Origin of the sequence: Streptomyces sp. NPDC007205 (assembly GCF_040634095.1) — a bacterium.
Lineage (GTDB): Bacteria > Actinomycetota > Actinomycetes > Streptomycetales > Streptomycetaceae > Streptomyces.
In genome coordinates, this window is the sequence record NZ_JBEYEW010000002.1 from 455893 (window position 1) to 512199 (window position 56307).

A 56307-nucleotide genomic window follows, 5' to 3' on the forward strand; every position below is an offset into this window, starting at 1 on the left:
CGACGGTGCGCCCGGCGACCCGTGCGGCGAGCGCGGGGGTGCCGCGGCCGAGTACGGCGTCCGTCGCGGCCTCGTCGGCGAGCATCAGCAGCACCACGTCGGAGCGTGCGAAGACCTCCGCGGCGTCCGTGGCGACCGAGGCACCGGCCGCCCGCAGGGACGCGGCGCGTTCCGGGGTCCGGTTCCAGACCACCAGGGGAGTGCCGGCGGACACCAGGCGCTGCGCCATGGGCCGGCCCATCACTCCGAGACCGATGAAACCGACGTGCACGAGGACCGCCTCCCGCTCCCGGAACCGACTATGACCGCTGTCATAGTAGCGGCCGTTATGACGCCGGTCATAGAGTGGGTGCCGTGAGGAACGGAGGGCCGCGATGAGTGAGGCGCCACGGGGACCGCGGGAGCGGATGGTCTTCAGCGCCGCCCAGCTCATCCGCCGCGACGGAGTCGCCGCAACCGGTCTGCGCGAGGTCGCCGCGCACGCCGGCGCACCGCGCGGCTCGCTCCAGCACTACTTCCCGCACGGGAAGGAACAGCTGGTCAACGAGGCGGTCGCGTGGGCCGGACGGTACGCGGGCAAGCGCATCGCCCGTTTTCTGGCGGGACTGGAGGAGCCGACGCCGAGCGGTCTGTTCGCGGCGATGGCCGCGCAGTGGACCGACGAGTACGCGGCGGACGGCTTCGCGGCGGGCTGCCCGGTGGCCGCCGCCACGGTCGAGTGCGCCTCCGCCGGCGGCTCGACCCAGGAGGCCGTGGCCGCCGCGTTCACCGCGTGGCGGAACCCGCTCACCGAGGCCCTGACCGGCATGGGCGTACCCGCGGCCCGCGCCGCATCCCTCGCCACACTGATGATCAGCACCCTGGAGGGGGCGATCCTGCTGGCCCGCGCCGCACGGGACACAGGCCCCCTGACCACGGCCGTACGGGAACTCGGTCCGCTCCTCGACGCGGCGGTGCCCCCGCCCCCGTGAGCCGGGCCGCACGGCGGGTCGCAGACGGCCGGTGCACCACGTCGGAGCGTGCGCGGAGTTCACCCGCCGATGGCGGTGAGCTTGAGGGTACGGCGGTCAGCCGGCCGCCCGCTCCGCCGTCAGGTAGGCGATCACCATGTCGCCGAGCATGGCCCGGTAGTGCTCCCGCTGGGCGGGGTCCACCAGGTCCCGGCCGAACAGCGCGCCGAAGGTGTGCCGGCCGGCGACCCGGAAGAAGCAGAACGAGATGATCACCGTGTGCAGGTCGACCGCGTCCACGTCGGCCCTGAACAGCCCGGACTCCTGCCCCGCGGCGAGGATCCGGCGGCTCACCTCCAGGGCCGGTGAGCCGGTCCTCCCGACCTTCCCGCAGGCCGCGAGGTGCTCGGCGCCGTGGATGTTCTCGATGCTGACCAGGCGGACGAGGTCCGGGTGCCGCTCGTGGTGGTCGAAGGTCAGCTCGGCGAGGCGCCGGATCGCGGCGACCGGGTCCAGGTGCTCGACGTCCAGCCGCCGCTCGGCCTCGCGGAGCACCCCGTACGCCCGCTCCAGCACGGCCGTGAACAGCTGTTCCTTGCCGCCGAAGTAGTAGTAGATCATCCGCTTGGTGGTGCGGGTGCGGGCCGCTATCTCGTCCACGCGGGCGCCGTCGTAGCCGGCCCGGGCGAACTCCTGCGTGGCCACGTCGAGGATCTCCGCCTTGGTGCGGGCCGCGTCGCGCCCCCGTCCCCCGGGTCGTACGGGTTCTTCGACGCTGGTCATCGCCGTCCTCCGGGCCGGTGGCCGCCGGGGCGGCACGCTCGCTGTGCGTGCCGGAGATTGTAGAAGCGGCTCCTGGGGCGGTGGCCGGGATGTTCCTCACAGTGCGCGCCGCCCGCGACCCCGGGTACGACCGCGGCCCGGCTCACCAGGGGTGAACCGGGCCGCGGTCGCGCGCCGTCACGGCCTCGCGCTTCCGGACGGGCCGTCAGTCGTTACGGCCGTCTGTTCCACTCGGTGATCACAGGCCGGCCGTGTTCGGTGGAGAGCCGGCTGACCGTGCCCGTGGCCAGCTGGAACAGCCGGCCCTCGGCGGGCGGCAGACCCAGCCGGCGGGCGGTGAGCACCCGCAGGAAGTGGGCGTGGGCGACGAGGACCACGTCCCCGGCGTCCTCGGCGAGCGCCGCCCCGACACGGGCCAGCACCCGGTCGGCGCGGGCGCCGATCTGCTGCGGTGACTCGCCGGGGTGCCCGGCGGGGCCGGGGGGCACGCCGTCGGTCCACAGGTCCCAGCCGGGGCGGGTGCGGTGGATGTCGGCGGTGGTGACACCCTCGTAGCCGCCGTAGTCCCACTCGTGCAGGCCGGCGTCGGGCACGACCCCGGTCACGCCCGCCAGTTCGGCGGTGCGTAGCGCGCGGCTCAGCGGGCTGGACAGGGCGAGGGCGTAGGTCCGGCCGGTGAGGAGCGGGGCGAGGGACTTGGCCTGTTCCTCACCGTGCCCGGTCAGGGGCAGGTCGGTCCAGCTGGTGTGCTGTCCCGACCGGCTCCATTCCGTCTCACCGTGGCGGACCAGCAGGAGGTCGGCCACGGCGGCTCAGTCCTTCTTCTCGACCGCGTGGCCGCCGAACTGGTTGCGCAGCGCCGCGATCATCTTCATCTGCGGCGAGTCGTCCTGCCGGGAGGCGAACCGGGCGAAGAGGGAGGCCGTGATCGCCGGCAGCGGTACGGCGTTGTCGATCGCCGCCTCCACCGTCCAGCGGCCCTCGCCGGAGTCCTCCGCGTAGCCGCGCAGCTTCTGCAGATGCTCGTCCTCGTCCAGGGCGTTGACCGCGAGGTCAAGCAGCCAGGAGCGGATGACGGTGCCCTCCTGCCAGGAGCGGAACACCTCGCGGACGTTCTCCACCGAGTGCACCTTCTCCAGCAGTTCCCAGCCCTCGGCGTAGGCCTGCATCATGGCGTACTCGATGCCGTTGTGGACCATCTTGGAGAAGTGCCCGGCGCCGACCCGGCCCGCGTGGACATAGCCGTACGGGCCCTCCGGCTTGAGCGCGTCGAAGATCGGCTGCAGCGGCTCCACATGCTGCTTGTCGCCGCCGACCATGAGGGCGTAGCCGTTCTGCAGGCCCCACACACCGCCGGAGACACCGGCGTCGACGAAGCCGATGCCCTTGATGCCGAGGGCGGCGGCGTGCCTCTCGTCGTCCGTCCAGCGGGAGTTACCGCCGTCGATCACCGTGTCGCCGGGAGAGAGCAGGTCACCCAGTTCGTCGACGACGGTCTGCGTGGCGGTGCCGGCCGGCACCATCACCCACACATGGCGGGGCGCGTCCAGCTTCTCGACCAGTTCGGCGAGGCTCTTGACGTCGGAGACCTCGGGGTTGCGGTCGTAGCCGATGACGGTGTGGCCGGCGCGGCGGATCCGCTCGCGCATGTTGCCGCCCATCTTGCCGAGACCGATGAGGCCCAACTGCATGGCTGTCATGTCAGATTCACTTCCTGAGCATTCTTGAGAGTGCGGTAGGCGGCGACGAGGGCCGTGGTGGACGGGTCGAGACCGGGGACCTGTGCGCCCTCGGTCAGCGCGGGCTCGACCCGCTTGGCGAGGACCTTGCCCAGCTCGACGCCCCACTGGTCGAAGGAGTCGATGTTCCACACCGCGCCCTGCACGAACACCTTGTGTTCGTAGAGGGCGATCAGCTGGCCGAGTACGGACGGGGTCAGCTCGGCGGCGAGGACCGTGGTGGTGGGGTGGTTGCCCCGGAAGGTGCGGTGCGCCACCTGCTCCTCCGGCACGCCCTCCGCGCGGACCTCCTCGGCGGTCTTGCCGAAGGCGAGCGCCTGGGTCTGGGCGAAGAAGTTGGCCATCAACAGGTCGTGCTGGGCCTTGAGTTCGCCGCTCAGCTCGTCGACGGGGCGGGCGAAGCCGATGAAGTCCGCCGGGATCAGCCTGGTGCCCTGGTGGATCAACTGGTAGTAGGCGTGCTGCCCGTTGGTGCCGGGGGTGCCCCACACGACCGGCCCGGTCTGCCACCGCACCGGCTCGCCGTCGCGCTGCACCGACTTGCCGTTGGACTCCATGTCCAGCTGCTGGAGGTAGGCGGTGAACTTCGACAGGTAGTGGCTGTACGGCAGCACCGCGTGCGACTGGGCGTCGTGAAAGTTGCCGTACCAGATGCCCAGCAGGCCCAGCAGCAGCGGGGCGTTGGCCTCGGCGGGTGCGGTGCGGAAGTGCTCGTCCATCAGCCGGAAGCCGTCGAGCATCTCCCGGAACCGCTCCGGGCCGATGGCGATCATCAGGGACAGGCCGATCGCCGAGTCGTACGAGTACCGGCCGCCGACCCAGTCCCAGAACTCGAACATGTTGTCCGGGTCGATGCCGAAGCCGGTGACCTTCTCGGCGTTGGTGGACAGGGCGACGAAGTGCTTGGCGACCGCCTTCTCGTCACCCCCCAGCCCGTCGAGCAGCCACGTGCGCGCGGAGCTGGCGTTGGTGATCGTCTCGATCGTGGTGAACGTCTTGGAGGCGACGATGAACAGGGTCTCCGCCGGATCCAGGTCACGGGTCGCCTCGTGCAGGTCGGCGCCGTCCACGTTCGAAACGAACCGGAACGTCAACTCCCGTGCCGTGTAAGGGCGCAGCACCTCGTAGGCCATGGCGGGGCCGAGGTCGGAGCCGCCGATGCCGATGTTGACGACGTTCCTGATCCGCCTGCCGGTGTGGCCGGTCCACTCACCGGAGCGGACCCGGTCGGCGAAGCCGGCCATCTTGTCCAGCACCGCGTGCACCTTCGGGACGACGTTCTCGCCGTCGACCTCGGCCACCGCGTCCCGCGCGGCGCGCAGCGCGGTGTGCAGCACGGCCCGGTTCTCGGTGAGGTTGATCTTCTCGCCGCGGAACATGGCGTCGCGCAGCGCGAACACACCGGTGGCGGTGGCCAGTTCCTGGAGCAGGGCCAGGGTCTCGTCGGTGATCAGGTGCTTGCTGTAGTCGATGTACAGGTCGCCGGCCCGTACGGCATACCGCTCGGCGCGGCCGGGGTCCGCCGCGAACAGCTCGCGCAGCTGCGGCTGCCCCTCGGCGCGGTGGTCGGCGAGGGCCGTCCACTCGGGCCGGTGGGTGAGTTCAGGAAACTCGGACGGGGCCATCTCAGGCGTTCTCCTCGGCGGCCTCGCCCTTGAGGGCGATGGCGTACATCTCGTCGGCGTCGAGGCGGCGCAGCTCCTCGGCGATGAGTTCGGAGGTGGGGCGGACCTTCAGCGCCAGGGTGCGCGGCGGCTGGCCCGGCAGCGACAGGGTCGCGAGGGGGCCCTCGGGGCGGTCGACGACGATCTCGCCGTTCGCCGTGCCGAGGCGCACAGCGGTGACGAACGGGCCGCCGCTGACCACCCGGTCCACCGGGACGCCGAGGCGGGCCTCGAGCCAGCGGCCGAGGAGCTCGGCGCTGGGGTTGTCCGCCTCGGCCTCCACGGCGGCCGACGTCACCTTCACCCGGGCCTGGTCCAGCGCGGCGGCCAGCATGGACCGCCACAGGGTCAGCCGGGTCCAGGCGAGGTCGGTGTCGCCGGGGGCGTAGGTGCGCGCCCGGATCTGAAGGACCTCCAGTGGCCGTTCGACGGCGTACAGGTCGGTGATCCGGCGCTGGGCGAGGGTGCCCAGGGGATCCTTGGACGGGGCGTCGGGGGCGTCTCCCGGCCACCACACGACCACCGGGGCGTCCGGCAGCAGCAGCGGCAGGACGACCGAGTCGGCGTGGTCGGACACCTCGCCGTAGGTGCGCAGCACGACCGTCTCACCGGTGCCCGCCTCGGAACCGACCCGGACCTCGGCGTCCAGCCGGGAGTGGGTGCGGTCGCGCAGGGTGCGCGCGTGCCGCTTGATGACGACCAGGGTCCGCGAGGGGTGCTCGCGCGAGGCCTCCTCGGCGGCCTTGATCGAGTCGTAGGCGTTCTCCTCGTCCGTGACGATGACCATCGTCAGGACCATGCCCACGGCCGGGGTGCCGATGGCGCGGCGGCCCTGCACCAGCGCCTTGTTGATCTTGCTTGCCGTGGTGTCGGTCAGGTCGATCTTCATGGCCTGCGCCAGCTCCGTCCGTCTCGTGCGAGCATCTCGTCCGCTTCCCTCGGTCCCCAGCTGCCCGACGCGTACTGCGCCGGCCGGCCGTGCGCCGCCCAGTACTCCTCGATCGGGTCGAGGATCTTCCAGGACTCTTCCACTTCCTGGTGACGGGGGAACAGGTTCGCGTCGCCGAGCAGCACGTCCAGGATGAGCCGCTCGTACGCCTCCGGGCTGGACTCGGTGAACGACTCGCCGTACGCGAAGTCCATCGAAACGTCCCGGATCTCCATCGAGGTGCCCGGCACCTTGGAGCCGAACCGCACGGTCATGCCCTCGTCCGGCTGGACCCGGATGACGATCGCGTTCTGGCCCAGCTCCTCGGTCGCGGTGGAGTCGAAGGGGGAGTGCGGGGCGCGCTTGAAGACCACCGCGATCTCGGTGACCCGGCGGCCCAGACGCTTGCCGGTGCGCAGATAGAAGGGGACGCCCGCCCAGCGGCGGTTGTCGATGCCCAGCTTGACCGCGGCGAAGGTGTCGGTCTTCGACGCGGGGTCGATGCCGTCCTCCTGGAGGTAGCCGACGACCTTCTCGCCGCCCTGCCAGCCTTCCGCGTACTGCGCCCGCACGGTGTGCTTGCCGAGGTCCTCCGGCAGCCGCACCGACTTCAGCACCTTCAGCTTCTCGGTGAGCAGCGCCTCCGCGTCGAACGCGATCGGCTCCTCCATGGCGGTCAGCGCCATCAGCTGCAGCAGGTGGTTCTGGATGACGTCACGGGCGGCGCCGATGCCGTCGTAGTAGCCGGCCCGGCCGCCGATGCCGATGTCCTCGGCCATGGTGATCTGGATGTGGTCGACGTACGACCGGTTCCAGATGGGCTCGTACATCTGGTTGGCGAAGCGCAGCGCCAGGATGTTCTGGACGGTCTCCTTGCCGAGGTAGTGGTCGATCCGGAACACCTGGTCCGGCTCGAACACCTCGTGCACGATCGCGTTCAGGTCGCGGGCGCTGTCCAGGTCGTGCCCGAACGGCTTCTCGATGACCGCGCGCCGCCAGGCACCCTGGGGCGGGCTGGCCAGGCCGTGCTTCTTCAGCTGCTGCACGACCTTCGGGAAGAACTTCGGGGGCACCGAGAGGTAGAAGGCGAAGTTGCCGCCGGTGCCGCGGGAGGCGTCCAGCTCGTCGACGGCGTCCTTGAGCTGCTTGAACGCGGTGTCGTCGTCGAAGTCACCGGGGATGAACCGCATGCCCTCGGCGAGCTGCTGCCACACCTCCTCGCGGAACGGGGTGCGGGAGTGCTCGCGGACCGCGTCGTGGACGACCTGGGCGAAGTCCTGGTCCTCCCAGTCCCGGCGGGCGAACCCGACGAGGGAGAAGCCCGGCGGGAGCAGACCCCGGTTGGCCAGGTCGTACACGGCCGGCATCAGCTTCTTGCGGGACAGGTCACCGGTCACACCGAAGATGACCAGCCCGGACGGGCCGGCGATCCGGGGGAGCCTGCGGTCGCGGGCGTCCCGCAGCGGGTTCACCCAGTCGGCGACGCCATGTCCCGGAAGGGCCACCGGAGCCGGCGCCTCTTCGGGCGCCGGGGCGGCGGCGGGTGCGTTGTCGGTCATCGGGCGTCAACTCCCTTGCTCTTCAGGGACTTCGCCACGGCGTCCAGCAGCTCCTGCCAGGCCGCCTCGAACTTGGCGACGCCCTCGTCCTCCAGTTGCTGGACGACCTCGTCGTAGGAGATGCCGAGCCGCTCCACGGCGGCCAGGTCGGCGTGGGCCTGCGCGTAGCCGCCGGACACCGTGTCGCCGGTGATCTCGCCGTGGTCGGCGACAGCGTTCAGCGTGGCCTCCGGCATGGTGTTGACCGTTCCGGGCGCGACCAGCTCGTCCACGTACAGGGTGTCCTTGTATGCGGGATCCTTCACACCGGTCGACGCCCACAGCGGGCGCTGCTTGTTGGCCCTGGCACCGGCGAGGGCGACCCAGCGCTCGTCGGGCTGTGCCGCATGGCCGGCAGAGCCGAACACCTCCTCGTAGGCCTCGTAGGCGAGGCGGGCGTTGGCGAGTGCCGCGCGGCCCTTGAGGGCGAGGGCCTCGTCGGTGCCGAGTGCGGTCAGCCGCCTGTCGATCTCGGTGTCCACGCGGGAGACGAAGAACGACGCCACGGAGTGGATGGTGGCCAGGTCGATGCCGTGCTCGCGGGCCTTCTCCAGGCCGGCCAGGTAGGCGGCCATGACCTCGCGGTAGCGCTCCAGGGAGAAGATCAGGGTCACGTTGACGCTGATGCCGAGGCCGATGACCTCGGTGATCGCCGGGAGGCCCGCCTTGGTCGCCGGAATCTTGATCATCACGTTGGGGCGGTTCACCAGCCAGGCCAGCTGCTTGGCCTCGGCGACTGTGGCCCCGGTGTCGTGGGCCAGGCGCGGGTCGACCTCGATGGAGACCCGGCCGTCGCGGCCGGCGGAGGCGGCGTATACAGAATCCAGGATATCGGCGGCAGTCCGCACGTCGGCGGTCGTCATCATCCGCACTGCCTCGTCCACCGTCACACCCCGTACGGCGAGGTCGGTGAGCTGCTCCTCATAGCCCTCGCCGGAGCCGATGGCGGCCTGGAAGATCGACGGGTTGGTGGTGACACCGACGGCGCTGCCGCTCGCCACCAGCTCGGCGAGGCTGCCCGACGTGATCCGCTTGCGCGACAGGTCGTCGAGCCAGATCGACACGCCCTCGTCGGCGAGTCGCTTGAGGGCTCCCGGGGTCGCGATTGCTTCGGTCACAGTGATCATCTTTCTGCTTGCGTCGGTATCGGGCGTCGGTGTCAGGCGCGCGCGGCGGCGAGCGACTCGCGGGCCGCGGCGGCGACGTTCTCGGGGGTGAAGCCGAACTCGGTGAACAGGGTCTTGGCATCGGCGGAGGCGCCGAAGTGCTCGAGGGAGACGATGCGTCCCGCGTCGCCCACGAACCGGTACCAGGTCAGCCCGATCCCGGCCTCGACGGCGACCCGGGCCCTCACGGCCGGCGGCAGCACCCGCTCGCGGTACTCGCGCGGCTGCTCCTCGAACCACTCCACGGACGGCATCGACACCACCCGCGTGCCGATCCCCTCGGCCTCCAGCCGTTCCCGCGCGGCCACGGCCAGCTGCACCTCGGAACCCGTCGCGATGACGATCACCTCCGGGACCTCGGTCGAGGACTCGCGCAGCACATAGCCGCCCTTGGCCGCGTCCTCGTTCGGCGCGTACACCGGCACGCCCTGGCGGGTGAGCGCGAGCCCGTGCGGGGCGGGGTCGGTGGCGTGCCTCTTCAGGATCTCGGCCCAGGCGATCGCGGTCTCGTTGGCGTCGGCCGGGCGGACGATGTTCAGACCCGGGATGGCGCGCAGCGACGCGAGGTGCTCGACGGGCTGGTGGGTGGGGCCGTCCTCGCCCAGGCCGATGGAGTCGTGCGTCCACACGTATGTCACCGGCAGCTGCATGAGCGCCGACAGGCGCACCGCGTTGCGCATGTAGTCGGAAAAGACGAGGAAGGTGCCGCCGTAGACGCGGGTGTTGCCGTGCAGGGCGATGCCGTTCATCTCCGCGGCCATGGAGAACTCGCGGATGCCGAAGTGGACGGTACGGCCGTAGGGGTCGGCCTCGGGCAGCGGGTTGCCGGCCGGCAGGAAGGAGCTGGTCTTGTCGATGGTGGTGTTGTTGGATCCTGCGAGGTCGGCGGAGCCGCCCCACAGCTCGGGGATCACCGGGCCGAGCGCCTGCAGCACCTTGCCGGAGGCGGCGCGGGTGGCGACCGACTTGCCCTCCTCGAACACCGGCAGCGCGTTCTCCCAGCCCTCGGGCAGCTCGCCCTTGGCGATCCGGTCGAAGAGGCGGGCCCGCTCCGGCTGCGCGGTACGCCACTGGGCGATCCGCTTGTCCCAGGCGGCGTGCGCCTCGGCACCCCGGTCCAGGGCCCGGCGCGTGTGCTTCAGCACGGCGTCCTCGACCTGGAAGGTCTGCTCCGGGTCGAAGCCGAGGACGCGCTTGGTGGCGGCGATCTCCTCCGCGCCGAGTGCGGAGCCGTGGGAGGCCTCGGTGTTCTGCGCGTTCGGGGCGGGCCAGGCGATGATCGTGCGCATCGCGATGATCGAGGGCCGCCCGGTCTCGGCCTGCGCGGCCGTCAGCGCCGCGTACAGGGCGGGCACGTCGATGTCGCCGTCGGCGGTGGGCTCGATGCGCCGGGTGTGCCAGCCGTAGGCCTCGTAGCGCTTCAGCACGTCCTCGGAGAACGCGGTCGCGGTGTCGCCCTCGATGGAGATGTGGTTGTCGTCGTAGAGGAGGACGAGGTTGCCGAGCTTCTGGTGACCAGCGAGCGAGGAGGCCTCGGCGGAGACGCCCTCCTCCAGGTCGCCGTCGGAGACGATCGCCCAGACGGTGTGGTCGAAGGGGGACGCACCCTGCGGCGCGTCCGGGTCGAACAGGCCGCGCTCGTAGCGGGCGGCCATCGCCATGCCGACCGCGTTGGCGACCCCCTGGCCGAGCGGGCCGGTGGTGGTCTCGACGCCGGCGGTGTGCCCGTACTCGGGGTGTCCCGGCGTCCTGGAGCCCTGGGTCCGGAACGCCTTCAGGTCGTCCAGCTCCAGCTCGTACCCGGACAGGAACAGCTGCGTGTACAGGGTCAGCGAGGTGTGGCCCGGGGAGAGGACGAATCGGTCCCGGCCGGCCCACTCCGGGTCGGCGGGATCGTGACGCATCACCTTCTGAAAGATCGTGTGCGCGGCAGGCGCCAGGCTCATCGCGGTCCCCGGGTGGCCGTTGCCCACCTTCTGGACCGCGTCGGCCGCCAGCAGACGGGCGGTGTCCACGGCACGTCGGTCGAGGTCAGTCCACTCGAAACCATCGGGAGTCTGCATGGTCATCTTCAAGAAGTCCTCGTTCAGTGCGGGATTGCTGACCTGACGCGTTCAAACTTAAAAGTCTGACTTTTTCGAGGAAAGGTCGGGGTGTGTCAGCCTGTGGTGAATCTGGGACAGCGAGCGCGCGACAGGGACGGCACGAAAAGGACATGACAGGCGGAACCCCTCACCCTGACGGCGACGGCATCAGAACCTTCCCCTTCCCGGCCGAACTGGCCGTCGGCGGCGTCGGCATGCAGATCGGCCCCATGGGCACCGACCGCACCTGGCACGCCGACGCCCCCCTGCACCGCGTCCACCGCATCGACTTCCACGTCGTCATGCTGTTCACCGACGGCCCCGTACGGCACATGATCGACTTCGCCGAGTACCAGGCCGGCGCCGGCGACCTGCTCTGGATCCGCCCCGGACAGGTCCACCGCTTCTCCCGCGAGACCGTGTACCGCGGAACCGTCCTGACCATGCAACCCGGCTTTCTGCCACGGGCCACCGTCGAGGCCACCGGTCTGTACCGCTACGACCTCCCGCCCCTGCTGCACCCCCACCCGGACCGGCTCACCGCCCTGCAGGCCTCCCTCGACCAGCTGCGCCGCGAGTACGAGGACACCGCCACGCTCCCGCTCAGCCTGCACGCCGCCGTCCTCAGGCACACCCTGACCGCGTTCCTGCTGCGCCTCGCGCACCTCGCGGCGAGCTCCGCGGAGGTCACCCGGCAGCAGACGGACAGCACCTTCACCCGCTTCCGGGACGCCGTCGAGCACGGCTTCGCCACCAACCACAGCGTCAGCGCCTACGCCGACGCCCTCGGTTACTCCCGCCGCACCCTCGTCCGCGCCGTCCGCGCCGCCACCGGTGGGACGCCCAAGGGCTTCATCGACAAACGCGTCGTCCTGGAGGCCAAACGCCTCCTCGCCCACACCGACATGCCGATCGGCCGCGTCGGGGCAGCGGTGGGCTTCCCCGACGCGGCGAACTTCACCAAGTTCTTCCACCTGCACAGCGGTCAGACACCGGTCGCGTTCCGGGCGGAGCTGCGCTGAACGTCCCGCCGGACACCGGGTTCAGCTCACCCGCGCGTCAACTCCCCGAACCAGCGCACGATCGCCGGAGTGGCCGCGGCCTCGGACCCCAGGTGCCGGGAGCCGTGGTAGTCGGCGGCACCCGCATCGACGACCCGTACGTGCACGCCGTTCGTCCGCAGAGCCGCCCGGCAGTGCTCGGTGTTGGCCGTGACGGCCTGTTCGTCACCCGTCGCCATGAACAGCCGGACGGGGGCCCGCGGCGCCCAGTCGGTGCACACGGCGTCGGTCGTGCGCAGGGCCGCCGCCAGCGGTCCGGACGGATGCGCGAGCATCGCCCGCCCGTGCCCGGTCAGCAGCTCGTCCAGGGTGCCGGGAGTGCCCGCCGCCAGTTGCCGTCCCGTGTGGGAGCCGTCGAACAGCGCCTCGATCCCCCGGTCGTACGGCGCCCGGAAGACCTCGCCCGGGGTGTCGTAGAGGTGGTGGAGCCGGTTGAACGCCACCAGCAGGTACGCCATATACATCACGCCCATCTTGGGGTCGACTCCGCCGTCCAGCAGCGCGGGCAGCTCCGCACCGCCGAAGTCGTACGCCCCGCTGACCGGCGCCAGCGCGCCCAGCCTGAACCAGCGGTCCTCGCCCGCCTGAAGAGCCCGGCCGAGTCCCAGTGCCGCCGAGGCGCCCTGCGAGAAACCGGTCACCATCACCTCGCGCTCCAGCACATGCCCCGTACGGGGCGCGAAGGCGCGGGCCGCGCGCAGCATGTCCACCGATGCCGTGGTCTCCGAGCCGATGTCCATCCAAGGGTGCGGACCGGGGCCCTCGCCCATGCCCAGATAGTCGGGGGCGACCACCGCCGCACCGGCCGCCGCGTGCGCGATCGCCGGCGCGGACACGAAGTCCCGGCGCTTCTCGGACGGGGAGTCGTCCCTGTTGACCCCCGTGCCATGGGCGAAGGACACCACCCGCAGGCGTGCACCGCTCCCCAGCGGCACGACGAACAGCCCGCTCGCGGTGGTGGGCCGCCCGTGCGCGTCGACCGTCCGGTAGACCAACCGGTACGCGACCACGCCGTGGCGCACGGTGCCGGCCGCGAACCCGGCCGCATGCAGCTCGTCCGCCGCGTCCTGCGGGGTCGCGAGGGTGTACAGCTTCGTGTGGGAGAGCAGGGTGCCCCGGCCGTGCTCCTGGTGCCGCGCCGGCACCGGGGGCCGGGCGGCGGCAGCGGCGGCGGTGGCGGCGGGCAGCCCGCTCAGCAGCAGCGCGCAGCAGACTCCCGCGGCCAGCTGCCGCGGGAGCCTGCTGCGGTACCGGGCCGTTCTGCGTGGCGACGGCGAGGTGGAGAGGTGCAACGTTCCTCCCAAGTGCGGACCGGCGTGGACCCGTTCAGCTTCGCGGGCCGCCGGGGTGGGCGCACTGGGGTGGGCCCCCGTGCCGTCCTGGTGCTCGCCCCAGGACGGCGGTCGGGGTCAGTGACCGAAGTCGAACCAGTTCACGTTCACGAAGTCCGCGGGCTGGCCGCTGCTGAAGGTCAGATAGACGTCGTGGGTGCCGACCACCGAGCTGATGTTGGCCGGCACCGTCTTCCAGCTCTGCCAGCCGCCGGTGTTGCCGATGGCGAAGCTGCCGACGGGCGCGTTGCTCCGGCTGTCCAGCCGCACTTCCACCAGCCCGCTCACCCCGGCCGCGGCCCCGCCGGCCACACGCGCGTAGAACTGGGTGGCCGGTGCCGAGCCGAAGGCGACCCCCTTGTACAGCGCCCAGTCGCCGTTCGCGAGGTGACCGATGTCCTGGCCGCCGCCGGTGTCCGTGGTGGTCTCGGTGGCGGTGCCGGACTGGCTGTCGTAGGACTCGGCCTGGACGGCGCTGTAGGCGTCGCGGTTGCCGGACGGCGGGGGAGTGGTGCCACCCCCGCTGCCCGAGGACTCGAGGACCTGCACATAGTCGACGGCCATGGGGTGTCCGGGCTCCGTGGCGCCGGTCGGGCCGCCGCCGAACGCCGCCGGGAAGCCGCCGCCCATCGCCACGTCCAGGATGACGAAGAAACCGTGGTTGGTGGCGTTGGCCCAGGTCGTCGCGTCCATCTGGTTGGCTGTGACCGTCTGGTAGGTCACGCCGTCGACGGAGAAGCGGATCGCCTCCGGGCTCACCGAGCGGTCCCACTCCATCGTGTAGGTGTGGAAGCCCGACTGGCAGGTGGTGTTCGGGCACGCGGTCGAGTTGCCGAGGCCCGTCGTCTCGTTGCACGGGCCGCCGGGACTGGTTCCGCAGTGCATCGTGGCCCACGTCTTGTTCAGGCCCTGGACGTTCTCCATGATGTCCAGCTCGCCGACGCTCGGCCAGTTCTGGTAGTTGCCGCGGTAGGGGGCGCCCAGCATCCAGAAGGCGGGCCAGTAACCCGCGGCTGCGTCGCCGGTCACGTCGGGCATCTGGATCCGCGCCGCCACGCGCAGCTTGCCGCCGGCCGGGGGCTGGAAGTCGGTACGGGTGGTTTCGATCCGCCCGGAGGTCCAGTTGCCGGAGGCGTCCCGGCGCGGCGTGATGAGCAGGTCGCCCTTGCCGTCCAGGGCCACGTTGTCCGTGCTCGGGGTCATCGTCTCGACCTCGCCGGTGCCCCAGCTGGCGGCGCCGCCCGGGTACGAAGTGCCGGTGTCGTACTGCCAGTTCGCGGTGTTCACACCGGAGCCGGCCGTGCCGTTGAAGTCGTCCAGGAAGAGCTGGGTCCAGCCCGAGGGAGGGGTGGGGGCGGTGGCGTTGGCGGGTGCGGTGGCCGCCGTGGCGACGGCCGCGGCCAGGCCGAGCGTGGCGACGGCGGCGACGAGCGCGCGCCGCAGGGGGTGCCGCCGGGGGCGTTTTCCGGGTATGCCGGAGGAATCGCTCATGGGGAGGCCTCTCGGGTACGGGGGTGTGCGGGAGTCCTCGGCGGGCGCCCTCGACGGGTTCTGAGAGCGCTCTCAAGGTGCCGCCAAATGTGCTCCCCGCCCCCACGGCCGTCAAGGCTTGAAACAAAGAAAGTCCCCTCGCGGCAGGGGAGTTCACCGGGTGAAGCCTGCCACGAGGAGCACCGTGCGACGCTCGGGCGCGACGCTTCGCGGGTCAGTGGGTTCACGAAGGAGGCGGGTCAGTGGGTTCATGAAGGAGGGGGTCATGCGGCGTACACATGGGTGCTCGGTGAAGGCCACTGGGTGAGGGGGCGGGGGGAGGGGGAGGCGAACCGGGTCAGCGGGCGCGCCGGGGCCGGTTCCGGCGGTGGCTCCCGGCCCGGGCCGGGGCCGGGGGGAACGGCCGTACGACACTGTCGGCATCGGCCTGCCGGGCGGCCAGGGGAGCCAGGGGTGCCGTCCGCAGCCGGACCCGCGGCGCGCACAGCTCCGTACCGCGCGGCGCCCACGGCTCGTCCACCGCCGTCACCACCCGCAGCGTCAGCCAGGCCTCGCCGCCGTCCCGCGGCAGCCGGAACGGCGGGAGTACGGCCGCCGTCTCGCCCGGCCTCAGATCGGGCAGGCCGGCGGGAGCGGTCAGGATCCGGCCGTCGGCCCGCACCAGCTCCCAGGTCGCGGCCAGTCGGCCAAGGCCCCGGAGGTAATAGTCGTTGACGAGCACGATTCCCTCGTGCCGGTGGCACCGGATACGGACCGGAGCCCGGCACGCCTGGTGCTCGTACGGCCCGGCGCCGCCGCGCCCGGCCGGTCTTCCGTCGCTCACACGGTGCAGAATTCCGTGGCCCCGGGACCGCTGGATGAAGCCGCCCTGAAGAGCCGGGGTGGACTCGGTGGCGGCGCAGTGGTCCGCGAACGGGCCCGTTGTCCGGGCCGCTGAGGGTGGTCCGGGTCGGCGGATGCGGATTCGGCGCCACTACGATGACGGCATGTGAGGTTTCCGCAGGCACCCGACGAGCGAGCCGGCGAGCATCGTGCTCCCTGTGCTCGGGAGCCCCTCCTGGACGCGCCGGTGACGGACGCGCCGTTGGACCCGGCCACCCGGTCCGCGCTCCGGAAAGCGAGCGTCGAGGTGGTCGAGGTGACCGAGGTGGTCGTGGTGGTCGTGGCTGGAGTTCCGGGAAGGGTGCAGAGGTGAAGCTGACGATTCTGGGCGGCGGCGGATTCCGCGTGCCGCTCGTGTACGGTGCCCTGCTGACCGACCGCGCCGCAGGGCGGGTCACCGAGGTCGTCCTGCACGACCTGGACGACCGTCGACTGTATGCGGTAACCCGTGTACTGGATGCGCAAGCCGCCGGTTTCCCCGACGCGCCCCGAGTGACCGCCACCACCGACCTCGACCAGGCGCTCGCCGGCGCCGACTTCGTCTTCTCCGCGATCCGCGTCGGCGGCCTGGAGGGCCGCGCCGACGACGAGCGGGTGGCGCTCGCCGAGGGGGTGCTCGGCCAGGAGACCGTCGGCGCGGGCGGCATCGCCTACGGTCTGCGCACCGTCCCCGTCGCCGTCGACATCGCCCGGCGCGTGGCCCGCCTCGCCCCGAACGCCTGGGTCATCAACTTCACCAATCCCGCCGGCCTGGTCACCGAGGCCATGTCGCGGCACCTCGGCGACCGCGTCATCGGCATCTGCGACTCCCCCGTCGGCCTCGGACGCCGTATCGCCCGCGTTCTCGGCGCCGACCCGACGGAGGCCTTCGTCGACTACGTCGGCCTCAACCACCTCGGCTGGGTACGCGGCCTGCGCGTCGCCGGACGCGACGAACTCCCGCGCCTGCTCGCCGATCCCGCCCTGCTCGGCTCCTTCGAGGAGGGAAGGCTGTTCGGGGCCGACTGGCTGCAGTCGCTCGGCGCGATCCCCAACGAGTACCTGCACTACTACTACTTCAAGCGCGAAACCGTGCGCGCCTACCAGGAGGCCGAGCAGACCCGGGGGGCCTTCCTGCGCGATCAGCAGGCCCGTTTCTACGCGGAGGCCCTGCGCACGGACCGGTCCGCGCTGGACGTGTGGAACCGCACCCGCGCGGAACGCGAGGCCACCTACATGGCCGAGAACCGGGAGAGCGCCGGCGCGGGGGAGCGCGAGGCCGAGGACCTGTCCGGCGGCTACGAGAAGGTGGCGCTGGCGTTGATGCGGGCCATCGCCCGGGACGAGCGGACGACGCTGATCCTGAACGTGCGCAATCGGAGCACCCTCTCGGCGCTCGACGCCGATGCCGTCATCGAGGTCCCCTGCCTGGTCGACGCGGGCGGCGCCCATCCGGTCGCCGTCGCCCCGCTGCCCGGCCACGCCACCGGGCTGGTCTGCTCCGTCAAGGCCGTCGAGCGCGAGGTGCTCGCCGCTGCCGACTCCGGATCCCGGCAGACGGCCGTGAAGGCCTTCGCGCTGCATCCGCTGGTCGACTCGGTCAATGTGGCCCGCAGACTGGTCGAGGCGTACACCGAGGTCCATCCTGGCCTGGCGTACCTGAAGTAAGCGTTTCCGCTGCGCACCGGTTTCCCGCTGGCCGGTGCCCAGGGCGCCGACCTGCTGGAGCGACCGCCGGCCGAGGCGGAAGTGCGCCCCGACGGCTCGGTCCCGGTCGCGCTGCGGCTCTTCCAGATCCTGACCCTGCGTCTGCGGCGGGGCCGGGCGGGCCGGTCGTGGGCCGAGCGGCCCCCCTCGCGTGCCCTACCCACCGGGCCGGCCGGTCGCCCCCCGTGACAGCGACCGGCCGGCCCGTTCCCCCGTGGATTCCCCCGTTGGTCCCCCGTGGGCTTTGCGTTGCTGTCATGGAGAGCGGCGGGGACGCGCTCTGATACACCCCCGCGGGAAAAAAATGTCTCCCGGTCCTGAAAACCGGGGGACAGCGAGGGCGCGCTCCCCCGCAGGGCCGGCGTTGTCGGCCGGCCCACGCCCTAAAGCGGCAGTGCCTCCACCGCCGAACCCGCCTGCGCAGGCACCGCCGGCAGGGTGATCTCCGCTTCCCTCTGCCGGGGAAGCGAAGCGGGCACCACAGGCCGCAGCCCCGGGACCACCGTGTAGTCCTGCCCCAGGAACGGCGGCTCGAGCACCCCCGGATCCTCGCCCAGCGCCAACTGCACGGCGGCCCAGGGTGCGTTCATCCCGCACAGGGACAGCTGGTGCAAGCCCCCGGAGGGCCGCGTGTTCACATCCAGCAGCACCGGCCGGTCGCCGAGCATGCGGAACTGGATGTTGGACAGATGGTGCACCCCGAAGCCCTCCACGATCAGCCGGGCCGGTTCCAGCCACCGTTCCTCCAGGGTGAAGCCCCGGCGGCGGCCGTTCTTGGTGCGGCCCACCGCCAGCCGCAGCCGGTTGTCCGGCCCGGTCAGGCAGTCCACGGACACCTCGGGCTGCTCCAGGCGCGGCATCACCAGCCAGTCCACCGGCTCCTCGGCCCGCCGCAGCGCCTCGACCACCAGGTCCAGCTGGACGCACGGGCCCGGGAATCCGGAGAGGTCCGCCAGCGAGAACGGGGCGCGGGTGATCATCCGGAAGCCGGCCCCGCCGGCCCCGGCGGCCGGCTTGACGCAGGGCTTGTGCCCGGCCGCCTCCAACTCCCCGACGGCTGTGAGGAGTTCGTCCGCCGTGCGGACCCGCCACCACGGCGGCACCGGGACCCCCACCGAACGGACCGCCTCGTACGCGGTCGCCTTGTCCTCGAACACGGCCACCGCCTCGCGAGTCGGCGCCAGCAGTGCCGTACCGGCCGCCGCGAACTCCGCGCGGTGCGCCACGATCGCCGCCTGGTGCAGCCGGGGCACGAACACGTCGATGCCGCGCCGGACGCACTGGTCGAGGGCGTACTCGACGTACCCGGCCGGGGACAGGCCCTCCGGCTCCGGGCCGGCGGTGTCGGCGGCGGCCAGCACGGGGGAGTCGGGGTCCCCGTGCGTGGCATGGATCTCCACCGCGCGGTCGCTGGGATTTCTGCGCAGCTGATCCATGAAGAACACGTTCTCCGCGTACGTGCGGTTGAGCCAGACGCGTACGCGAGAGAGCATGCAGGCCGCCTTTCAGGGTTTTCGGGCAGGGCTCGGCGGCCCGTGCCCGGGCAGGAGGGAGGAAGGGACACCGAACGACCCCCGCGAAAAGGGAGGTTGGGGTGCTGATGCCGGGGCGATCATACGGCTTTCAAGCGCCCGCGCGTGTCACGCGAGTGTGACGGATTGCCGCTTGCTCCGCTGTCCGGGAATGTGTTCTTGTGGACCGGACAGAGGGTGATCGGAACAGGGCAGAGGATGACCGGAAGGGGTGCGGTGTGGAGTCTGCGGCCGGGGCCGGACAGCTGCTGGCCGTCAGTGACCTGCACATCACCTATCCGGAGAACCGTGCCCTGGTCGAGGACATGCGGCCCACGAGCGCGGCGGACTGGCTGATCGTGGCCGGTGACATCGCCGAGACGGTCGCCGACATCCACTGGGCCCTCGAGAAGCTGGCGGGTCGTTTCCGCAAGGTGCTGTGGGCGCCCGGCAACCACGAGCTGTGGACCCACCCGAAGGATCCCGTCACCCTGCGCGGCGTCGCCCGCTACGAACACCTGGTCGAGTTGTGCCGGGAGCTGGGTGTCGTCACCCCCGAGGACCCCTACCCGGTGTGGCGGGGCCCCGGCGGCCCGGTCGCCGTCGCCCCGCTGTTCCTGCTGTACGACTACTCGTTCCTGCCGCCCGGCTGCGCCACCAAGGCCGAGGGCCTGGCCTACGCGCACGGCACGGGCGTCGTCTGCAACGACGAGTACCTGCTGCATCCCGACCCCTATCCGACCCGTGACGCCTGGTGCCGGGCGCGGGTCGCCGAGACCGAGCGCAGGCTCGCCGCGCTCCCCGCGGACCTGCCGGTCGTACCGGTCAACCACTATCCGCTGCACCGGCATCCCACCGAGGTGCTGTGGTATCCCGAGTTCGCCATGTGGTGCGGCACCGGGCTGACGGCCGACTGGCACCGCCGTTTCCCCGTCGCCACGATGGTCTACGGCCATCTGCACATCCCGCGCACCACCTGGCACGACGGAGTCCGCTTCGAAGAGGTCTCCGTAGGCTATCCCCGCGAATGGCGCAAGCGCCCGGAACCGCCGGGGAGGCTGCGCCGCATCCTGCCGATGGAGGTCGGAACCGGTGATCGAGGTGCTGCTCCCGGAGTCGGTCGTGGCCGTGGAGGCACACGGTGACGATCCGCTGTGGGACGCCCCGCTCTACCCCGAGGAGGCCGTGCTCGTCGAACGCGCGGTGGACAAGCGCCGCCGCGAGTTCGCCGCCGTACGCGGCTGTGCCCGGCGGGCCATGGAGAAGCTGGGCGTGCCGGCGCAGCCCGTGCTCAGCAGCGAGCGGGGCGCACCGCGCTGGCCGGCCGGTCTGATCGGCAGCATGACCCACTGCGACGGCTACGGCGCCGCCGCCCTGGCCCGCGCGGGCGACCTGGCCTCCCTCGGCATCGACGCGGAACCGCACGGACCGCTCCCGGAGGGCGTCGGCCCCGCGGTCTTCCTGCCCGCGGAGGGCGAGCGGCTCGCCCGGCTCGCCGGGCAGCGGCCCGCCGTGCACTGGGACCGGATCCTGTTCAGCGCCAAGGAGTCCGTCTACAAGGCATGGTTCCCGCTCACCCGCCTGTGGCTGGACTTCTCCGAGGCGGACATCATCCTCCACCCGGGCCCCGGCGACGCGTCGTACGGCACCCTGCGCGCCGAGCTCCTCGTCCCCGGACCCCGGATCGGTGACCGCCGGCTCCAGGTCTTCGACGGCCGGTGGGCCGTACGCGACGGACTGGTCGCCACCGCCGTGATCGTCCCGCACCCCTGAGCCCCGGCCGGCGCGGCGGCAAACGCCGCCGCCCCGGCGCGGGAGGTCCGCTCAGGCCGGCGGGCACCAGTCGCGCAGCAGACGGAAGAACTCCTCCTCGTTGCCCGCGAGACCCGCGCGCGCCAGGGCCTGTTCCGCCTCGGCCAGCACGGCGGGCGGCACCACGGCGGGCCGGCCCGCGTCCGGCGGCCCGCCGAAGGCGGCGCGCACCGTCTGCAGCAGCCGGAGGTAGGCCTGTACGGCGGTGCGCTCACGGTCGGTCAGTACGGCGGTGGGCATCGGTCGGCTCTCCCCGAGTAGGCGTCACGGTCAGGCGCCTGCGGCGCCGCGCGCCGCGCAGTACGGCGCACCCCTCCAGCTTGCCGCCCGCCACTGACAACGCCGTTAGGCTCCGCGCCGGTTCGCCCGCTCAGCGGAGGTGAAGAAATGAGCCGTGCCCGGTGGCGACGTGCGGCCGGCGCGTGGGCCGGGGCGGCGCGGCGAACGTCCTGGGGTCAGCCCTTCGTGCCCGAGTGGTACCCCAGGGACGCCTCGATGCGTCCGACCACGTCGTCCCGCTGCACCGGACCGCGCGCCGAACCGGCCAGCCAGGTGCGGCACTTGCTGGCCAGCAGCAGACCGAAGGTCTCGGCCTCCCGCTCCTCGGCGAGGTCGAAGCGGGTCCGCGCCGCGACCCGCCGCACCGTGGCCCGGAACGCGTCCTGGTCGGTGTCGTCGTACAGCAGCCGCGTGGCGACGCCGATGCCGTCGACGTGGTGTCCGCGGTGGTCGGCCTGCAGGTGCCAGAGCTCATGGCCGAGGATCACCAACTGGTGGTCGGGAGCGGTGCGTTCCTCCACGACGACGAGGTCGCGGTCGGTCAGGTCCAGCCACAGCCCGCTCGCCGTGCCCGGCGGGAAGGCGGCGGCCCGGAAGTGCACCGGCCGGCCGCGGCGGCGGCTCATCGCCGCGCACAGCGCGCGGTACAGCTCTCCCGGCGGTGCCGGCACGGGCAGCCTCAGCCCGCCCGCCAGCTCGTTGCACAGCCGGCGCATGTCCCTGCCGATGCCCACAGTCCTCCCCAGGCTCACGACTCGGGCCGTTTGACGCTTTCCAGGAGCATGTCGAGCCACTCCGCGACCTTGTCCCGGTGCTGGTCGGTGGGCAGCTGCGCGGCCCGCCAGGCTATGCCGCGCACCCCGTGGTCCTGCAGCAGCCGCTCCAGCGGGTCCTGGTCGGCCCCGGCGGCGGCCCGCTCCCGGTCGGCGAGCTTCTGCAGCAGCTCCTGCTCGGTGCGCTGCAGCGCACCGGCCAGCGCCTCGGGGTCCTCGGCGGTGAGGAAGCCGGCGTGCACCCGGAAGAAACGCTGCAGCGCGTCGCAGTGCTCCATGGTCGGCCGCCGGTCGCCGTTGATGAGGGCGCCGGCCTGCTGCCGGGACATGCCCGCGCCGTCGGCGATCTCCTGCTGGGTGTACGTGCGGCCGTTGGGTTTCAGCCGGGTGCGCCGCAGCAGGCCCAGGCGCTGCAGAAAGCGGGCCTGGACGTCCGGTTCACCGGCCGGCCGGCCACTGAGCAGGGCCTTGACCACCGCCTCCGGCACACCGCAGGCCACGGAGAGCCGCCCGACGTCGAAGACCTCGGCCTGCGGCACGCTGAGCCGGTCGGCGAGTGCGGTGACGCGGGCGACGACGGCCGGCAGCTGGGCGGTCGCCGTGGCGCCCGGATCCTCGTAGCCATCCGTCACCGACAGAACTCCTACGTCTCTCGAGGGCTTCAGATGTGTCCGTGCTTCTCACGAGCGATCGCCGTGAACTTCCCGGAGAGTAGCGGGTGCCTCGAACTCACATCCAGGTGTCGCCACAACTGTGGCGAATTTCGGCCGTCAATGGGCATGGAATGCCACGATAGTTGACACGGTCTTGTCGGGGGCCGCAGGATCGCAGAGCCGCGTGAAGGCGGCAGAGGCAAGAGGGGTGACCTCCCGATGGCACATCAGGCAGGAGGGCGGCGGCCGGCACCGCGGCCCGTCCCCGAGACCTGCGAGACCCAGGCGTATCTCCAGGACTACGGCGTACTGCTGGAGGCCCTCGCCTGCCCGTCCCTGGTCGTCGACCACCGCTGGGACGTGGTCATGGCCAACGGCGCGTTCGAGACACTTTTCCGTGGGGTGCGCCGGCATGCGACGGCCATGCCCGGGGACAACTTCCTGCGGTTCGTCCTGTTCCACCCGGACGCGGGCGACGTCCTCGGCGAGCACGAGCAGGGCTGGTGCCTGCCGATGCTGGCCCATCTCAGGTCTGCCCTGGAGACGTACGGTCACGACCACGAACTCCAGGCGGTCCGCCGGGACATCGCCCAGGACCCGCTCATGGAGGCCGCCTACCGGCAGGGCCTGCCGCACTGGATCCGGGCCGTGGGGGAGACGGCGACCCGGCTCGACGGGGCCGTGCGGCTGCTGGTCCATCCCGACCCGCGCCGCGGCCCCACCGAGTGCCGCATCGTCGAGGAGACTCCGGAGGTTCTGCGCGCCCTCGGCTACCGGCGCCTTTCCCTGGTCCTGCGCGAGAACCGCCGGCCCGCCGCACCCGTACGCCGCCCGCGCCGGCCACGTGGCCCGGCGGGACACCTCACGGTCGTCCGTACCCCCGAGGACTGACCCGGCACCGCCGGCGTTCAGGTCGTCGACGGCGTCGGGCCGCAAGGGGAGCACGCCCCGCACAGCCGGGGCTGCTCGGCATGCGGCTCCGCCGCGTGGGCGCGACCAGCCCGCAGCCACTGACACGTTCGGAGTGGCGGTCCGTCCTTCTGCTGCTGGCAACGGGGCGGGAGGGCGCAGTCTGGAACGGGTCGCTCTGTACGCGCAGGGCGAACGGGACGCGCTGGAACCGGGCCGCGCCCTCGCGCGGCACGCCACTCGGTAGCCCGAAGTCGCCGACCGGCCACCAGTGTTGGCCTCGACGGCCGCCGCCTCATGTGTCCTCGGGGTGCGCACCGCACGGACCGCCGAGTTTCACACAGGCGCCACCAGACCCTTCCCTGACGTTTGCTGCTCTTGGAACACTCGCTCCGCGCAGCTTCCGTCATGTGTACGGCATCACGGCGGCATCACGTACGTCAGGACGAGAGGACCCTCACACCCATGGCCGAAGTCAACCGGCGCCGTTTCCTTCAACTCACGGGCGCCACCACCGCGTTCACCGCGCTGTCCAACAGCATCCAGCGCGCCGCGGCCCTGCCCGCGCACCATCGCACCGGGACGGTCCAGGACGTCGAGCACATCGTCGTCCTCATGCAGGAGAACCGATCCTTCGACCACTACTTCGGCACGCTCCGCGGCGTCCGCGGCTTCGGCGATCCCCGTTCCGTCACGCAGAACGGCCGGTCGGTCTGGAAGCAGTCCGACGGCACGAAGGACATCCTGCCCTTCCACCCGGACGCCGACGACCTGGGCCTGGCCTTCATACAGGACCTGCCGCACGGCTGGCAGGACACGCATGCCGCCTTCAACGGGGGCACGTACGACAAGTGGGTGCCGGCCAAGGGCACCACGACCATGGCGTACCTGACCCGCGAGGACATCCCGTTCCACTACGCGCTCGCCGACTCCTTCACGCTCTGCGACGCCTACCACTGCTCGTTCATGGGCTCGACCGACCCGAACCGCTACTACATGTGGACCGGTTACGTCGGCAACGACGGCAAGGGCGGCGGCCCGGTCCTCGGCAACGACGAGAAGGGCTACGGCTGGACGACGTACCCCGAGCGTCTGGAGAAGGCCGGGGTCTCCTGGAAGATCTACCAGGACGTCGGCGACGGCCTGGACGCCGCCGGCGGCTGGGGCTGGATCAACGACGCCTACCGTGGCAACTACGGCGACAACTCGCTGCTCTACTTCAACCAGTACCGCGACGCCAAGCCCGGCGACCCGCTGTACGACAAGGCCCGCACCGGCACCGACGCGAAGAAGGGCGAGGGCTTCTTCGACCAGCTGAAGGCCGACGTCAAGGCCGGCACGCTGCCGCAGGTGTCCTGGATCGTCGCCCCCGAGGCCTTCACCGAGCACCCCAACTGGCCCGCCAACTACGGCGCGTGGTACGTCGCCCAGGTCCTGGACGCGCTCACCTCCAACCCGGAGGTGTGGGGCAAGACGGCACTTTTCCTCACCTACGACGAGAACGACGGCTTCTTCGACCATGTCGTCCCGCCCTTCCCGCCGTCCTCCGGCGCCCAGGGCAAGTCGACCGTCGACCCCTCGCTCGACCTGTACAAGGGCGACGCGAGCCATGTCGCCGGCCCCTACGGGCTCGGCCAGCGGGTGCCGATGCTGGTGGTCTCGCCCTGGAGCAAGGGCGGTTACGTCTGCTCCGAGACCTTCGACCACACCTCGATCATCCGGTTCATCGAGCGCCGCTTCGGCGTGCACGAACCGAACGTCTCGCCCTGGCGCCGCGCCGTCACCGGCGACCTGACCAGTGCCTTCGACTTCTCCCGCAGGGACACCGAGCCGGTCGCGCTGCCGTCCACGGCCGCCTATGAGCCGCCGGACCGGGACCGCCACCCGGACTACGTGCCCAAGCCGCCCGCCCACCCCTCGCTGCCCAGGCAGGAGCGCGGCAGCCGGCCCACCCGCCCGCTGAAGTACGCCCCGGTGGTGGACGGTTGCGCGGACACGGCGGCCGGCACCTTCACACTCACCTTCGCCCCGGGGGCGCACGCGGGCGCCGCCTTCCTCGTGACCTCCGGCAACCGCACCGACGGCCCCTGGAGCTACACCACCGAGGCGGGCAAGTCTCTCTCCGACACCTGGAACTCGGCCTACTCCGGCGGTGTCCACGACCTCGCGGTGCACGGCCCCAACGGCTTCCTGCGCGTCTTCAAGGGCAGGGGCAAGGCCGCGGGACCGGAGGCGACCGCCCGGCACGTCGGCGACCAGCTGGAACTCACCTTCACCAACAAGGGTTCCGGCACGGTGAAGCTGAAGCTCGTCAGCGGCTACGGCGGCAGCCCGGCCACCGTGACCGTACGGCCCGGCGCGACCGTCAGGCACACCGTCGACCTCACGGCGAGCAGGCGCTGGTACGACGTGACGGTCACCTGCGACGCCGATCCGGCCTTCCTGCGCGGCTTCGCCGGCCATGTCGAGAACGGGCGCCCCGGCGTCAGCGACCCGGCGATCGCGACGGAGTGAACGGGCGATGAACACCGCTCCGTGCGGACTGGTCAGGTACCGGTCACGGCAGGGTAGTGTGCCCCGGTGACCACGCAATCGAACACCCCTGCAGGCTGGTACCCGGATCCGCACGGAGCGCCGCAGACGCTCCGCTACTGGGACGGCGCGCAGTGGACCCAGCACACCAACCCGGCGCAGGCGCCCGCCGGTCAGGTCCCGCCGCAGGCCGCTCCGCAGCAGCAGGCCGCCCCGCAGCAGTACGGCGCCCCGCAGGCGCAGGCCGCCGACCCCAAGGTGCAGCGCCAGGTGCAGCAGCAGGCCGGGGTCCAGGCCGGCGGCCCCGGCGGCGGCACCCTCTTCACCGAGCCCGTGCTGGTCGTGAACCAGAAGGCCAAGCTGATCGAGGTGACCAACGAGTACAAGGTCATGGATCAGCACGGCCGCGACATCGGCTCGGTCACCGAGGTCGGCCAGGGCGTGCTGAGGAAGATCCTCCGTTTCGTCTCCAGCTGGGACCAGTTCCTGACCCACAAGCTGGAGATCCGCGACGCCTACGGCCAGCCGCAGCTGCTGCTGACCCGGCCCGGGAAGATCTTCAAGTCCCGGGTGATCGTGACCCGTCCGGACGGCTCGCCGGTCGGCGAGATCGTCCAGCAGAACATGATCGGGAAGATCAACTTCGCGATGAACGTGAACGGCCAGCAGGTCGGCGCGATCAAGGCGGAGAACTGGCGGGCGTGGAACTTCGCCATCGTCGACCACGCGGACAACGAGGTCGCCCGGATCACCAAGACCTGGGAGGGGCTCGCCAAGACGCTCTTCACGACCGCGGACAACTACGTCCTGCAGATCCACTACCAGCTGCCCGAGCCGCTGCTGAGCCTCGTGGTGGCGACGGCCCTGACCGTCGACACCGCGCTGAAGCAGGACTCGCGGGGCTGGAACTGAGCGGGCCCCGACGGGGGAGAAACGGCGACGGCGGCCGGAGCGCACGAGCGAGGTGCGCACCGGCCGCCGTCGTGTCGTCTCAGAGCGCCGTGAGATGTCCCGGCTGTTCCGGCTGCCGGGGCACCAGGGCCGGTTCGGCGGTCGCCGTGTCCGGCTCCAGGGCGAGAACCGCGGCCACGGGGTGCTCCTCGTCCTCGTCCGGCGGCTCCGGTGCCGCCTGCGGCGTGACCCGGGTGAGCAGGACCACGCCCCGGGACGCGAGGGCCGCCCCGGCGAGGGCCAGCAGGACGCCGGCCGGGCCGCCCTTCAGGCCCTGGCCGAGCAGGGTGAGCCCGATGACCGCGGCGGCCACCGGGTTGGCGAGGGTGACCACCGCCAGCGGCGCGCCGAGGCCGCCGCGGTAGGCGGCCTGCGACAGCAGCAGCCCGCCGACGGCGAAGGCGGCGACGAGCACGGCGACGACGATCACCTCGGTGTCCAGGCCCGGCCCGGTGCGGTCGGTGGCCGCCACGGTCACCGTCTGGGTCAGCGCCGAGGCGACACCGGAGGCGAAGCCGGACGCCGTCGCGTGCCTGAGGCCCGGCCGGGCGCCGGGCCGGGAGAGCACGCCGATGGTGACGGCGGTCGTAGCGGCGACCGCCAGCGCCTCGGTCAGGCTCAGCACCCGCGCGGGCGCCGGTCCGGAGGCGGTGACGAGCAGCGCGGCCAGCCCGAGCAGCGTCAGCGCCGTACCCCGCCACTCCGCCGTGCTGACCCGGCGTCCGGCTGCCCGCGCCCCGAGCGGCACGGCTGCGATCAGGGTGAGCGCGCCCAGCGGCTGGACGAGGGTGAGCGGACCGTACCTGAGGGCCACGACGTGCAGCAGGGCGGCGGTCGCGTTCAGGCCGACCGCCGACCACCAGGCGCCGGTGCCGAGCAGCCGCAGCAGGCCGGTGCCGGTGGTGCGGGAGGCGAGGCGCTCCTGGGCGACGGCGGCCAGCGCGTAGGCGACGGCCGAGACGAGGGAGAGGGCTACGGCCACCAGGGCGGCGGCGCTCATCGGCCCGCTCCCGCGAGGACCTGCTCGCGCGGCGCGGGCCGGCCGGTGCCGCGTTGCGCCGCGGTGGGCGTCCGGTGCGGCGGACGGATCACGGCCAGGGCGACGCCGAGCATGGCCGTGGCGACGATCGCGTCGAGCCAGTAGTGGTTCGCCGTGCCCACGATCACCAGCAGGGTGATCAGCGGGTGCAGCAGCCACAGCGGGCGCCACCGGGACCGCGTGGCCACGATCAGCCCGATCGCCACCATCAGCGCCCAGCCGAAGTGCAGCGACGGCATGGCCGCGAACTGGTTGGACAGGTGGTCGCTGGACGGCGGGCCGTACACGGAGGGGCCGTACAGGCGGGCGGTGTCCACCAGGCCGGTGCCGGCCAGCATCCGCGGCGGGGCCAGCGGGAAGGTGAACGGCAGCACCAGCGCGGCCGAGGTGACGGCCGCGAGGACCCGGCGGGCCCACACGTAGTGCGCGGGCCGCCTGAGGTAGAGCCAGACCAGGAAGGCGAGCGTCGCCGGGAAGTGGACGGTGGCGTAGTAGGCGTTCGCGAGGCGGACGAGCGTGTCGCCGTGCAGCAGTGCGGACTGCACGGCGTTCTCGTGCGGGAGACGCAGGGTCCGTTCCAGGTCCCACACGCGGTGCGCGTTGTGGAAGGCGTTCCCGGTGTGTCCGACGGCCAGTTGCCGGCCGAGCTTGTAGACGAGGAAGAGCCCCGCTACCAGCAGAAGCTCACGTATCAGTGCCGGACGCGTGACCGCGTCCGGCTCCGCTTCTGCCTCTGCAGGCGCGGTTCGGGCATTCATCCCCCGGCCCCTTCGCTGACGGTGGTGCAGGTGTGCACATCATCGATACGCTGTCGTACCGATACGCCAGTGTACCGATACGGTTCGGTACCGGTACACTGGCGTATCGATTGATGTGCGACACACTGGAGACAGGGTCGGCGGACCCGCTCGGGCGCTGCTCCAGCGAGCCGCACAGGGATGATCCGCGGGATTACGAGTGAGGGGAAGCACCGCATGACGTCGCAGGCCGCGGACGGACCGGAGACGGTCGTCGCCTCGCGCCGCTCCAAGATCACGCCGGAGCGTGAGCGGGAGTTCTTCGACGCCGTGCTGGAACAGATCCGCGAGTGCGGCTACGAGTCGGTCACCATGGAGGGCGTCGCCGCCAGCACCCGCTGCAGCAAGTCCACGCTCTACCGGCAGTGGAAGACCAAGCCCCAGTTCGTCGCGGCCGCGCTGCGCGCCAGCCGCCGGGTGCGGTTCGCCGGCATCGACACCGGATCGCTCGCCGGGGACCTGCGCCGGGCCGCGCGGGCCGCGGGCGACTGGTCCGGCAAGGACACCAAGCTGCTGCAGGCGCTCGGGCACGCGGTGACGGCGGACCAGGAACTGGCCCGGGCGCTGCGCGAGGCGCTGGTGTATCCGGAGATCGCCGCGTTGCAGGAGATGCTCGCGCGGGGGGTGGCCCGGGGCGAGGTGCGCCAGGACCATCCGGCCCTGGAGTACATCCCCGCGATGATGTTCGGTGTGCTGCGCGTACGGCCCGTGCTCAGCGGCCAGTACGCCGACGCCGACTACCTGGTCCGGTTCGTGGAGGCCGCCGTGCTGCCCGCGCTCGGGCTGACCTAGGACTCAGGTCGCCGTTCACGGGATGACTCGACGGCGACCTGCCCGCGCCGCACCGTGGGGACGGGGGCGGCGCGCACCCCGGCCGGGTGGGGCTCCTCTTGAGCGGAGGGGAGCCCCGCCCGGCCACATCATGTCCGGCGGGCAGGGATCAGACGTCCTGGCCGTTCCCGCCGCCGGAGGAGACCTTGATCCCCCTGAGGATCTCGTCGATGACCGACGTCTTCTGCCCGACGTCGATGCCGAAGCGCACCACCACGATCTGCTGGGCGTCGTCGGGCGAGGGGAAGGCGACCGACTCGACGTATCCGTCGGCGCCCTTGCTGGTGACCGCCTTCCAGCGCACCATGTAGCCCTTCTGCCCGGCCACCGTCACCGCCCCGGAGTCCAGCACCTGGTGCGAGGTGATGCTGCCGTAGGTGCTCCCGCCGTAGGACTGCTTGGCGTTGGCCGCGATGTCCGCCTCGGCGACCTTCTCCGCCGTGTCGCCCTTGATGCGCAGCGTCCGGGCCGGAGCGGTGTAGGCGCCGCCCGAGGTGCAGGTCTGGGTGGGGTCGCCGGGGCACTTGTAGGAGTCGTCGGAGGTCACCTCCGCGCCGACGGCGATCGTCCGCCCGGTCCAGCCCCGGGGCACCGGCAGGCTGATCCCGCTGACCAGGTCAGGCACCGTGCCGCCGCCCTTGACCTTGGGCGCCTCGGGCTGACCCGGCGACGGCGAGGCCCCACCGGACCCGCCCGGACCACCGGACCTGCCGGGACCACCGGACCCGCCCGAACCCCCCGAACCCCCCGAACCCCCCGAACCGGCCGAGCCGCCGGGCCCGCCGCCCCGGCCGCCGTCCTGCCCGCCCGCGGCTCCCTGCCGGGTCCCGGCCCGGTCGGCGCTGCCGGCGTGGTTCCTGGTCAGGGCCCACACGCCCCCTGCGATGCTCGCCAGGACCACCGCCGCCACCGTGACGGCTATGCCGGTGCGCAGGCGCCGGGAACCGTCCCGGGGCGGAGCGGGGTAGGCCGGATACACCGGATACCCGGGCTGTGCGCCGTACGCGGGCGGAGCGGAGGGCGCCGCTGGGTGCGCCGGCTGCTGTGCCGGAGGACCCCACGGGGCGCCCGTCCCGGCGGGGCGGGTCCGGTCCGTCCAGGACTTGCCGTCCCACCAGCGCTCGGTGGGCGGACCGTCGTTCGTCTGCCCGGGGTCGGGGTACCACCCGGGGGGAGTCACCTGCGTCATGCCCTTACCGTATGAGGCGACGGTGAAAGGGTGATGAGAGGATCCGCGTCCCCTCCCTCGGACGGGACGTTCCACCCCGTCTCTTCGTCCACGCGGTTCTTCTTCCCACGGCCGGCTGTCCGGCCTCGTCACGGCCCCCGCTCCACCCCCTCCACCACCAGCCGCACCGGCCCGCGCGCCGCGGCCCGCGGCAGCCGGAACCCGTCCCTGCCCGGGGTCAGCGACCCCAGCACGCTCGCATGGCGGGCGCCCGTGCCGCGCGGATCGGTACCGGGCAGGCCGTGGGCGGTCAGGAAGCCGAGGACCGCGAAGGCGTACGCCTCCTTCGCGGCGCCGGACAGCCCCAGTTCGTCCGAGGCGCGCACCGGAACGGGCGCGAGCTCCTCCCGCAGCATCCCCGTCAGCACCGGGTTGCGCAGGCCGCCGCCGGACGCGATCACCTCGCCGGCACCGACGGACCGCACCGCGTCCGCGACCGTCCGGGCCGTCAGCAGGGCGAGGGTCGCCAGTGCGTCCTCGGCGCGGATGCCGTCGAACACCCCGGCCGACCGCAGATACCCGGCGTGGAACACCTCCTTGCCCGTCGTCTTCGGCGGCGGCAGCGCGTAGTACGGCTCCGCGAGCAGCCGGTCCAGCAGCCGCCGCTCCGGCCGCCCGCGACCGGCCAGCGCGCCGTCCGCGTCGTACGCCGCGCGCCCGCCGCTGAACTCCCGGACCGCCGCGTCCAGCAGCGCACAGCCCGGTCCGGTGTCGAACGCCGTCCCGTCCGGCGCGGTCAGGTTGGCGATGCCACCGATGTTCAGCGCCACCGCCCGGCCCGGCCTGCCGCGCAGCCACAGCAGGTCGACCAGGCTGACCAGCGGCGCGCCCTGGCCGCCGGCCGCGACGTCCCGGGCCCGGAAGTCGGCGACCACCGGCAGCCCGGTCGCCTCCGCGATCCAGGCGGGCTGCCCCAGCTGGAGCGTGCCGTGCACCCGGCCGCCCTCCGCCCAGTGATACACGGTCTGCCCGTGCGAGGCCACCAACTCGGCGCGGCCGTCGCACAGTTCACGGTCCGCCCGAACCGCCGCCGCCGCGAACGCCCGCCCGATGCCGGTGTCCAGCCGGCACACCTCGGCGAGCGGTACGGCGGCCGGCGGCAGCGCTCCGCTGAGCGCCGCCCGCAGACCGGCCTCGTACGGGGTGCTCACCATCCCCAGGGGCCGTAGCAGCAGCGTGTCACCGTCGAGCCGGAGCCCGGCCGCCGCCGCGTCGACCGCGTCGTACGACGTCCCCGACATCAAACCGATCACCAGCATCGGTCAACTCGCCTTCTCCGAGGGGTGTTTCCGCTTCTTCGAGGGGCGTCCGAGCAGGGCCAGGGCGCTGACCGCGCATGCCGTCGCCGCGTAGTACGCGGGCACGTCCGGATTGCCGGTGCGGCGCACCGCCTCCGTGATGATCAGGCCCGCGCAGCCGGAGAACACCGCGTTCGCCAGGGCGTAGGCGAGGCCGAGGCCCGTCCAGCGCACCCGGGTCGGGAACGTCTCGGCCAGCAGTGCGGGGCCCGGACCGGCCATCAGGCCCACCATCGCGCCCGCGGCAGCCAGCGCCCACCCCTTCGCCGGTCCCGAAGCACCCGGATCCTGCAGGAGGTTGAGCACAGGCAGCGCGGTCACCGACACCAGCACCGCCCCCGCGAGCAGCACCGGACGCCGCCCCACCCGGTCGCTGAGCAGTCCCGCCGGCAGGATCGCCACCGCGAACCCGGCGTTGGCCACGGCCGCGGAGAGCAGCGCCTGCCGGACATCCGCATGCAGCGAGACCTGGAGGTACGAGGGCAGCACCACCAGGAACGTGTAACCGGCCGCCGACCAGCCCGCCACCCGCGCCGCCGCGAGCAGCAGCGCCCCGAACCCGAGCCGCACCGTCCGCGCACCTTCCCCCTCCGCGTCCGCCAGGAACGACGGCGTCTCCGCCAGCCCCGCCCGCAGCCACAGCGCCACCAGACCCAACGGCAACGCCAGCAGGAACGGCAGACGCCAGCCCCAGGCGGCCAGTTGGGGCCCGGACAGCACGGTCGCCGTCAGTGCCGCCACGCCCGCCCCGCACAGCAGCCCCAGCGCCACCGTGAACGACTGCCACGCCCCGTACAGACCCCGCCGCCCCGACGGTGCGAACTCGGTCAGCACCGTCACCGCCCCGCCGAACTCCCCGCCCGCCGACAGACCCTGGACCGCCCTCAGAAAGGTCAGCAGCCACGGCGCGAGCGCGCCCGCGGTGGCGTACGTCGGCAGCACGCCGATCAGCGTCGTCGTCCCCGACATCAGCGCGACCACCGCGAGCAGCACCGGCCGCCGCCCCCACCGGTCGCCCAGCCGGCCGAACAGCACCGCGCCGAGCGGCCGGAAGAAGAAGGCCAGCGCGAACGAGGCGTACGTCCGCACCAGCGCCTCTGCGGTGCCGCCGCCCGCAGGGGCGAAGAACCGCTCGGCCAGCTCCGTGGCCAGAAAGCCGTAGACCCCGAACTCGTACCACTCGACGAGATTGCCCACCGACCCCGCCGCCACCGCGCGCACCACCGGCCCGCGCGACGGCGCGCGTGCGCCGGAAACAGGTTTCGTGCCAGCCATGGTTGACGCTCCGTCCGCTGCCGACCGGCTGCTCGGGCCGGGTGCGCGTCTCCCGGCCGCACCCGTTTTCACCCACCGGGGCAACAGCTGCCCCGACCGGCCACCACACATCCCACCGGACGGCTAGGCTCGTGGTCTGTACGTCATTCGGGCGACCCGGGGAGGTAACGGAATGACGGAGGGACGGCCGCCGTCGGCCGCCTCGGCTTCCCTGTGGGAGCGGGACGGGGAGATCGCCACCGTCGCACACGCACTCGACCTGCTGTGCGCCGACCAGTCGTCCGCGGGAAGCCTGCTGGTCGTCCGCGGCGAGGCGGGCCTCGGCAAGACCGCGCTGCTCGCCGAGACGCGTCGTATCGCCGAACGCCGCGGCTGCGCCGTGTGGACCGCGCGGGGCGCGGAGACCCTGAAGTCGGTCCCGTTCAACGTGGTACGGCAGCTGCTCCAGCCCGCGCTGCTGTCCTTACTGCCCGAGGAGGCCCGTGAGTACCTCGGCGACTGGTACGACATCGCCGGTCCCGCCCTCGGCATAACCGACCCGCAGGAGGGCAGCGCCGACCCGCAGTACGTGTGCGACGGCCTCGTCGCGGCCGTACGCCGGCTCGCCCGCCGCGAGTGGCCGCTCGTGCTGCTGATCGACGACGCGCACTGGGCCGACCAGGAGACCCTGCGCTGGCTCGCCGCGTTCGCCGAACGCCTGGACGACCTCTCCGTCCTCGTCGTGGTCGCCCGCCGGCCCGGCGAGGTCAGCGGCGACAGCGCCCGCCACCTCGACACGGTGGCCGCCGCCGCGGGCCGCCCCGCCACCACCCTCAGGGCTCTCACTCCGGACGCCGCCGCCGGCCTCACCCGCGCCACCCTCGGCCGGCACGCCGACGACGCGTTCTGCCGCGAGGTCTGGGCCGTCACCGCCGGCAACCCCTACGAGACCGTCGAACTCCTCGCCAAGGTGCAGGACAGCGAACTCCAGCCGGTCGAGGGCCGGGCCGGTGAACTGCGCGCCCTCAACCGCGCCGCACGCGGCGGCGGACTGGTCGACCGGCTCAAGGGACTCGGCCTGGAAGCCACCCAGTTCGCCTGGGCCGCCGCCATCCTCGGCACCGGCATCACCGTCGACATGGTCGCCCGCCTCGCCACCATGGACGAGGCCGTCGCCCGGCACTGCGCCGACCTGCTCCGCGCCGCCCGCATCCTCACCGAACCCGAGCCCGCGGGACCGCAGGGCACCGGCACCGAACGCGAGGACGGCGAGCTGGAGTTCGTCCACCCGCTCATCGCCACCGCCGTCTACAACTCCATCCCGTCCGGCGTGTGCACCGCCATGCACGGCGTCGCCGCCCAGATCATCACCGAGCTGGGCCGCGGCGCCGCCCAGGCCGCCCGGCACCTGCTGAAGGTGCACCCGGACGGCGACGAGGAACTCGTCGAACAGCTGCGCGAGGCCGCTCGCGACCACCTCGCCGTCGGCGCCCCGGACGCGGCCCGCACCTGCCTCGAACGCGCCCTGCGGGAGCCACCGCTCCCCGACGTCCACGCACACGTCCTGTACGAACTGGGCTGCGCCACCCTGCTCACCGCACCCGCCGTCACCATCGAACACCTCCAGCACGCCCTCGGCGTGCCCGGCCTCGACGGCGAGCGGCGTGTCGACGCGGTGGTCCGGCTCTCCCGGGCGCTGCTCCACAACGACCAGCTGGAGGAGGCCGTCCGCACGATCGAGGCCGAGGCCGCACGGCACGAACCCGGACCGGTCAAGCTGCGGCTGCAGGCCGTTCAGTTCATGTGGGACGGCATCCACGGCGAGACCGTCTCCCCGGCCCGCTCCCGGCGACTGGCCGACCTCGCGCGCACCTGCACCGGCCGCGACAACGCCGAACGCGCCCTGCTCATCCTGCGCGGCTTCGACGCCATGACCCACGGCGAGAGCGCCGACGAAGTCCTCGAACTGTGCGACCGCGCCCTCGTCAACGGCCGGCTCGCACCCGGTCTCGGCTGGACCGACCAGGAGTGGGGCATGGAGCTGCTGATGATGCTCGGCAGCGCGTACGCCTACGCCGACCGGCTCGACCGCGCCGAGAGCCTCTTCGCCGAGGCCCTGCGCGCCTACACCACGGCCGGCTGGCGCGGCGGCCACCTCTCCCTCGCCAACGCCTTCCTCGGGCTCGCCTACCGCAGACAGGGCCGGCTGCGGGACGCCGAGTCCACCCTGCGCGAGGCCCTCGTCCTCGCCGAGCGCGTCGGCCGCCGGCTGCCGCTGTACTGGTCGGCGACCTGCGGACTCGTCGACACGCTGCTGGCCCGCGGCCGTGTCGAGGAGGCCTGGTCGATCGCCGAGCAGTACGGCTTCGCGCCGCCCTACCCGTCCACGATCGTGCTGCCCGACATCCGCTGCGTCCGCGGCCGGCTGCTGCTCGCCGTCGGCCGCACCGAGGAGGGCATCCACGAACTGGAGGCCGCCGAGAAGACGGCCGCCTCGCGCGGCGGCCACAACTCCGTCCTCTCACCCTGGTCCATCGACCTCGCCAAGGCCCTCGCCGGCCGGAACCCGGCCCGTGCCGCCCAGCTCGCCGCCGACGCCCGCCGGCAGGCCGAACGCTTCGGCACGGACACCGCCATCGGCGAGGCCCTGCGCTGCGCCGCCGCGCTGGAGACAGGCGGTCGCGCCGTCCAGTTCGCCGCCCAGGCCGTCACCTACCTGGAAGCCTCACCCTGCCAGTACGAACACGCGGCGGCCCGCGTCGAGTACGGCATCGCCGCCCGCTCCGTCGCGGAACTGGGCCGGGGCCTGGACCTCGCCCGGGCGTGCGGGGCGGAGGGGCTGGTGGCCCAGGCGCGGGAGGTGCTGGAGACGGGGCGGGGGTTGCGGTAGGCGGGCTACGGTCGGCTGTATGCAGCCGACCGGATGCAGCCGACCGGATGCAGCCGACCGGATGCAGCCGACCGGATGCAGCCGACCGGATGCAGCCGACCGGATGCAGCCGACCGGATACAGTCGACCGGATTCGGTGGACCGGCGTTCCCCGGCACCCCGGAGTAGACGGCGGTCTGCAGCAGCACCGCGCCGATCTCCTCGGGTGTGAGCCCGTTGCGCCGAGCCGCGCGGACGTGCATCGTCAGCCCGTCGTAGTGGCCGAGCGCGACCAGCGCGGTGAGTTCCACCAGCGTCGAGCCGGGCACGGCGTCGGCGAGGGGACGCAGATGTCACTGGAACTCCAGGAAGACCGTCCCGGGTGAGCAGCGGGTCGGCGGTGAGGGTGGCCTCGTCGCCGGGCAGGTGGATCCGGGTGCACAGGTGCATGAGCAGAAGCCGCCGGTCGGGCCGGTGAGGGGTTCGGCGCAGGTGGGCACGGGTACCCGGGCGCCACCGCACGCAGGACACCGAGGGAGCGCGACCCCATGAAGGCAGTCACCTGGCAGGGCAAGCGGGACGTCCGGGTCGAGGACGTGCCCGACCCGCGGATCGAGGAACCCACGGACGCCGTCATCCGCGTCACATCCACCGGACTCTGCGGCTCCGACCTGCACCTGTACGAGGTGCTCACCCCGTTCATGACCCCGGGCGACATCCTCGGCCATGAACCCATGGGCATCGTCGAGGAGGTCGGCCCGGGTGTGCCGGACCTCGCGGCGGGGGACCGGGTCGTGGTGCCGTTCCAGATCGCCTGCGGCAACTGCTGGATGTGCCTGACCGGACTGCCGACGCAGTGCGAGACCACCCAGGTCACCGGACAGGGCATGGGCGCCGCCCTGTTCGGCTACACCCGTCTGTACGGCGCCGTCCCCGGCGGCCAGGCCGAGTATCTGCGCGTCCCGCAGGCACAGTTCGGCCCGATCAAGGTGCCCGAGGGCCCGCCGGACGACCGTTTCGTCTATCTCTCCGACGTCCTGCCCACCGCCTGGCAGGCCGTCGAGTACGCCGCCGTCCCGCCCGGCGGCACCCTCGCCGTCCTCGGCCTCGGCCCGATCGGTGACATGTCCTGCCGGATCGCCATGGCACGCGGCGCGGAGCGGGTGTTCGGCGTGGACCTGGTACCCGAGAGGCTGGCGCGGGCGCAGCGGCGGGGCGTGGAGACGTACGACCTCAGGGCCTTCGACGACGAGAAGGCGCTGGTCCACGCGATCCATGACGAGACAGGCGGCCGGGGCCCGGACGCCGTGATCGACGCTGTCGGCACCGAGGCCCACGGCAGCGCCGCCGCCAAGCTCGCCCAGACCGCTACCGGGCTCCTGCCCCGCAAGCTCAGCGGGCCTCTTGCCGAACGCTTCAGCGTCGACCGGCTCGGCGCCCTCTACATGGCCATCGACCTCGTCCGGCGCGGTGGCACGATCTCGCTCAGCGGCGTCTACGGCGGGATGGCCGACCCGATGCCGATGCTCACCCTGTTCGACAAGCAGATCCAGCTGCGCATGGGCCAGGCCAACGTCCGCCGCTGGACCGACCTGATCATGCCGTATCTGACCGACGAGGACCCTCTGGGTGTCGAGGACTTCGCCACTCACCGGCTGCCGCTCACCGAGGCACCGCACGCGTACGAGATGTTCCAGCGCAAGCAGGACGGCGCCATCAAGATCCTCATGCAGCCCTGAGCCCACTGGTCCTGAGTCCCCAGCCTGAGCCCGCTGGCCGTGATTCCCCCAGACCCGATTTCGCAGCCCTGATTCCCCAGGTCTCAGCCCCGCAGGCCTGGGCCTGCCGTCAGCCCCGGTCCTTCTCGCCGAGGATCTCCGCGAGGTCGTAGCGGACCGGCTCCTCCAGCTGGGCGTAGGTGCAGCTCTCCGGCGTGCGGTCCGGGCGCCAGCGGCGGAAGCGGGCGGTGTGCCGGAAGCGCTGCCCGTTCTCCATGTGGTCGTAGGCCACCTCGGCGACCCGCTCCGGCCGCAGCGGCACCCATGACAGATCCTTCTTGCCGGACCAGCGGCTCGGCGCCCCCGGCAGCCGGGCGGTCTCGTGGGCGGCCTCGTCCGACCAGGCCGCCCACGGATGCCCGGCCACGTCGTCCATGCGCAGCGGCTCCAGCTCCTCGACCAGTTCGGCCCGCTTCTTCATGGCGAAGGCGGCCGACACGCCCACGTGCTGGAGCCTGCCGTGGTCGTCGTACAGCCCCAGCAGCAGCGAGCCGACCACCGGGCCGCTCTTGTGGAAGCGGTACCCGGCCACGACCACGTCCGCCGTCCGCTCATGCTTGATCTTGAACATGGCCCGTTCGTCCTGCAGATAGCGCAGGGTGAGCGGCTTGGCGACGACCCCGTCGAGTCCCGCGCCCTCGAACTGCTCGAACCACTGCTGCGCCACCTCGAGGTCCGTCGTCGCGGGCGCCAGATGGACCGGCGGTGTGACCCTGGCGAGCGCCCGGTCCAGCAGGGCACGGCGGTCGGTCAGCTCGACGTCGAGCAGCGACTCGTCGTCCAGTGCGAGCAGGTCGAAGGCGACGAACGACGCCGGGGTCCTCTCGGCCAGCATCCGCACCCGGGAGTCCGCCGGGTGGATCCGCTCGGTCAGCGCGTCGAAGTCCAGATGGCCCTCCCGCGCGATCACGATCTCCCCGTCCAGCACGCACCGCTTCGGCACCCGCTCCCTCAGTGCCGCCACCAGCTCGGGAAAGTACCTGGTCAGCGGCTTTCCGGTACGGCTGCCCAGCTCGACCTCCGTCCCGTCCCGGAACACGATCGAACGGAACCCGTCCCACTTCGCCTCGTAGTGCATACCCGGCGGGATCTTCGCCACCGACTTGGCGAGCATCGGCTTCACAGGCGGCATCACCGGCAGGTCCATGCCCTCGATTCTGCTCGCATACGTCCCTTGTCGCCCGGTGTGCGAGCTGTGCGGGGTGCGCCTACCGTGGCCGCATGGGTGCTGCGGTGGAACTGGAGGTCGGCGGCCGGACGGTACGGCTGTCCAGCCCGGACAAGGTCTTCTTCCCGGAGCGGGGTTTCACCAAGCTGGACCTGGCGCAGTACTACGTCGCCGTCGGCCCCGGCATCCTGCGCGCGCTGCGCAACCGCCCCACGACCCTGGAGCGCTACCCGGACGGCGTCGGCGGGGAGTGGTTCTTCCAGAAAAGGGCCCCGAAGGGCATGCCCGGCTGGATCCCGACCGCCCACATCACCTTTCCCAGCGGTCGCAGCGCCGACGAGATGTGCCCCACCGAGGAGGGTGCCGTCGTCTGGGCCGCCCAGTACGGCACGCTCACCTTCCATCCCTGGCCGGTGCGCGCCACGGACGTCGACCACCCCGACGAGCTCCGCATCGACCTCGACCCGCAGCCCGGCACCGACTACGCGGACGCCGCCCGCGCCGCCCACGAACTGCGCGCGGTCCTCGACGAGTTCGGCGGGCTGCGCGGCTGGCCGAAGACCTCCGGGGGGCGCGGCCTGCACGTCTTCGTGCCGATCGAACCGCGCTGGACCTTCACCCAGGTGCGCCGCGCCGCGATCGCCGTCGGCCGCGAGATGGAACGCCGGATGCCCGACCAGGTGACGATCAAGTGGTGGAAGGAGGAGCGGGGCCGCCGTATCTTCCTCGACTACAACCAGACGGCCCGTGACCGCACCATCGCCTCCGCCTACTCGGTCCGCCCCCGCCCGAACGCCCCCGTCTCGGCGCCCCTGCGCTGGGAGGAGGTCGGCGTGGCCCAGCCGGCCGACTTCGACCTCGCGACCATGCCGGGCCGCTTCGCCGAACTCGGCGATGTGCACGCCGACATGGACGACCGTGCCTTCTCCCTGGATGCCCTGCTGGAACTGGCCCGCCGCGACGAACACGACCACGGCCTGGGCGACCTGCCCTACCCCCCGGAGTACCCGAAGATGCCCGGCGAACCGAAGCGGGTCCAGCCGAGCCGGGCCCGGCGGGAGAAGACGACCTGAGGACACCTGTCTGCCGCCAGCTTCCCCGGCACCGAAGGCTCTTCACCCGGCGCCGCCGGTGGCGGTCAGGGCCTGCCCCCTGGCTATCCGGCCCGCCTCTACCCACCCGGCCCGCGCCCTCTGGCTACCCGCGTCTGCCTTCTGGTCGCCCGGCGCAGGCACTCTGGCCATCCGGTCCCCGCCCTCCGGCAACCCGATCCCGTCCACCTCTCCACCCGGCCCTTCGCAAGCCGCTGTTGCTGATCCGGCGGCGTCTTCACCGCGCGGTTATCCTGACCGGCAGCCGCTGAGGAGGAGATGCCGAAGTGACCGAGGCAGTGTCGCGTCCCACGCTGGAGGCCGTGGCCGCGCTGGCCGGTGTGTCCCGGGCCACCGTGTCCCGGGTGGTCAACGGCGGCGACGGGGTGCGCGAACCCCTGGCCGAACGGGTCCGCCGGGCCGTGGCGGAGCTGGGGTACGTCCCCAACCAGGCGGCGCGCAGCCTCGTCACCAAGCGGCACGACGCCGTCGCGGTCGTCATCGCAGAGCCCGAGACCCGGGTCTTCGCCGACCCCTTCTTCGCCCTGCAACTGCGCGGCATCAGCAAGGAACTGACCGCCCACGACAACCAGCTGGTGCTGCTGCTCACCGAGGGCCGTGACGATCACGCGCGCGTGGCCCGGTATCTCGCCGGAGGCCACGTCGACGGCGCGCTCGTCTTCTCCCTGCACCTCGACGACCCGCTGCCCGGCCTCATCCATGACGCCGGCGTGCCCACCGTGTTCGGCGGACGGCCCGGCTGGGGCGACGACGGCCGGGCGGACGGGCCCGGGCGCGCCACGCAGGCGGGGCGGGGTCCGGGGCCCGGTGTGGTCTATGTCGACTGCGACAACCGGGGCGGGGCACGCGCGGCCGTACGGCATCTCGTGGACCTCGGCCGCAGACGCGTCGCACACCTCACCGGCGTCCTGGACCAGACGTCCGCGGTGGACCGGCTGGACGGCTACCGTGACGTCATGGGCGAGGTGCCGGGCGGGGACGATCCCCGGCTGGTCGTGGAGAGCGACTTCACCCCGGCCGGCGGCGAACGCGCCATGCGGGAACTCCTCGGCCGGTGCCCGGACGTGGACGCCGTGTTCGCTGCCAACGACCTCACCGCGCTCGGTGCCCTGCGCGTGCTGCGCGCGAGCGGCCGACGGGTGCCCGAGGACGTGGCCGTGATCGGCTTCGACGACATGCTGCCCGTCGCCGAAGAGGCCGACCCGCCACTGACGACGGTCCGTCAGGACATCGAGGGAATGGGGCGCCTGATGGCCCGGCTGCTGCTGCGCGGCCTGGCCGACGGCCGCGACCGCACCCGTGCCTCGGCCGGCCCGCCGCCCGCCGACGGCGTGATCCTCCCGACCACGCTGATACGACGGGCCTCCGCCTAGCCGGGCCGCTCCTGCGCCTAGCCGGGCCGCTGCGCCGGGCTCCCGTCCGGCCCGGCTCAGCCCTGCTGCGACTCGCTTCTGATCACCGCGAAGCGTGCGCCGTACGGGTCGCTGAGCTTGGCCATACGGCCCACGCCCTCCATGGTCGTCGCCGGCATGCGCACCCCTCCACCGAGCTGCTGCACCTTCTCGACCACCGCGTCGGTGTCCGTGACCTCGAAGTACGGCAGCCAGTACGGGCCGCCCTCGGCCTCGGCCGGAGCGTCGGCCAGCGGCACGATCCCGCCGAACATCGCGTCCTCCCCGCCGTCGGCCGGATTGACACAGGTGTACGTCCCGCCCGGGAAGGGCACGGCGGAGGTCTCCAGGCCCAGCACCTGGTGGTAGAAGGCGGCGGCCGCCGCGATGTCCGGGGTGTACAGCTCGACCCAGCACAGCGCGCCCGGCTCGTTCGCCACATCGACGCCCTTGGTCCGGGCCGGCTGCCAGATCCCGAACGGCACGCCCGCGCGGTCGGCGAGCACCGCCATGTGCCCCTGCCCCATCACGTCCATCGGCTGGAACAGCACGCTGCCATGGGCCAGTTCGGCGGCCTCGGCGGTGGCCTGCGCGTCCTCGCTCCGGAAGTACACCGTCCAGGCCGGCGGGCCCTGCTCGGGGCCGGACTGCATACCGCCCGCGACGGTTCTGCCGTCCAGCTGGAAGAAGCCGTAGCCTCCGGCGTCCGGCCCCGCCGACTGGAACTGCCAGCCGAAGAGGCCGCCGTAGAAGGAGAGGGCACCGTCGATGTCCGGGGTGCCGAGGTCGATCCAGTTCGGCGCGCCGTTGACGAAACGGGTGGTGAGCATCTTCGCCCTCCTCGAAAGGGGTCCCGTTCTGTGCACTGCCGAGTCTGGCACCCCCCACTGACAATCGCCGCCGGAGCGCGGCGACCCGCGCGCCGCCGTGCGCGGGGCGGGCCCGGGGAGCATCATCGGGGCGGCGGAGGCCCTGGTGGCGGCGTTGACCCGGCGTTGATCGAACGTTTTTCGCCGCGCGGCACGATCCTGGTCATGCACTTCGAAACGATCACTCCGGCCGACGACACCTGGCAGGCGCAGGCACTGTGCGCGCAGACCGGGCCGGACTTCTTCTTCCCCGAGCCCGGCAGCTCGGTGCGCGAGGCGAAGCGCATCTGCGCCATGTGCGAGCTGCGGCCCGCCTGCCTGGACTACGCGCTGGCCAACGACGAGCGCTTCGGCGTCTGGGGCGGCCTCTCGGAGAAGGAGCGCCTCGCCCTCCGCCGCGCGGCCCGCTGACCCCGGCCCGCCGTCCCGCTGACGGGCGGCGCCAGGCCCCCGCGAGCGGCAGACCCGGCCCCGGGGAGGGGGAGACCCCTGCCGAGCCTCAGGCTCCCGCGCGGGCCGCCATGCGGGCCTTGCGGGCGGCCAGCCTCTCGTCGAACTTGGCGGCCTCCGCGTCCAGGCCGCCCATGAACAGGCCCAGTTCCTCCTGCGCCTGGCGCCCCTCGGGGCCGAGGCCGTCGATCTCCAGGACCTTCAGGAAGCGGAGGACCGGCTGGAGGACGTCGTCGTGGTGGATGCGCAGGTTGTACACCTCGCCGATGGCCATCTGCGCGGCGGCCCGCTCGAAGCCGGGGATGCCGTGGCCGGGCATGCGGAAGTTCACCACGACGTCCCGGACCGCCTGCATCGTCAGGTCGGGGGCCAGCTCGAAGGCCGCCTTCAGCAGGTTGCGGTAGAAGACCATGTGCAGGTTCTCGTCGGTCGCGATGCGGGACAGCATGCGGTCGCAGACCGGATCGCCGGACTGGTGGCCGGTGTTGCGGTGCGAGATGCGGGTGGCCAGCTCCTGGAAGGCGACGTAGGCGATCGAGTGCAGCATCGAGTGCCGGTTGTCGGACTCGAAGCCCTCGCTCATGTGCGACATGCGGAACTGCTCGAGCTTGTCCGGGTCCACCGCCCGCGAGGCGAGGAGATAGTCGCGCATCACGATGCCGTGCCGGCCCTCCTCGGCCGTCCATCGGTGCACCCAGGTGCCCCACGCGCCGTCGCGGCCGAAGAGCGTGGCGATCTCGTGGTGGTAGCTCGGCAGGTTGTCCTCGGTGAGCAGGTTGACCACCAGGGCGATGCGGCCGATCTCCGTCACCCCGGACTGGCCCTTGTCCCAGGCCTCCCCGTCCTCGAACAGGCCCGGGAAGTTGCGCGCGTCGCTCCACGGCACGTACTCGTGCGGCATCCAGTCCTTGGCGATCTTCAGATGCCGGTTCAGCTCGTTCTCGACCACTTCCTCCAGCGCGAACAGCAGCCGCGCGTCGGTCCATGCGGACGGGCTGCCGAGGTGAGGGGAGGTGATCGTCATAGGAACTCCAGGGGGACGCCGAACAACGGGGGAGAAAGAGGGACGGTCCGGCGAGCGGTGCCGGCAGACCTACGAGATCGTAGGCTACGAAACCGTAGGTTACGAAGCCGTAGGTTAAGGCCGTCGTAAAGCTCGCTGATCAGCACGGCAAAGGCGGGTGTTCCCGGCGTGTTCCACCCGCTTTCGCCACCTGGCTCCGGCGTGACGGGGATCACCTGATCAGGCGTACAGCTCCCGCAGCCGTACCGAGAGGCAGGTCACACAGCCCTCCAGCTTCTCGAACTCGCTGATGTCCACCGTGACCACCTCGTAGCCGAGGTCGGTCAGCAGCTCCGCCGTCTTCGGGGCGCTCGCCGCCATCAGCAGCTTGTGCCCCCCGAGCAGCACCACGTGCGCGCCGGACTCCTCCGGCACCGACAGGAAGCCGGGGAACAGCGACGGCCGGTCGACCTTCGGGATGTGCCCGATCACCGTGCCGTCGGGCAGCGCGGTCACCGCCGACTTCAGGTGCAGCACCTTGCTCACGGGCACGGCGACCACCCGCGCGCCCAGCGGCTCGAAGGCGGCCCGCAACTGCTGCACCCCGGCCGCGTTGGTACGTCCGCCGCGGCCGACGAACACCGTTTCGCCGACCTTCAGCACGTCACCGCCGTCCAGCGTGCCCGGATCCCATATCCAGTTCACCGAGCAGCCGAGGCGGGCCACCGCCTCCTCCACGCCGACGGTCTCCGCGCGCCGGGACTCCGCGCCGGGCCGGGTGATCAACGCCACGTTCCTGTACATGACGACGGTGTCCTCGACGAACACCGAGTCCGGGCAGTCGTCCTCCGGGTCGACCTCGATCGTCTCCCAGCCGTGCGTGCGCAGGGCCTCGACGTACGCCTCCCACTGCTCGACGGCGCGCCCCACGTCGGCCTTCTCCCGCTCGATGTGCGTCACCAGGCCTTCGGCGAGACGGGGGCTGGGGCGGCGGACGAGGGCCTTCTTGCTGGGCACGAGGGGCCTTTCGAATCGGTGCGAGTCGGTGATGCGGTGGCGCCGCCGGCTGCGGCACCGGTCCGCCATCATGCAGTCCGCTCCGGCCAGGGCAAAACCCTCGTTGTCAGGCTGTGCCCCTCCTGAGACCCCCTCCTGAGGCCCCTCCTGAGATGTCACCCCGTCGTCCTGCGCAGATGCTCCGCGGTGGCCGCCCCCCGGAGCGTGAGCAGCTGCCGCGGAGTCCCCTCGAAGACCACCTCGCCGCCGTCCCGTCCGCCGCCGGGCCCGAGGACCTCGTAGTCGATGTCCCGCGAGCCGCCCGTGTGGTCGACGCGGACCCGCGCGGCCCGCCCGCGCAGCAGAAACGCCCGCTCGTCCGCGGCGAACGGCGGGAACCGGACCGCCCCGCCGGCCAGCGACCCGGCCGGGTCGAGGATGCGGTCCCAGCCGGGGCGTACCGTGCGGCCCCCCAGGGCGTCGCACTCGGGGCACATCCCCGACGGGTCGTTGAACGAGTTGGCCATGGCCGGCCCGGCGCTCGGGGTGCCGTACCGCCGGCGAGAGGTCCGTCAGCGACTCGAGGTGCGGGCGCTCGAACCGGGGCAGCCGGTTGCGCACGAACGAGGGGTGGGTCTCGTTCAGCCGGCGCTGCGACTCGACGGCCATCGTGTCGAAGACGAGCGAGGACTTGCCCGGTCCCGAAAGGCCGGTGAACACGGTCAGCGGCCTTTCGGGATGCGCAGATCGACGTTCCTGAGGTTGTTCTCCCTGGCTGCGGTGAGGGTGATGGAATCGGGCATGCCGCCGACGCTAGGCGGGATAGCCGACATCCTCCGGCGTGATTTCCCTCAGTCCTCCCTCCTCCATCAGCAGCCAGCGGGTGATGCCGATCGACTCCAGGAACGGCAGGTCGTGGCTGGCCACGAGCAGCGCGCCCTCGTACGACTCCAGGGCCGAGGTCAGCTGCCGCACGCTCGCCATGTCGAGGTTGTTGGTCGGCTCGTCGAGCAGCAGCAGCTGGGGTGCCGGCTCGGCGAGCATCAGCGCGGCCAGGGTCGCCCGGAACCGCTCGCCGCCCGACAAGGTGGCCGCCTGCTGGTCGGCCCGCGTACCCCGGAACAGGAAGCGGGCCAGCCGCGCCCGGATCCGGTTGTTGGTGGCGCCGGGCGCGAACCGGGCCACGTTCTCGGCGACCGTCAGCGCGTCGTCCAGCACGTCCAGCCGCTGGGGCAGGAAGCGCAGCGGGACGTGCGCCCGCACCTCGCCGGCCACCGGCGCCAGCTCCCCGGCGACCGTCCGCAGCAGCGTCGTCTTGCCGGCGCCGTTCCGGCCGACCAGCGCGATCCGCTCCGGACCGCGCAGATCGAGGATCCCTTCGATCCGCGCCCCGTAGGCCATCGCCAGGTTCTCCAGGGTGAGCACCTGCCGGCCGGGCGGCACAGCGGTGAACGGCAGGTCGACGCGGATCTCGTCGTCGTGCCGTACCGCCTCCACCGCCTCGTCCAGGCGCTCCCTGGCCTCGGAGAGCTTCTCCTCGTGCATGATGCGGTGCTTGCCCGCGGAGACCTGGGCCGTGCGCTTCCTGAGCTTCATGACGGCTCTGGGCTCGCGCTTGTTCTCGTACATCTTGTCGGCGTAGCGCACCCGCTTCGCCAGCTTCGTGTGCGCTTCGACGAGTTCGCGCTTCTGCTTCTTCAGATCCGCCTCGGCGACGCGCACCATCCGCTCGGCCGCCTCCTGCTCGACGGTCAGCGCCTCCTCGTAGGCCGAGAAGTTGCCGCCGTACCAGGTGACCTGCCCGGAGCGCAGCTCCGCGATCTGGTCGACCAGGTCGAGCAGTTCCCGGTCGTGGCTGACCACGACCAGCACGCCCGGCCAGGCGGCGACGGCCTGGTACAGCCGGCGGCGCGCGTACAGGTCGAGGTTGTTGGTGGGCTCGTCCAGCAGCAGCACGTCCGGGCGGCGCAGCAGCAGTGCGGCCAGCCGCAGCAGCACCGACTCGCCGCCGGAGACCTCGCCGGCGGTGCGGTCCAGGCCGATGTGGCCGAGACCCAGTTCGCCGAGGGTGACCAGGGCGCGTTCCTCGACGTCCCAGTCGTCGCCGAGCGTCTCGAAGTGCTGCTCGGCGACGTCGCCCGCCTCGATGGCGTGCAGCGCGGCCCGCCGTTCGGCGATGCCGAGGGCCTCGTCGACGCGGAGCGCGGTGTCGAGGGTGACGTTCTGCGGGAGGTAGCCGACCTCGCCGGCCGTCTTGACGGTGCCGTAGCCCGGGGTGAGTTCACCGGCGAGCAGCTTCAACAGGGTGGACTTCCCTGATCCGTTGATGCCGACGAGCCCGGTGCGGCCGGGGCCGAAGGCGATGTCCAGGCCGTCGAAGACGGCGGTGCCGTCGGCCCAGGCGAAGGACAGGGACGTACAGGTGAGGGAAGATGACATGAGGGCCTCGCGAGGTGTTCGTGCGGTCGGTGGGCGCATGTCGAGACACCGCGAGGCGGGAACCGAAAGGTCGTGGGGCACGAAGAGGCCATGAAAAAAAGGCCTGTGCCGGAGGACGGCTCGGACGCCGAGGTCGTACGCCGCGCACACCTCACCGGTGCGACGCGGTGCCTCAGGACCTCAGACGAGCAACGTCCTTCTCCAATCGACGGCAACAGGACCGATGTACACCGTACGAGGGAGCCTGAGGGCTGTCAACGGGATTGATCAAAGGCTTCACGCGCGCGTGAAGCTCAGCAGGCGTCCCGCATCAGTTCGGCCAGGCCGTGGTCCAGGTCGAGCTGGAGGTGTTCGAGGCCGGCGGGCACGAGTTCGTCGGCCGCCTCCAGGAAGCACCGGATCTCACCCGAGCGCACATGCACGATCGCGGTGCCCTCGGGGGCGTGGAACTCCAGCACGGTGCGGTCGTAGCCGTAAGGCCGCACCCGCACGTCCCCCTGGCCCGCCGGACCCTGCAGTCCGGCCGTGAGCAGCTCGCGGGAGAAGGTCCAGCAGACGTCGACCCCTTCCAGGGTGGCCGGGGCCGGGAAGGTCATGACGACGGCGAACGGATCACGTCGGTCGTAACGCAGCGTCGCGGGAATGCTCGGCATGCGCGGTGCGGCGGCGACGAGACGGGCCTCTACGGGCTGCTCGATGACGGTGGACAACGCCTTGCTCCCTCGTGACGGCTGGACTACGCCCGGGTGTGCGCGACCCGGCACTGGAAGAGACGACGGATCCGGCCATTGCGTGCACACGGAGACCGAGTGACCTCGGTCACCGCATTCATGCACGGCGAAGGGCCGGGCGTTCTCCCGCGCGATGACGGGCAGTTGGCCTCTGGACGGCGCCGGGCCGGTGGGCTAGCTTCGCCCGCCATGAGGCGCTTGGGCAGCACGCGACGCAGAGGACGTACGAGCAGACTGGTGGCGGCGGGGGTGGCGTGCGGGGCGGCGCTGGCCGCGCTGACCGTCCCGGCGGCCGAGGCCGGACCGCTCGGGCAGGGCGGTCCGCACTGGGCGCCGAAGGACCCCGGTACCCCGCAGGTCCGCTTCCGGGGCCTCGCGGCCGTCGACCGGCGCACCGCCTGGCTGGCCGGCACCGGCGGCACGGTGCTGCGTACGACGGACGGCGGGACGAGCTGGCGGAACGTCTCTCCGCCGGGCGCGGGGGACCTGCAGTTCCGGGACGTCGAGGCGTTCGACGCGCGGCGTGCGGTGGTGCTGGCCATCGGCGAGGGCGAGGCGTCGCGCGTGTACCGCACCGACGACGGCGGAGCGACCTGGGCGGAGTCCTTCCGCAACACCGACCCGAAGGCGTTCTACGACTGCCTGGCCTTCTTCGACCGGCGGCACGGCCTCGCGATGGGCGACCCCGTGGACGGAAGGTTCCGCATCCTGTCGACGAGCGACGGCGGCCGCTCCTGGCGGGTGCTGCCCACCGAAGGCATGCCGCCCGCCCTGGACGGCGAGGCCGGCTTCGCCGCGAGCGGCCAGTGCCTGGTCACCTCGGGCCGCAAGGACGTCTGGCTGGCCACCGGCGGCGGCGCCCACGCGCGCGTGCTGCACTCCGCCGACCGCGGACTGACCTGGACGGCCGCCGGCACACCGGTCCCGGCCGGCGATCCCGCCAAGGGCGTCTTCGCGCTCGCCTTCCGCGACCGTGCCCACGGCCTCGCCGTCGGCGGCGACTACCGCCCCGACCAGCCCTCGCCGCAGGCCGCCGCCGTCACCGCCGACGGCGGCCGCACCTGGACGCCGGCCGCCGTACCGCCGCCCGCCTACCGCTCCGGGGCCGCCTGGCTGCCGCACAGCCGCGCCGCGGCGCTCGCCGTCGGCCCGACCGGCACCGACCTCACCACGGACGCCGGCCGCACCTGGCGGACGATCGACACCGGCTCGTACGACACCGTGGACTGCACGCCCGACCTCAGCTGCTGGGCCGCCGGTGAGCAGGGGAGGGTGGCACGGCTGGAACGCTGAGGTGAGCGCCCCCAACCCGGGTACTCGTTCCCACGCAACCCAGAGGAAGGGAGCGATCATGCCCGCTGGTTCCAGCTCCAAGCGCGAGCGCCAGTACGAGCACATCAAGAAGAGCGCGCAGGACCGGGGCGAGAGCACCGGGCGCGCCAAGGAGATCGCCGCGCGGACGGTCAACAAGGAACGCGCCCGCTCCGGCGAGTCGAAGACCGCGAGCCGCAGCTCGACGCAGGACATGTCGTCCGGCAAGCGCGGCGGTCAGCGGTCGGGCAACCGGGTCGGCTCCCACGGCCCGACCCGCGACCAGCTGTACAACGAGGCGAAGCAGCGTGGCATCGAAGGCCGTTCGCACATGAACAAGGACGAGCTGCAGCGCGCGCTGGACGCCAAGAAGGGATGAGCGGCGACAGTCAGCCGGACGTCTGCCGGTGGCGGGCGAGCTCGGGAGCCGTCTTCGTGGCGGTGAACTCCGTGACGCGGTAGGTGCACACGCCGCCGACGGTGAACGGGTCTCCTGCGACGATCTCCTCGATCCGGGCGCGGTCCTCCGCGACGGCGATGATCACCCCGCCGTCGCGGGGGTTCTTGCGCCCGGAGGCCAGGAAGAAGCCCTTCTCGTACTGCTCCTCCAGCCAGACCACATGGTCGGCGAGCAGCGCGTCGACGGCGTCGAGAGGCGCGGTGTAGGTCAGCTCCAGTACGAACATGATCGTGAGCCTACCCCCCGGCTCCGACAGCGGCCGTGGGCCCGTAGAGTCGGCGTCACCATGACGACCGTAGGCGTACCCGCGGGCTGGCCCGCGACCGAGGAAGAGGCCCGCGCGGTCCAGGACGAGCTGCGCGGCCGGGTGGTGCTCGACGAGAGCGGACCCCGGCCCGGTACGGGCCGTGTCACCGGGGTCGACGTCGCCTACGACGACGCCCTTGACCTCGTCGCCGCGGCGGCCGTCGTGCTGGACGCCGCCACCCTGGACGTGGTGGCCGAGGCGACGGCCGTCGGCCGGGTGTCCTTCCCGTATGTGCCCGGCCTGCTGGCCTTCCGTGAGATCCCGACCGTCCGGGCCGCCCTGGACCGCCTCCCGTGCCCGCCCGGCCTGGTCGTCTGCGACGGCTACGGCCTGGCCCATCCGCGCCGCTTCGGCCTGGCGAGCCACCTCGGCGTGCTCACCGGCCTGCCGGTCATCGGGGTCGCGAAGAACCCGTTCACCTTCACGTACGACGATCCCGGTCCCCGGCGGGGCGCCTGTGCCGCGCTGCTCGCGGGGACCGAGGAGGTCGGGCGGGCGCTGCGCACCCGGGACGGCGTCAAACCGGTCTTCGTCTCCGTCGGCCACCGGGTGAGCCTGGACAACGCCCTGGCGCACACCCTGGCCCTGACCCCGCGCTACCGGCTGCCGGAGACCACCCGCCGGGCGGACGCTCTGTGCCGCCGTGCGCTTCGCGAGGCGGCACGGAGCGCCGGGGGCGGCGCTCAGGAGGCCGTGATCCGCCAGGCGCCGACCTCCTGATACGCCGAGTCGTAGACGGCCGAGCCGTCTCCGGGTTCGAGCGCGTAGTGGCCGAGGTTGCCGCCCCAGTAGCGCAGGATCCGCCCCAGTTCGCCGGCGCGGTCCTGCGCCGGCGCGTCCTCGTCCACGGTCACTTCGAGCACGAACTTCATGCCTCTCCCGCCTCCTTCGGCTCTCCGGCCTGGGCCTCCATCGTTTCACTGAAGGAGCGTGTGAGACTTTCGCCGCGGTGGCCGCCGGGAGCTGGGGACGTCCGGGTGAGCAAGTCTCAAACGGGGGAGGAGGCGGGGCCGGTGGCCGCCACCCGGAAGGTGATGCCCGCGGCGCGCAGCCGCCCGGTCAGGGCGTCGCCCATCGCCTGCGCCGTGGTGACCTGCCCGGCCGTCGGCGGCAGGTCGTCGAAGGCCAGGCTGAGGGCCGCCTCGGCGAACATCTTCGCCGTCTCGTCGTAGCCGGGGTCGCCGCCCGCCACCTCCGTGAACACCCGCCGTCCGCCGCCCTCGCCGACGAAACGCACCGCGAACCGGCTCCTCGCCCGCCGCTCCGCGCTCGGCCCGTCCCCCGGCTGCAGCCGGCCCGACAGCCAGCGTCTCGCGGGCGGCAGTTGCGCGGCCGCCAGCACCGCGCCGACCGCGGCGACCCCGCCGAGGGCGACTGGCAGATGCCGCACCGCCGCGTAGTGCCGGTAGCGGAAGTCGGGGCCGTACCGGTCGAGCGCCCTCGCGGAGCGGCGCACGATCTGCGGGTCGATGGTCGGCAGCGGCAGCGCCCACGCGCCGACCTCCTTCGCGAACCGGGGCGTACCTGTGGACGCCGCGACCCGGCGTCCCATCAGCCGCGGCTCGTGCCGGCCCCGTTCGCGCGCGGCGGCCAGCACCCGCCGGCCGCGGGCGAACTGGTTCAGTGCCGAGGCCAGGGTGCCCCCGGAGAAGGCCGCGTCGGCGGTCACGTAGCCGTCCACGGTCAGCGGCACACCCTCCGGCAGCTGCCGGACCGTGAAGTACACACCCAGGTCGTGCGGCACGGAGTCGAAGCCGCACGCGTGCACCAGACGGGCGCCCGTCTCCCGCGCGCGCGTGTCGTGCCGGACGTACATCAAGTCCACGAACTCCGGCTCGCCGGTCAGGTCCAGATAGTCCGTCCCGGTGTCCGCGCAGGCGGCGACCAGCTCCTCGCCGTGGAGCAGGTACGGTCCGACGGCGGTGGCCACCACGCGCGCGTGCTCGGCGAGGGCGCGCAGGCCGGCCGGTTCGGTGACGTCGGCGCGCAGGACGCCGGCCTGCGCCCCGCCGGGCAGCCGCTCGCGCAGCCGCTCCAGCTTGCCCTCGTCGCGCCCGGCCAGCGCCCAGCGCAGGTCCTTCGGCGCGTGCGCGGCGAGATACTCCGCCGTGAGGGTGCCGACGAACCCGGTGGCTCCGAAGAGTACGAGGTCGTAGGGACGGTCCGTCCTGTTCAGCCTGGTCATGACACCCCTTGGTCCCGCAGCCCGCGCCGCTGTCGGTGGCTGAGGCTAGCGTGAGGGGAGTCAGCGAGGACGACCAGCCCGGGGGCGGCGGTGGCCGCAGCGGCGAAACGCCTCGGAGCCGACTCGGCGCACGCGCCGGACGGCGCAGGTGGTGTGAGACGCGAGGCACCCGTTTCTCACTCTCCCGGGTGATAGGCGTCCAGCCGGGCACTCGGCTAAGCGCTTGCTCGTTGGGGCTTGTGTCCGGTGCGGCGCGTTCCTAGCATCACCGGTGTTACATCAGTTGTGTCACACGTGCTGAGGGGGCTGGACGCATGACGACGGCAGAGACGCCGGCGGCGCCGGGCAGCGGTCCGCTCTCCGGCGTGCGCGTGGTCGAGCTGGCCGGCATCGGGCCGGGCCCGTTCGCCGCGATGCTCCTCGCGGACCTGGGCGCCGACGTGGTCCGGGTGGACCGGCCGGGCGGCCCCGGACTCGCGATCGATCCGGCGTACGACGTGACCAACCGCAACAAGCGCTCGATCGTGGTCGACCTGAAGGCCGCGGACGGCCCCGCGCGCGTGCTGGACCTCGCCGAGCGGGCCGACATCCTCGTCGAGGGCTACCGCCCGGGCGTCGCCGAGCGCCTCGGCGTCGGCCCCGAGGAGTGCCACGCCCGCAACCCCCGCCTGGTCTACGGCCGCATGACCGGCTGGGGGCAGGACGGCCCGCTCGCCGACCGCGCGGGCCACGACGTGGCCTACATCGCGCTCACCGGCACCCTCGGCATGATCGGCCGCCCGGACGAGCCCCCGGCCGTCCCGGCCAACCTGCTCGGCGACTACGCGGGCGGTTCCCTCTACCTGGTCGTCGGCGTCCTCGCCGCCCTGCACCACGCGCGCGTGACCGGCACCGGGCAGGTCGTCGACGCCGCCATCGTGGACGGCACGGCTCACCTGTCCGCGATGATCCACGGCATGCTCGCGGCCGGCGGCTGGCAGGACCGGCGCGCCGCCAACCTCTTCGACGGCGGCTGCCCCTACTACGGCACCTATGAGACCGCCGACGGCCGGTACATGGCGGTCGGCGCCCTGGAGGGGCAGTTCTACGCGGAGTTCCTGCGCCTTCTGGACCTGGAGGACCTGGCCGACGCCCGCAAGGACTGGACCCGCTGGGGCGAACTGCGCGAGCGGATCGCCGCCCGCTTCAAGTCCCGCACCCGGGACCAGTGGACGGCGGTCTTCGAGGGCACGGACGCGTGCGTAGCCCCCGTGCTGTCCCTGCGCGAGGCCCCGCACCACCCGCACCTCGCCGCCCGCGGCACCTTCACCGACCACGCCGGCATCACCCAGCCCGCGCCCGCCCCCCGCTTCTCCGCGACCCCCACCTGCGTCCGCACCGGCCCTGCCCTGCCGGGTGCCGACACGGAGACGGTGACACGGGACTGGGGGATACCCGCACCCGCGACCGACGACCCGGTCAGCGACGCCGACTGACCCCGCCCGCCCCGCTCGGCCCACCCTCCCGAAAGGCACACCAGTGAGCACCGAAGCGTACGTGTACGACGCGATCCGCACCCCGCGCGGCCGCGGCAAGGCGAACGGCGCCCTGCACGGCACGAAGCCCATCGACCTGGTCGTCGGGCTCATCCACGAGATCCGCGACCGCTTCCCCGGCCTCGACCCGGCCGCCGTCGACGACATCGTCCTCGGCGTCGTCGGACCGGTCGGCGACCAGGGCTCCGACATCGCCCGGATCGCCGCGATCGCCGCCGGACTGCCCGACACGGTCGCGGGCGTGCAGGAGAACCGCTTCTGTGCCTCGGGCCTGGAGGCCGTCAACCTGGCCGCGGCCAAGGTCCGTTCCGGCTGGGAGGACCTGGTCCTCGCGGGCGGTGTGGAGTCCATGTCCCGGGTCCCGATGGCCTCCGACGGCGGCGCCTGGTTCAACGACCCGATGACCAACCTCGCCGTGAACTTCGTGCCTCAGGGCATCGGCGCCGATCTGATCGCCACCATCGAGGGCTTCTCCCGCCGGGACGTCGACGAGTACGCGGCCCTGTCCCAGGAGCGCGCCGCCACCGCCTGGAAGGAGGGCCGCTTCGACCGCTCCGTCGTCCCCGTCAAGGACCGCAGCGGCCTGGTCGTCCTCGACCACGACGAGCACCCGCGCCCCGGCACCACCGCCGACTCCCTCGCGAAGCTCAAGCCGTCGTTCGCGGACATCGGCGAGCTGGGCGGCTTCGACGCCGTCGCGCTGCAGAAGTACCACTGGGTGGAGAAGATCGACCACGTCCACCACGCGGGCAACTCCTCCGGCATCGTGGACGGCGCCTCGCTCGTCGCGATCGGCTCCAAGGAGGTCGGCGAGCGCTACGGCCTCACCCCGCGCGCGCGGATCGTCTCCGCCGCCGTCTCCGGCTCCGAGCCGACCATCATGCTCACCGGGCCCGCCCCCGCCACCCGCAAGGCCCTGGCCAAGGCCGGCCTCACCATCGACGACATCGACCTGGTCGAGATCAACGAGGCGTTCGCCGCGGTCGTGCTGCGCTTCGTCAAGGACATGGGCCTCACCCTGGACAAGGTCAACGTCAACGGCGGCGCCATCGCCCTCGGTCACCCGCTCGGCGCGACGGGCGCGATGATCCTCGGCACCCTCGTGGACGAACTGGAGCGCCAGGACAAGCGCTACGGCCTGGCCACCCTGTGCGTCGGCGGCGGCATGGGCGTCGCCACCATCATCGAGCGCATCTGAACTCCCAGCGGAACCAACGGACTTCAACGGAGACGACTGTCATGACCGAGAGCACCACCATCCGCTGGGAGCAGGACGACACCGGTGTCGTCACCCTCGTCCTGGACGACCCCCACCAGTCCGCGAACACCATGAACCAGGCGTTCCGCGACTCCCTCGCCGCGATCACCGACCGGCTCGAAGCCGAGAAGGACACCATCCGCGGCATCATCTTCACCTCCGCCAAGAAGACCTTCTTCGCGGGCGGCGACCTGCGCGACCTGATCCGGGTCACACCCGAGACCGCGCAGGAGCTGTTCGACGGCGGCCTCGCCATCAAGCGGAACCTGCGCCGCATCGAGACCCTCGGCAAGCCGGTCGTCGCCGCGATCAACGGCGCGGCCCTCGGCGGCGGTTTCGAACTGGCCCTCGCCTGCCACCACCGGGTGGCCCTCGACACCTCCGGCACGAAGATCGGCTGCCCCGAGGTCACCCTCGGTCTGCTCCCCGGAGGCGGCGGAGTCGTCCGTACCGTACGGCTGCTCGGCATCGCCGACGCGCTGCTGAAGGTGCTTCTGCAGGGCCAGCAGTACAACGCCCGGCGCGCCCAGGAGAACGGTCTCGTCCACGAGGTCGCCGCCACAGGGGAGGAACTGCTCGCCAAGGCCCGTGCCTTCATCGACGCCCACCCCGATTCCCAGCAGCCCTGGGACAAGCCGGGCTACAAGATCCCCGGCGGTACGCCCGCCAACCCGAAGTTCGCGGCCAATCTGCCGGCCTTCCCGGCCAACCTGCGCAAGCAGACGAACGGCGCGCCGTATCCGGCCCCGCGCAACATCCTCGCCGCGGCCGTCGAGGGCGCCCAGGTCGACTTCGAGACCGCGCAGGTCATCGAGGCCCGCTACTTCGTGGAGCTGGCCGCGGGACAGACCGCCAAGAACATGATCCAGGCCTTCTTCTTCGACCTCCAGGCCGTCAACTCCGGCGCGAACCGCCCCAAGGGCATCGAGCCCCGCCAGGTCCGCAGGGTCGCCGTCCTCGGCGCCGGCATGATGGGCGCCGGCATCGCCTACTCCTGCGCCCGCGCGGGCATCGACGTCGTCCTGAAGGACGTCTCCCTGGAGGCGGCCGTCAAGGGCAAGGGCTACTCCGAGAAGCTGTGCGCCAAGGCCGTCGCCAAGGGCCGTACCAGCCAGGAGAAGGCCGACGCGCTGCTCGCCCGGATCACGCCCACCGCCGACGTGTCCGACCTCGCGGGCTGCGACGCGGTCATCGAGGCCGTCTTCGAGGACACCA

The 56307-nt window shown here is 72.4% G+C and carries 49 protein-coding genes and 4 pseudogenes (2 of these 53 cut by a window edge); 20 read left to right on the forward strand and 33 right to left on the reverse strand.

Annotated features, from left to right (window positions below):
* Positions 1–433, reverse strand: the beginning of a protein-coding gene (locus ABZ624_RS05620) for an NAD(P)-dependent oxidoreductase (RefSeq protein ID WP_360082892.1). The gene continues 608 nt to the left of window position 1, outside the view; 433 of the gene's 1041 nt are visible here — the first part of the coding sequence; the start codon lies at positions 431–433; the stop codon falls past the left edge of the window.
* Between ABZ624_RS05620 and ABZ624_RS05625 the strand changes: the two genes are divergently transcribed.
* On the forward strand, positions 375–971 hold the full coding sequence (locus tag ABZ624_RS05625; RefSeq protein WP_360082894.1) for a TetR/AcrR family transcriptional regulator: 597 nt from the start codon (positions 375–377) through the stop codon (positions 969–971). The two genes, ABZ624_RS05620 and ABZ624_RS05625, sit on opposite strands and share 59 nt — an antisense overlap.
* A gap of 96 nt (positions 972–1067) precedes the next feature.
* Here the strand turns inward: ABZ624_RS05625 and ABZ624_RS05630 are convergent, their stop codons facing one another.
* The 8 genes from ABZ624_RS05630 to tkt all read right to left on the reverse strand — a co-directional run bounded on the left by ABZ624_RS05630 (position 1068) and on the right by tkt (position 10897).
* Positions 1068–1733: a TetR family transcriptional regulator gene (locus tag ABZ624_RS05630; RefSeq protein WP_360082896.1), complete on the reverse strand. Its 666-nt coding sequence runs from the start codon at positions 1731–1733 to the stop codon at positions 1068–1070.
* A 212-nt stretch (positions 1734–1945) separates the two neighbouring features.
* Complete coding sequence (locus ABZ624_RS05635) at positions 1946–2539, reverse strand: histidine phosphatase family protein (protein ID WP_360082898.1); 594 nt, start codon at positions 2537–2539, stop codon at positions 1946–1948.
* Positions 2540–2545: 6 nt separating this feature from the next.
* Positions 2546–3424, reverse strand: coding sequence for a phosphogluconate dehydrogenase (NAD(+)-dependent, decarboxylating) (gene gnd / locus ABZ624_RS05640; protein ID WP_360083219.1), 879 nt, complete (start codon positions 3422–3424; stop codon positions 2546–2548).
* A gap of 5 nt (positions 3425–3429) precedes the next feature.
* Positions 3430–5097, reverse strand: coding sequence for a glucose-6-phosphate isomerase (gene pgi / locus ABZ624_RS05645; RefSeq protein ID WP_360082900.1), 1668 nt, complete (start codon positions 5095–5097; stop codon positions 3430–3432).
* A gap of 1 nt (position 5098) precedes the next feature.
* On the reverse strand, positions 5099–6025 hold the full coding sequence (gene opcA / locus ABZ624_RS05650; protein ID WP_360082902.1) for a glucose-6-phosphate dehydrogenase assembly protein OpcA: 927 nt from the start codon (positions 6023–6025) through the stop codon (positions 5099–5101).
* The gene (zwf, locus tag ABZ624_RS05655) at positions 6022–7623 is read right to left on the reverse strand and encodes a glucose-6-phosphate dehydrogenase (RefSeq protein WP_360082904.1); all 1602 of its coding nucleotides are present in this window, start codon (positions 7621–7623) and stop codon (positions 6022–6024) included. Before zwf ends, opcA begins: the two co-directional genes overlap by 4 nt.
* Positions 7620–8789 carry a transaldolase gene (gene tal, locus ABZ624_RS05660; protein WP_360082906.1) on the reverse strand — a complete coding sequence of 390 codons (1170 nt, stop codon included), beginning with the start codon at positions 8787–8789 and terminating at the stop codon, positions 7620–7622. Before tal ends, zwf begins: the two co-directional genes overlap by 4 nt.
* A 32-nt stretch (positions 8790–8821) precedes the next feature.
* Positions 8822–10897 carry a transketolase gene (gene tkt / locus ABZ624_RS05665; RefSeq protein WP_360082908.1) on the reverse strand — a complete coding sequence of 692 codons (2076 nt, stop codon included), beginning with the start codon at positions 10895–10897 and terminating at the stop codon, positions 8822–8824.
* Between the two features lie 146 nt (positions 10898–11043).
* Here tkt and ABZ624_RS05670 point away from each other — a divergent pair, with 146 nt between their 5' ends.
* Positions 11044–11934 carry an AraC family transcriptional regulator gene (locus tag ABZ624_RS05670; RefSeq protein WP_360082910.1) on the forward strand — a complete coding sequence of 297 codons (891 nt, stop codon included), beginning with the start codon at positions 11044–11046 and terminating at the stop codon, positions 11932–11934.
* 26 nt (positions 11935–11960) lie between these two features.
* On the opposite strand, the gene ABZ624_RS05675 is transcribed toward ABZ624_RS05670, so the two are convergent.
* From ABZ624_RS05675 to ABZ624_RS05685, 3 genes and pseudogenes are all read right to left on the reverse strand, one after another.
* Positions 11961–13265, reverse strand: coding sequence for a lipase (locus tag ABZ624_RS05675; protein ID WP_360082912.1), 1305 nt, complete (start codon positions 13263–13265; stop codon positions 11961–11963).
* A gap of 117 nt (positions 13266–13382) precedes the next feature.
* Positions 13383–14795, reverse strand: coding sequence for a glycoside hydrolase family 16 protein (locus ABZ624_RS05680; protein WP_360082914.1), 1413 nt, complete (start codon positions 14793–14795; stop codon positions 13383–13385).
* Between the two features lie 454 nt (positions 14796–15249).
* A pseudogene (locus ABZ624_RS05685) lies at positions 15250–15705 on the reverse strand (DUF4981 domain-containing protein); the annotation flags it as partial.
* A gap of 281 nt (positions 15706–15986) precedes the next feature.
* Between ABZ624_RS05685 and ABZ624_RS05690 the strand changes: the two are divergent.
* Positions 15987–17324 carry a 6-phospho-beta-glucosidase gene (locus ABZ624_RS05690; protein ID WP_360082916.1) on the forward strand — a complete coding sequence of 446 codons (1338 nt, stop codon included), beginning with the start codon at positions 15987–15989 and terminating at the stop codon, positions 17322–17324.
* Between the two features lie 422 nt (positions 17325–17746).
* On the opposite strand, the gene ABZ624_RS05695 is transcribed toward ABZ624_RS05690, so the two are convergent.
* Complete coding sequence (locus ABZ624_RS05695; protein ID WP_360082918.1) at positions 17747–18856, reverse strand: ATP-grasp domain-containing protein; 1110 nt, start codon at positions 18854–18856, stop codon at positions 17747–17749.
* 257 nt (positions 18857–19113) lie between these two features.
* Between ABZ624_RS05695 and ABZ624_RS05700 the strand changes: the two genes are divergently transcribed.
* Positions 19114–20019, forward strand: a complete 906-nt coding sequence (locus ABZ624_RS05700) for a metallophosphoesterase (protein WP_360082920.1) — start codon at positions 19114–19116, stop codon at positions 20017–20019.
* Positions 19967–20647, forward strand: coding sequence for a 4'-phosphopantetheinyl transferase superfamily protein (locus tag ABZ624_RS05705; RefSeq protein ID WP_360082922.1), 681 nt, complete (start codon positions 19967–19969; stop codon positions 20645–20647). The genes ABZ624_RS05700 and ABZ624_RS05705 overlap by 53 nt, the downstream gene beginning before the upstream one ends.
* 51 nt (positions 20648–20698) lie before the next feature.
* Here the strand turns inward: ABZ624_RS05705 and ABZ624_RS05710 are convergent, their stop codons facing one another.
* From ABZ624_RS05710 to ABZ624_RS05720, 3 genes are all read right to left on the reverse strand, one after another.
* Positions 20699–20926: a hypothetical protein gene (locus ABZ624_RS05710; protein ID WP_360082924.1), complete on the reverse strand. Its 228-nt coding sequence runs from the start codon at positions 20924–20926 to the stop codon at positions 20699–20701.
* Positions 20927–21141: 215 nt separating this feature from the next.
* A complete protein-coding gene (locus ABZ624_RS05715) occupies positions 21142–21699 on the reverse strand; it encodes a toxin-antitoxin system, toxin component (RefSeq protein WP_360082926.1) in 558 nt (185 codons plus the stop codon).
* Positions 21700–21713: 14 nt separating this feature from the next.
* A complete protein-coding gene (locus ABZ624_RS05720; RefSeq protein ID WP_360082928.1) occupies positions 21714–22370 on the reverse strand; it encodes a helix-turn-helix transcriptional regulator in 657 nt (218 codons plus the stop codon).
* A gap of 240 nt (positions 22371–22610) precedes the next feature.
* Between ABZ624_RS05720 and ABZ624_RS05725 the strand changes: the two genes are divergently transcribed.
* From ABZ624_RS05725 to ABZ624_RS05735, 3 genes are all read left to right on the forward strand, one after another.
* On the forward strand, positions 22611–23282 hold the full coding sequence (locus ABZ624_RS05725) for a hypothetical protein (protein WP_360082930.1): 672 nt from the start codon (positions 22611–22613) through the stop codon (positions 23280–23282).
* A gap of 483 nt (positions 23283–23765) precedes the next feature.
* Positions 23766–25814, forward strand: coding sequence for a phosphocholine-specific phospholipase C (locus ABZ624_RS05730; RefSeq protein WP_360082932.1), 2049 nt, complete (start codon positions 23766–23768; stop codon positions 25812–25814).
* A gap of 66 nt (positions 25815–25880) precedes the next feature.
* On the forward strand, positions 25881–26744 hold the full coding sequence (locus ABZ624_RS05735; protein WP_360082934.1) for a phospholipid scramblase-related protein: 864 nt from the start codon (positions 25881–25883) through the stop codon (positions 26742–26744).
* Positions 26745–26823: 79 nt separating this feature from the next.
* On the opposite strand, the gene ABZ624_RS05740 is transcribed toward ABZ624_RS05735, so the two are convergent.
* Positions 26824–27783 (reverse strand): hypothetical protein, encoded by a 960-nt coding sequence (locus tag ABZ624_RS05740; protein ID WP_360082936.1) that lies wholly within the window; start codon positions 27781–27783, stop codon positions 26824–26826.
* Entirely contained in the window at positions 27780–28580 is an 801-nt protein-coding gene (locus ABZ624_RS05745) for a phosphatase PAP2 family protein (protein WP_360082938.1), read from the reverse strand. The genes ABZ624_RS05740 and ABZ624_RS05745 overlap by 4 nt, the downstream gene beginning before the upstream one ends.
* A gap of 216 nt (positions 28581–28796) precedes the next feature.
* Between ABZ624_RS05745 and ABZ624_RS05750 the strand changes: the two genes are divergently transcribed.
* The gene (locus tag ABZ624_RS05750; RefSeq protein WP_360082940.1) at positions 28797–29411 is read left to right on the forward strand and encodes a TetR/AcrR family transcriptional regulator C-terminal ligand-binding domain-containing protein; all 615 of its coding nucleotides are present in this window, start codon (positions 28797–28799) and stop codon (positions 29409–29411) included.
* Positions 29412–29559: 148 nt separating this feature from the next.
* On the opposite strand, the gene ABZ624_RS05755 is transcribed toward ABZ624_RS05750, so the two are convergent.
* From ABZ624_RS05755 to ABZ624_RS05765, 3 genes are all read right to left on the reverse strand, one after another.
* Positions 29560–30639, reverse strand: a complete 1080-nt coding sequence (locus ABZ624_RS05755; protein ID WP_360082942.1) for a DUF2510 domain-containing protein — start codon at positions 30637–30639, stop codon at positions 29560–29562.
* 128 nt (positions 30640–30767) lie between these two features.
* Positions 30768–31937: an anhydro-N-acetylmuramic acid kinase gene (locus ABZ624_RS05760; protein WP_360082944.1), complete on the reverse strand. Its 1170-nt coding sequence runs from the start codon at positions 31935–31937 to the stop codon at positions 30768–30770.
* A gap of 3 nt (positions 31938–31940) precedes the next feature.
* Positions 31941–33251: an MFS transporter gene (locus ABZ624_RS05765; RefSeq protein ID WP_360082946.1), complete on the reverse strand. Its 1311-nt coding sequence runs from the start codon at positions 33249–33251 to the stop codon at positions 31941–31943.
* A 172-nt stretch (positions 33252–33423) separates the two neighbouring features.
* On the opposite strand from ABZ624_RS05765, the gene ABZ624_RS05770 reads away from it, so the two are divergent.
* Positions 33424–36120, forward strand: a complete 2697-nt coding sequence (locus tag ABZ624_RS05770) for an AAA family ATPase (protein ID WP_360082948.1) — start codon at positions 33424–33426, stop codon at positions 36118–36120.
* Positions 36121–36272: 152 nt separating this feature from the next.
* Here the strand turns inward: ABZ624_RS05770 and ABZ624_RS05775 are convergent.
* Positions 36273–36416, reverse strand: a pseudogene (locus ABZ624_RS05775) (carboxymuconolactone decarboxylase family protein); the annotation flags it as partial.
* Positions 36417–36477: 61 nt separating this feature from the next.
* Positions 36478–36561: pseudogene (locus tag ABZ624_RS05780) on the reverse strand (protocatechuate 3,4-dioxygenase subunit alpha); the annotation flags it as partial.
* Positions 36562–36647: 86 nt separating this feature from the next.
* Here ABZ624_RS05780 and ABZ624_RS05785 point away from each other — a divergent pair.
* Positions 36648–37838 carry a zinc-dependent alcohol dehydrogenase gene (locus ABZ624_RS05785; protein WP_360082950.1) on the forward strand — a complete coding sequence of 397 codons (1191 nt, stop codon included), beginning with the start codon at positions 36648–36650 and terminating at the stop codon, positions 37836–37838.
* A 109-nt stretch (positions 37839–37947) separates the two neighbouring features.
* On the opposite strand, the gene ABZ624_RS05790 is transcribed toward ABZ624_RS05785, so the two are convergent.
* Positions 37948–39024: an ATP-dependent DNA ligase gene (locus ABZ624_RS05790; protein WP_360082952.1), complete on the reverse strand. Its 1077-nt coding sequence runs from the start codon at positions 39022–39024 to the stop codon at positions 37948–37950.
* Between the two features lie 74 nt (positions 39025–39098).
* Here ABZ624_RS05790 and ligD point away from each other — a divergent pair, with 74 nt between their 5' ends.
* Together ligD and ABZ624_RS05800 are read left to right on the forward strand one after the other, a co-directional pair.
* Positions 39099–40118: a non-homologous end-joining DNA ligase gene (gene ligD, locus ABZ624_RS05795; RefSeq protein ID WP_360082954.1), complete on the forward strand. Its 1020-nt coding sequence runs from the start codon at positions 39099–39101 to the stop codon at positions 40116–40118.
* Positions 40119–40423: 305 nt separating this feature from the next.
* A complete protein-coding gene (locus ABZ624_RS05800; RefSeq protein WP_360082956.1) occupies positions 40424–41530 on the forward strand; it encodes a LacI family DNA-binding transcriptional regulator in 1107 nt (368 codons plus the stop codon).
* Positions 41531–41586: 56 nt separating this feature from the next.
* On the opposite strand, the gene ABZ624_RS05805 is transcribed toward ABZ624_RS05800, so the two are convergent.
* Positions 41587–42378 carry a VOC family protein gene (locus tag ABZ624_RS05805; RefSeq protein WP_360082958.1) on the reverse strand — a complete coding sequence of 264 codons (792 nt, stop codon included), beginning with the start codon at positions 42376–42378 and terminating at the stop codon, positions 41587–41589.
* Between the two features lie 204 nt (positions 42379–42582).
* Between ABZ624_RS05805 and ABZ624_RS05810 the strand changes: the two genes are divergently transcribed.
* A complete protein-coding gene (locus ABZ624_RS05810) occupies positions 42583–42828 on the forward strand; it encodes a WhiB family transcriptional regulator (protein ID WP_360082960.1) in 246 nt (81 codons plus the stop codon).
* 88 nt (positions 42829–42916) lie between these two features.
* Here ABZ624_RS05810 and ABZ624_RS05815 read toward each other — a convergent pair whose 3' ends face one another.
* The 5 genes and pseudogenes from ABZ624_RS05815 to ABZ624_RS05835 all read right to left on the reverse strand — a co-directional run bounded on the left by ABZ624_RS05815 (position 42917) and on the right by ABZ624_RS05835 (position 48015).
* The gene (locus tag ABZ624_RS05815) at positions 42917–43891 is read right to left on the reverse strand and encodes an acyl-ACP desaturase (protein WP_360082962.1); all 975 of its coding nucleotides are present in this window, start codon (positions 43889–43891) and stop codon (positions 42917–42919) included.
* A gap of 219 nt (positions 43892–44110) precedes the next feature.
* Complete coding sequence (gene ddaH / locus ABZ624_RS05820; RefSeq protein ID WP_360082964.1) at positions 44111–44887, reverse strand: dimethylargininase; 777 nt, start codon at positions 44885–44887, stop codon at positions 44111–44113.
* Between the two features lie 275 nt (positions 44888–45162).
* Positions 45163–45669 (reverse strand): annotated as a pseudogene (locus tag ABZ624_RS05825) (excinuclease ABC subunit UvrA); the annotation flags it as partial.
* Positions 45670–45679: 10 nt separating this feature from the next.
* Positions 45680–47305 (reverse strand): ABC-F family ATP-binding cassette domain-containing protein, encoded by a 1626-nt coding sequence (locus ABZ624_RS05830; RefSeq protein ID WP_360082966.1) that lies wholly within the window; start codon positions 47303–47305, stop codon positions 45680–45682.
* Between the two features lie 293 nt (positions 47306–47598).
* Complete coding sequence (locus ABZ624_RS05835; protein WP_360082968.1) at positions 47599–48015, reverse strand: SsgA family sporulation/cell division regulator; 417 nt, start codon at positions 48013–48015, stop codon at positions 47599–47601.
* A gap of 219 nt (positions 48016–48234) precedes the next feature.
* On the opposite strand from ABZ624_RS05835, the gene ABZ624_RS05840 reads away from it, so the two are divergent.
* Together ABZ624_RS05840 and ABZ624_RS05845 are read left to right on the forward strand one after the other, a co-directional pair.
* Positions 48235–49329, forward strand: a complete 1095-nt coding sequence (locus tag ABZ624_RS05840) for an oxidoreductase (protein WP_360082970.1) — start codon at positions 48235–48237, stop codon at positions 49327–49329.
* 58 nt (positions 49330–49387) lie between these two features.
* Positions 49388–49726: a plasmid stabilization protein gene (locus ABZ624_RS05845; RefSeq protein WP_360082972.1), complete on the forward strand. Its 339-nt coding sequence runs from the start codon at positions 49388–49390 to the stop codon at positions 49724–49726.
* A 10-nt stretch (positions 49727–49736) separates the two neighbouring features.
* Here ABZ624_RS05845 and ABZ624_RS05850 read toward each other — a convergent pair whose 3' ends face one another.
* A complete protein-coding gene (locus ABZ624_RS05850; protein ID WP_360082974.1) occupies positions 49737–50033 on the reverse strand; it encodes a YciI family protein in 297 nt (98 codons plus the stop codon).
* 60 nt (positions 50034–50093) lie between these two features.
* On the opposite strand from ABZ624_RS05850, the gene ABZ624_RS05855 reads away from it, so the two are divergent.
* Positions 50094–50834, forward strand: coding sequence for an endonuclease V (locus tag ABZ624_RS05855; protein ID WP_360082976.1), 741 nt, complete (start codon positions 50094–50096; stop codon positions 50832–50834).
* On the opposite strand, the gene ABZ624_RS05860 is transcribed toward ABZ624_RS05855, so the two are convergent.
* Positions 50798–50986 (reverse strand): hypothetical protein, encoded by a 189-nt coding sequence (locus ABZ624_RS05860; RefSeq protein ID WP_360082978.1) that lies wholly within the window; start codon positions 50984–50986, stop codon positions 50798–50800. The two genes, ABZ624_RS05855 and ABZ624_RS05860, sit on opposite strands and share 37 nt — an antisense overlap.
* 116 nt (positions 50987–51102) lie before the next feature.
* The gene (locus ABZ624_RS05865) at positions 51103–52299 is read right to left on the reverse strand and encodes a saccharopine dehydrogenase NADP-binding domain-containing protein (protein ID WP_360082980.1); all 1197 of its coding nucleotides are present in this window, start codon (positions 52297–52299) and stop codon (positions 51103–51105) included.
* A gap of 314 nt (positions 52300–52613) precedes the next feature.
* Between ABZ624_RS05865 and ABZ624_RS05870 the strand changes: the two genes are divergently transcribed.
* The 3 genes in view from ABZ624_RS05870 to ABZ624_RS05880 are tightly spaced (at most 43 nt apart) and all read left to right on the forward strand, a layout consistent with a single transcriptional unit that may run on beyond the window.
* Positions 52614–53774 (forward strand): CaiB/BaiF CoA-transferase family protein, encoded by a 1161-nt coding sequence (locus ABZ624_RS05870; RefSeq protein WP_360082982.1) that lies wholly within the window; start codon positions 52614–52616, stop codon positions 53772–53774.
* A gap of 43 nt (positions 53775–53817) precedes the next feature.
* On the forward strand, positions 53818–55032 hold the full coding sequence (locus ABZ624_RS05875) for an acetyl-CoA C-acetyltransferase (RefSeq protein ID WP_360082984.1): 1215 nt from the start codon (positions 53818–53820) through the stop codon (positions 55030–55032).
* Positions 55033–55073: 41 nt separating this feature from the next.
* On the forward strand, positions 55074–56307 hold the 5' portion of the coding sequence (locus ABZ624_RS05880) for a 3-hydroxyacyl-CoA dehydrogenase NAD-binding domain-containing protein (protein WP_360082985.1). The gene runs 959 nt beyond the window's last position; the window shows 1234 of its 2193 coding nt (coding positions 1–1234); it begins with the start codon at positions 55074–55076; the stop codon falls past the right edge of the window.

Bases quoted from the DNA above. Each gene is read 5' to 3' on its own strand.
- ABZ624_RS05625 (WP_360082894.1), top strand. From the start codon at position 375: ATGAGTGAGGCGCCACGGGGACCGCGGGAGCGGATGGTCTTCAGCGCC.
- ABZ624_RS05630 (WP_360082896.1), bottom strand. From the start codon at position 1,733: ATGACCAGCGTCGAAGAACCCGTACGACCCGGGGGACGGGGGCGCGAC.
- gnd (WP_360083219.1), bottom strand. From the start codon at position 3,424: ATGCAGTTGGGCCTCATCGGTCTCGGCAAGATGGGCGGCAACATGCGC.
- pgi (WP_360082900.1), bottom strand. From the start codon at position 5,097: ATGGCCCCGTCCGAGTTTCCTGAACTCACCCACCGGCCCGAGTGGACG.
- opcA (WP_360082902.1), bottom strand. From the start codon at position 6,025: ATGAAGATCGACCTGACCGACACCACGGCAAGCAAGATCAACAAGGCG.
- zwf (WP_360082904.1), bottom strand. From the start codon at position 7,623: ATGACCGACAACGCACCCGCCGCCGCCCCGGCGCCCGAAGAGGCGCCG.
- tal (WP_360082906.1), bottom strand. From the start codon at position 8,789: ATGATCACTGTGACCGAAGCAATCGCGACCCCGGGAGCCCTCAAGCGA.
- tkt (WP_360082908.1), bottom strand. From the start codon at position 10,897: ATGACCATGCAGACTCCCGATGGTTTCGAGTGGACTGACCTCGACCGA.
- ABZ624_RS05670 (WP_360082910.1), top strand. From the start codon at position 11,044: ATGACAGGCGGAACCCCTCACCCTGACGGCGACGGCATCAGAACCTTC.
- ABZ624_RS05680 (WP_360082914.1), bottom strand. From the start codon at position 14,795: ATGAGCGATTCCTCCGGCATACCCGGAAAACGCCCCCGGCGGCACCCC.
- ABZ624_RS05695 (WP_360082918.1), bottom strand. From the start codon at position 18,856: ATGCTCTCTCGCGTACGCGTCTGGCTCAACCGCACGTACGCGGAGAAC.
- ABZ624_RS05710 (WP_360082924.1), bottom strand. From the start codon at position 20,926: ATGCCCACCGCCGTACTGACCGACCGTGAGCGCACCGCCGTACAGGCC.
- ABZ624_RS05725 (WP_360082930.1), top strand. From the start codon at position 22,611: ATGGCACATCAGGCAGGAGGGCGGCGGCCGGCACCGCGGCCCGTCCCC.
- ABZ624_RS05730 (WP_360082932.1), top strand. From the start codon at position 23,766: ATGGCCGAAGTCAACCGGCGCCGTTTCCTTCAACTCACGGGCGCCACC.
- ABZ624_RS05740 (WP_360082936.1), bottom strand. From the start codon at position 27,783: ATGAGCGCCGCCGCCCTGGTGGCCGTAGCCCTCTCCCTCGTCTCGGCC.
- ABZ624_RS05745 (WP_360082938.1), bottom strand. From the start codon at position 28,580: ATGAATGCCCGAACCGCGCCTGCAGAGGCAGAAGCGGAGCCGGACGCG.
- ABZ624_RS05750 (WP_360082940.1), top strand. From the start codon at position 28,797: ATGACGTCGCAGGCCGCGGACGGACCGGAGACGGTCGTCGCCTCGCGC.
- ABZ624_RS05755 (WP_360082942.1), bottom strand. From the start codon at position 30,639: ATGACGCAGGTGACTCCCCCCGGGTGGTACCCCGACCCCGGGCAGACG.
- ABZ624_RS05760 (WP_360082944.1), bottom strand. From the start codon at position 31,937: ATGCTGGTGATCGGTTTGATGTCGGGGACGTCGTACGACGCGGTCGAC.
- ABZ624_RS05765 (WP_360082946.1), bottom strand. From the start codon at position 33,251: ATGGCTGGCACGAAACCTGTTTCCGGCGCACGCGCGCCGTCGCGCGGG.
- ABZ624_RS05770 (WP_360082948.1), top strand. From the start codon at position 33,424: ATGACGGAGGGACGGCCGCCGTCGGCCGCCTCGGCTTCCCTGTGGGAG.
- ABZ624_RS05785 (WP_360082950.1), top strand. From the start codon at position 36,648: ATGAAGGCAGTCACCTGGCAGGGCAAGCGGGACGTCCGGGTCGAGGAC.
- ABZ624_RS05790 (WP_360082952.1), bottom strand. From the start codon at position 39,024: ATGGACCTGCCGGTGATGCCGCCTGTGAAGCCGATGCTCGCCAAGTCG.
- ligD (WP_360082954.1), top strand. From the start codon at position 39,099: ATGGGTGCTGCGGTGGAACTGGAGGTCGGCGGCCGGACGGTACGGCTG.
- ABZ624_RS05805 (WP_360082958.1), bottom strand. From the start codon at position 42,378: ATGCTCACCACCCGTTTCGTCAACGGCGCGCCGAACTGGATCGACCTC.
- ABZ624_RS05810 (WP_360082960.1), top strand. From the start codon at position 42,583: ATGCACTTCGAAACGATCACTCCGGCCGACGACACCTGGCAGGCGCAG.
- ABZ624_RS05815 (WP_360082962.1), bottom strand. From the start codon at position 43,891: ATGACGATCACCTCCCCTCACCTCGGCAGCCCGTCCGCATGGACCGAC.
- ABZ624_RS05830 (WP_360082966.1), bottom strand. From the start codon at position 47,305: ATGTCATCTTCCCTCACCTGTACGTCCCTGTCCTTCGCCTGGGCCGAC.
- ABZ624_RS05845 (WP_360082972.1), top strand. From the start codon at position 49,388: ATGCCCGCTGGTTCCAGCTCCAAGCGCGAGCGCCAGTACGAGCACATC.
- ABZ624_RS05850 (WP_360082974.1), bottom strand. From the start codon at position 50,033: ATGTTCGTACTGGAGCTGACCTACACCGCGCCTCTCGACGCCGTCGAC.
- ABZ624_RS05855 (WP_360082976.1), top strand. From the start codon at position 50,094: ATGACGACCGTAGGCGTACCCGCGGGCTGGCCCGCGACCGAGGAAGAG.
- ABZ624_RS05860 (WP_360082978.1), bottom strand. From the start codon at position 50,986: ATGAAGTTCGTGCTCGAAGTGACCGTGGACGAGGACGCGCCGGCGCAG.
- ABZ624_RS05865 (WP_360082980.1), bottom strand. From the start codon at position 52,299: ATGACCAGGCTGAACAGGACGGACCGTCCCTACGACCTCGTACTCTTC.
- ABZ624_RS05870 (WP_360082982.1), top strand. From the start codon at position 52,614: ATGACGACGGCAGAGACGCCGGCGGCGCCGGGCAGCGGTCCGCTCTCC.